This window comes from Pseudomonas sp. 05N432 (genome assembly GCF_056396945.1).
Genome location: NZ_JBFTMM010000020.1, coordinates 57672 through 114936, shown reverse-complemented (window position 1 = coordinate 114936; position 57265 = coordinate 57672). Strand labels below are relative to the sequence as shown.

The window sequence follows — 57265 nt, the reverse complement described above, 5'->3', positions numbered from 1 at the left end:
AAGCGAGTGGACGAACGAGTTTCAACCGTTGTGGGCAAGCTTTTCACAAAGCGGGTTTATCGAGCGCTACAACGCGTTGCAGCATGCAGATCAACGGGGTGTTGAAAGCGCCTTGCTCGACCTCTGGGATGACATTCAGCAGCTCTATCACTTGCTGGCCGACCTGCAAGCCAACAGTGAAAAACTCCTTGAGTACATGACCCAAGCCGAGCTCGAAACCCTGCTCAACGCCTCCACAGAGGCGATTGCCAATGGCTTGCTGGTGCTCAGCGATGAACCGTTGCTGTTCATCTATCTGACGGCCGTCACCAGTTGGTTGCGGATGCTGCCGCCGCAGTACGAAGCCGAAGTGATGGCCGAAATTCGTACCGGCGTGTTGATCGGATTGCTCCTGGCTTGCGTGACCGGACCGATGGGCATTGGGGCGGGCGTGGGCGCCAAAGTGCTGGGGAAGATCAAGTCGCAGCGTGCTCGACAGTGGCTGGCAGCCTTGAGCATCCGGCTGGCGCAAGTGTCGAGCAATCAGCGTTTCAGCAGTCACGCCGATGCGCTCAAGCCGCTGATGGTGAGTGCCCGGAAGGCGCTGCTCGCGCCAACACCCCGAGGGCCGCTGAAGATTACCCCCGGAGAAGCGCCGGCCCTTTACGTGAAAAACCCTGCGGCCATCGCCCGCGACAAGCCTGGGCCCAAGACCAGCCTGAGCAAGCAGGAGCATCACGACAACGCCCCGGATCAGGCGAAAAACCCCAACGGCGACAGCGCCGATTCGGCAGATAAAACCGCGACCCACAGCTGCCCGGTGTCGATGGTCACTGGCGAAGAACTGCTGACCCTCACCGATGGCGAGCTCGACGGTGTGCTGCCATTCGCCTTCACCCGGTTGTACCGCACCAGCGCGGTGGAAATCGATAGCGGATTGGGCTTTGGCTGGAGCCACTCGTTGGCGCACCGCCTGGAAATCGACGGCGACAACGTCGTCTGGATCGACCACGAAAACCGTCGCACACGCTTTCCGGGACCCAGCACCGAGCGTCCGGCGATCCACAACAGTTTGTCCCGTGCCGCGATTTATCTGGGTGACGACGCCGATGAACTGATCCTCGCCCAGGCCGGTGAGACGACACGGTTCTACCATTTTTGCGACGGTAATCTCACGGCCATCAGCGACCCTTACAACAACCGTCTACGCATCACCCGCGATCGCCAGGCGCGGATCAAACGTCTGGACAACGGCGCGGGTCGCGCCTTGCTGTTGTGTTACGACCGGCGACATCTGATCGCCGTCGACTATCAAGTCTATCGCGCAGCGGCGAATCCCGATGAGGCTTGGCACACCGAGCAAACGCTGGCCGCCTATCGCTATGACGACTGCCATCGACTGATCGAAGCCACCAACGCCGCTGGCGAAAGCGAGCGTTACGACTACGACAATCAGGCAGTGATTCTCCAGCGGCAACTGGCCGGCGGCGCGAGTTTTTTCTGGGAGTGGGAGCGCGAGGGAAAAGCCGCCCGGTGCGTGCGGCACTGGGCGAGTTTTGCGCAGATGGACGCACGTTATGTCTGGGACGATAACGGTAGCGTCACGGTGCACAACGCCGATGGCAGCCAAGAGGTCTACGTCCACGACCAACAGGCGCGACTGGTGCGCAGGGTCGAGCCGGAGGGTGCCGAACACCTGAAGGCTTACGACGATAACGGTCAGTTGGTGGCCGAGAAAGATCCTCTCGGCGGTGTCACCCAATACACCTATGACGACGCCGGGCGGTTGCTGGCGGTCATTCCGCCAGAAGACGAACCGACTTACTACGAGTATCACAACGGTTTCGTTCGAGTGATGCGTCGGGGCAAGGCGCGTTGGAAGTACCAGCGAAACATCCAGGGCGATATCACCGAACAGATCGACCCAGATGGGCACATCACCCATTACCAGTACGATGATCGAGGGCGACTGCTGTCGATCCGCTATCCGGATAACAGTTGTCACCTCCTTGTCTGGAACCACCTCGGGCAACTGACCGAAGAGCAACTGCCGGACGGTGGTCGGCGGTGTTTCGCTTACGACGCATTGGGCCGGCTAAGCCGTCGTCAGGACGCACACGGTGCGGTCACCCGGTATCAATGGGACGTTCTTGGCCGGCTGATTCAGACCACCTTGCCTGGAGGTGTCACCCGCGCCTTCAGCTACAACGCCTACGGCAAACTCATCGCCGAACGCGATGAGTCGGGCCAGGTCACGCGCTACGAATACGCCGACGATCTGCACCTGGTCAGCTGTCGGATCAATGCCGACGGCAGCCAGTTGCGCTATCGCTACGACAACGCACGGCTGTTGCTCAGCGAAATCGAAAACGAGGTGGGCGAAAAGTACCAGTTGGCGTACGGCGCCAATGGACTGATCGAGCAAGAAACCGGTTTTGATGGTCGGCGCACCGCGTACCGCTATGACCTCAACGGCCATCTGCTGGAGAAAACCGAATTTGGCGATGATGGCTCAACGCTGATCACCGCTTACCAGCGCGATGCGGCGGGGCGCTTGCTGGTCAAGACCTTGCCCGATGGCCTGAAGGTCGACTATCGCTACGACAGCCTTGGTCGTCTGGTCAGCGTCGATGACGGTCGCGACCACCCCTTGGAGTTCGAGTACGACCAGCAAGACCGACTGATCACTGAGCATCAGGGTTGGGGCACCCTGCGTTATCGCTACAACGCTTGCGGTCAACTCGATCACCTGCGCCTGCCGGACAACAGCACCCTCGACTACCACCACGCCAAGGGCGGGGCGCTGACGGCCATCGATCTCAATGGCACGCGGCTGACCACGCACGTCTTTGACGCGGGACGCGAGCGGCAACGCCAGCAGGGCCAATTGCTCAGTCGGTATCACTACGATGAGCAGGGTCGATTGCACGCCCACGCGGTTTCTCATGCTGAGCAGCCACGCCATCGCCGCGATTACGCCTACAGCGCCAACGGCAACCTCGACTTCATCGCCGACAGTCGTCACGGCCAGCGCAACTATCGTTACGATCTGCTGAACCGCCTGGTTCGTGTCCGCCACTCTCGCGATCCACAACAGGAAAGCTTCGCCCATGACCCGGCCGGCAACCTGCAGATGCACGATCGCCCGGGCCTGGCGACGATCAAAGGCAACCGCCTGCTGCTGCAAGGCGACCGCCATTACGACTACGACGCCTTCGGCAACCTGATCTTTGAGCGCCGCGGCACCGCACAAAAACTCGTCACCGAATACCGCTACGACTGCCAGCACCGGTTGATCGGCGTGACACTGCCGGATGGCAGAACCGCCAGCTACCGCTATGACGCCTTCGGTCGGCGCATCGGCAAAACCGTCGATGGCCACACCACCGAGTTCTTCTGGCAAGGCGACAACCTCGTCGCCGAAAGCAGCAAAAAACACTACCGCAGCTACCTCTACGAACCCGGCAGCTTCCGCCCGTTGGCCATGCTCGACGGCAAAGGCCCGCGCAAGGCCTGCCCGTTCTACTACCAACTCGACCACCTCGGCACCCCGCAGGAACTGACGGATTACAGCGGCGAAATCGTCTGGTCGGCGACCTACAAGGCCTACGGAAAACTCGCCAGCCTGAAGCACTTCGGCGAAGAACAGCTTGAGCAGCCGTTGCGCTTTCAGGGGCAGTATTTCGATGCTGAATCAGGTCTGCACTACAACCGACATCGCTACTACAATCCGGATATTGGCCGCTACCTGACGCCGGATCCGAGCAAGCTGGCGGGTGGGTTAAACGGGTATCAGTACACCCCGAATCCGACGGGGTGGGTTGATCCGCTGGGGTTGAATGACTGCCCGGGGGCAGGTAAGTGCAAGAAGCCCGGTGAGGCGGAGGATCCGGCGGGGAAGGCCTCGGTAGACAGAGGTGAACCAAAACCGCCAAAAGGCGAAGGTGATTATCTATATCGCGGAGACGAACGAGAACCCGATGATGTGTTTAAAAATGGATTCAAGAGCAAAGGGAAAAGCAAAGATTTATTTCTTCATTCAATGGATAGCGATTATCCGCCTAGCAACTTTATTAGTACCTCTACCTCAAGGGATGTGGGGAAGAAATTTGCTACGAATGACAATACAAAGGTAGGGTATTTGTATACCCTGCGAAGAATTCCAGGTCATGATTTAAAAAAAGAATTGGGGGCGGATTATCTGTTTGGTGCAGAGAAAGAAATCGCAATACCCTCTAGAATCAAGGGTGAGGATGTTCTTGGTGCAACGCTGATCATAGACAACGGTCGCGAGTTCGGATATTCCATACCTAATCCAAATAGGAAGATAAAAGAATGAGCTCTACAATCATTGTGGATATAGTTGTTGGTGTTAATGGTAGTAAGGAAGATGCTCAGCTTATCTGTGATAAAAAGAAAATAACGATAGAGCTATTAATGCGTAACGGCTATCGCAAGAGCTATTCTGATCATGATTTTTACAAGTGTTTTGCGAAGGTTAGAGAAGATCATCCTGATATTGTTTTTTACTGTAAGGGGGCGAAAGTTAATGTTCATACGTCGAGTATGTCTTCTCAGATGTCACTTGGTTTGAAAGCCTATGAGCTGGCTTTAGGGAAAACGCCTTCGCTAGATGATGTTGTATATATATTTGATTATGCTGAAGGTGAACTCACGAATGATTATAGTGTTCAGAGAGAGTTTTATATGCGCTGGATAAAGTCAGAGAAGCCCATTGATGGCGAGTGAGCTTTATTTAACGACTTTATGTTTATGAGGTCGGCGCTTTCATTCGCCGGCTTGTCAGCAGTGAGAGCGTTATGTGTGATGGTGTTGTTGGGTAAATCAACGGTCAGTTCATTTCTCTCGCCGCTAAACAGTTTGAGCTTGCTTCGCCATCCCCAAACTATCAATCACATAAATACTCCCCCCCTGCACATTCTTCGCATGATGCTTGGCCTGTGAGGCCATTTCCGCCAGTTGGCTGGCGTCGAGTTGTCCACAGGCCTGCGGGTGTAAATGCACCACGCCAATCGACAGCGACAGCAGCGCAAACTCCTGGCGGACGCCCTGACGATTGGGCGCGATGAAGCAGCCGGCTTCCAGGTGTTCGCTGCGGTAGAAACGTCGGCATTGGCTGTGGAAGTCCTCGAGCAACTGGTTCAGGCGCTTGCGCCAGTCTTCCGGGCCGAGGACCAGCAGGAAGTCATCGCCGCCGATGTGGCCGACGAAGTCGCGGCTGGGGTCGACGCGGTCGTTCAGGCATTGCGCCAGGCACAGCAGGACTTCGTCACCACGGCCGTAGCCGTAGATATCGTTAAAAGGCTTGAAGCTGTCGATGTCGACGTAGCAGATCACCGACTCGCGGCTCTGCTGTAACAGCCGGGTCAGGCACTGCTGGATCGGCACGTTGCCCGGCAACAGGGTCAGCGGGTTGGCGTAGCGGGCCTGTTGGATTTTCAGTTCGGTAATCAGTTTGAGCACATCGATCACCCGACCCAGGCCGAGATAGCCGCCGTTGAGGGTGATGATGAAGTCCTCTTCGATGCGCTGCCGAGCGCGGCTGGTGATCAGCCGGCTGACCTGTTGCAGCGACTGGCTGAGCTCGACGGCGAGGAAGTCATCGCTCATTAGCCGGCTAATCGGCTTGCGCGCGAACAGATCGGTGGCAAACGGCTTGAGCAGTGCATCGGACAGCGAATGACGGTGGACGATGCCACAGGGCTGACCGAGTTCGTCGAGCACTGCCAGCGAGTTCAGGTTGGCCTGACGACGGAAGGCTTCCAGCACGTCAGCGGTAGGGGTATCGCGGTCCACCGCCGGATGTTCGTTGAGCAGGGCGCTGAGGTCACTGCCTTCATCGTTGAGCACCAGTGCGCTGCTGTCGTGCTTGGGCATCATCCGGGCGTCCCGTGGCGGGTGCTCCTGCGGACGGCACAACAGATAGCCCTGCACCAGGTCGACCCCCATCTCGGTCAACACCGCGAGTTCTTCCGGCAGTTCGATACCTTCGGCAATGACTTGTGCCCGCGAAGCTTTGGCGATCTGCAGGATCGAGCCGACAAACTCGCGCTTGAGCGCGTCCTGATGAATGCCATCGATGAAATGCCGGTCGATCTTCACATAGTCCGGACGCAGTTCCGACCAGAGTCGCAGGCTCGAGTACCCGGCCCCCAGGTCATCCAGTGCAATCGAAAAACCCATGGCACGGTAGTGATGCAGTGCGTTTTGCAGCAACTGAAAGTCGTCAGTCGGGGTTTGCTCGGTCAGCTCGATTACCACCTGACTTGGCGGAATGCCGAAGTCCTGGAGCATTTGCAAGGTTCTACCCGGTTGATGGTCGGCTTCGAGCAACGATTCGGGAGATACGTTGAGAAACAGTTTGCCCGGTAACTGCTGTTCATTGAAACGGCGGCAGGCGCTGTGTCGGCAGGCCATTTCCAGTTCGCTGAGACGGCCAGCCTGGCGGGCTACGGCGAATAACGCGATGGGCGAATGCAGAGGGCTGTTGGAGGGACCGCGACTGAGGGCTTCATAGCCGAGGATGCGTCGTTCGGACAGCGAAACGATCGGCTGGAACAGACTGTGCAAACCACTTTGAGCCAGGATTGAACTCAAGGCACTCAGCTGTTCGGTCGTGGTCATGGCGATCTCTGGCGATAAAAAAAGGACCGGGCCCGCTCTTTTTCAGAGAGCGGGCCCAGTCCTTTATTTCACGACAGAATGATGACTGTTTGATGACGATCCGGGGATCGTCAGCATTAAATTGCCATCACTTTTTGTTGCTGGCGACCGCGGTGTTCAGCTTCAAGTAATCCAGCAGGATCCGCCCGGTTTCGCTCAGGTAGGCATCGTCTTCCGGTTTGGTCTTTTCTGGCTCGGCCGCGATGGCGTCTTCGTCTTCTTTCTTCAGTTCTTTGAGCGGATCTTCGCCCTTGGCCTTGCGGCGGATGTTTTCCATCACCAGCTGCTTGGCTTCGATATCGGCGTGTTGTGCGCGACGTTCGGCTTCATTGAGGCTGACGGTTTTTTCCGCCATCAGTTTCTGGGCCAGCGCCAGCTTGTCGCGAATGAACACAAACTCCGCGTCCTTGGCCGAACGGGCATCATGCTCGGACTTGAGCTGTGCCAGGTACGGTTTGAACGGGTCGACTGCCGGCTTGATGGCCGGGCGAATGGTATCCCACGGCATGGATTCCGGCAGGGCGCTCTCGCCGATTTCCTTGGTGTCGATGATCGACGGGAAGTCGACATCCGGCAATACGCCCTGATGCTGGGTGCTCTGCCCGGAAACCCGGTAGAACTTGGCCAGTGTCAGTTTCAGCTCGCCATGGTTCAGCGGCTGGATGGTTTGCACGGTGCCTTTGCCGAAGGTCTGGCCGCCGATGATCAGCGCACGGTGGTAGTCCTGCATGGCGCCGGCAAAAATCTCCGAAGCCGAAGCAGACAGACGGTTGACCAGCAACGCCATCGGGCCTTTGTAGAAAGCGCCCGGGCTTTCGTCTTCAAGTACATCGACCCGGCCGTCGGCGTTACGTACCAGCACGGTCGGACCTTTGTCGATGAACAGGCTGGTCAGCTCGGTGGCTTCCTGCAAGGAACCGCCGCCGTTATTGCGCAAGTCGATGACCACACCGTCGACCTTGTCTTTTTGCAGTTCGGTCAGCAGTTTCTTGACGTCGCGGGTGGTGCTCTTGTAATCCGGATCACCGGCGCGGAACGCCTTGAAGTCCAGGTAGAAGGCCGGGATCTCGATGACGCCGAGCTTGTAGTCCTTGCCGTCCTGTTTGAGGTTGAGGACCGACTTCTTCACCGCCTGATCTTCAAGCTTTACCGCTTCGCGKGTGATCGAGACGATCTTGGTGGTCTGGTCGTTTGGCGCATTGCTGGCCGGGATCACTTCCAGGCGCACCACAGTGCCTTTCGGTCCACGGATCAGCTTGACCACTTCGTCCAGGCGCCAACCGACGACGTCGACCATTTCCTTACTGCCTTGGGCAACGCCGATGATCTTGTCGGCCGGTGCAACCTGTTTGGTCTTGTCCGCCGGGCCTGCTGGCACCAGGCGCACGACTTTCACCTGGTCGTTATCGCTCTGCAACACGGCGCCGATGCCTTCCAGCGACAGGCTCATGTTGATGTCGAAGTTCTCCGCGTTATCCGGTGACAGATAGTTGGTGTGCGGGTCGTAGGACATGGCGAAGTTGTTGATGTACGCCTGGAAGATGTCTTCCGGACGGGTCTGGTCCAGGCGCGACAACTGATTCTTGTAGCGCTTGGTCAGGGTTTCCTGAATCTGCTTGGGGTCTTTGCCGGCGATCTTCATCCGCAGCACTTCGTCCTTGACGCGTTTGCGCCACAGGTCGTCGAGCTCGGCAGTGGTCTTGAGCCACGGGGCGTCCTTGCGATCGACCAGCAAGGTTTCCCTGGTGGTGAAGTCCATCTTGTCGACGCCTTTGTTCAGCTCGACCAAGGCGAAGTCCAGACGCGCCTTGACGCGGTCCAGATAGCGTTTGTAAATCGTGAACCCGGCGTTCAGGTCACCGCTTTTGAGGAACTCGTCAAACTGGTTTTTCCATTTGTCGAATTCGGCGATGTCGCTGGCCATGAAATAACTGCGCGACGGATCGAGCAGCTTCAGGTAGCTGTCGTAGATGATCGCGGAACGTGCGTTATCGAGCGGCGGCTTGCTGTAATGGTGGCGCTTGAGCAACTCGACGACGTTAAGGCTGGCAATCACCTCGTCACGATCGGGCTGAAGGTTGTCCCAGCTATTGGCTGCGAACGTAGTAGGCGACAGCGACAAGCTGCCCAGGCCAATGAAAAGCGCAAGTGCGGTGCTGGGGAACAAATGCTTCATGCTGATTCGACGCGGGGGCAATTGATAACGCATATTAGGCCGTCTTTAAAGTCGCCGGTTCCACAAGGCTCTACGCAAACTGCTCGCGTATCGATCAGGCTGGTTTGAAACAGCTTGATCGCCACTCGGCGAATTTTCGTACGACCCTGGGCCGGTCGCATAATGCAAAAAACCCGGCGCTACAGCATCGGGCTCAGTCCAGACTCACTATGGAGGCACTGTGAAAGCATTGCAAGGCGTTGAAGGTCGAGTGGAGTGGGTTGAAGAGCCCAGTCCGACGTGTGACGTAGGACAAGTTCGCATTCGAGTGGCGGCAGCGGGCCTCAATCGAGCCGATTTGTTACAGAAGGCAGGGCTCTATCCGCCACCACCGGGCGCCAGTCAGGTGCTGGGCCTTGAGTGTTCAGGCGTGATCAGCGAGGTCGGCGCAGGGTCGTCCTGGCAGGTCGGAGACCGTGTCTGCGCACTGCTGGCGGGCGGCGGGATGGCCGAAGAAGTCGTGGTCGATGGCCGTCACGTATTGCCCGCGCCCGAAGGCATGTCGCTGGTCGAAGCGGCGGCGTTGCCCGAGGTCTACAGCACCGCCTGGCTGAATTTGTTCCAATTGGCTGCGCTGAAACCGGGTGAGAAAGTTCTCCTGCACGCCGGGGCAAGTGGGGTTGGTTCAGCTGCCATTCAGCTATGCAAGGCCTTTGGCAACCCGTGTTGGGTCAGCGTCGGCTCGGCTGATCGATTGGCCTACTGCGAGGCGCTGGGGGCACAAGGCGGGGTGATACGCACCGATGGGCTGGAGGGTTTGCGTGATCTGGGGCCATTCGATGTGATCCTCGACCCGGTTGGCGCCAACTACGCCGCGCTGAACCTGAAGTTACTGGCGCTCGACGGTCGTTGGGTGTTGATCGGCCTGATGGGCGGCCGTGAAGCGCCGCTGGATCTGGCGCAGGTGCTGGCCAAAAGGATTCAGTTGCTGGGGTCGACCCTGCGCAGCCGCGACGAGCAGTTCAAGGCCGATCTGTTGAGTGATCTACGCGCGAATGTCTGGCCGCTGTTCGCCGAAGGGCGCCTGAGCCCGCAACTGGCCAGGACCTTCCCGATCAAGGACGCTGAAGCGGCATTCGCCGAGCTTGCGACCAATCGGGTGTCAGGCAAGTTGGTGCTGGTGATCGACGAAAGCCTGAACTAAAGGGTTTCACTGAACCCGTGGGAGCGAGCCTGCTCGCGATTCAGGCGACGCGGTCTACCTGTGAGACCGCGTTATCGTTCATCGCGAGCAGGCTCGCTCCCACAAGGATTGCGTCGAGCTTGCTCGCGATGAAGTTGACGCGGTGGCGCTACTTCCAGAGATGGATCGGCCAGCCGGCCTTTTCGGCGTGTTCGAGCAGCACCGGATCCGGATTGACCACATGCGGATAGTCGACTTTGATCAGCAACGGCAGATCGTTGCGTGAATCGGAATAGAAACTCGCGCCTTCAAGGTTCTCCTCTTCGGCGTCCAGCCACTCCAGCAAGCGAGTGATCTTGCCTTCGCGATAGGTCAGGGTGCCAACCGTTTTGCCGCTGTAGACCCCGTGAGTCACTTCCAGGTCGATACCGAGGATCTCGTCGATGCCCAGGCGTTCGGCGATGGGCTTGACCAGATGTGTGCCCGAAGCGGAGATCACCAGAATCCGGTCGCCGGCCTTGCGGTGTTCGGCGATGGCTTTGCAGGCGTCGCTGAAAATGATCGGTTCGATGAAATCTTCGACCCATGGGGCCACAAGGTGCTCGATTTCTTCCGGGGTGCGTCCGGCCATCGGCTCCAGGCTGAAGGTCATGTAGTCCTCCATGGCCAGGTGGCCCCTGCCATAGGCGTCCATCAATTCCTTGTCGCGACGCAGGAAGGATTCGCCGTCGACCCAGCCGAGGCGGGCCATCTGCTCGCTCCACAGTGAGGCGCAGTCGCCATGGATCAGGGTTTCGTCCAGATCAAAAATTGCCAAAGCCATCAGTGCTGCTCTCTCTTTAACAGTGTGCACAGCGAAAACATCAGGCTACCTCACACAGGGCGGTCGGATCGATGGAAAGTGCCAGTCGCTGACCGTCGGCATGCAGGTCAGCCGCCGAGCGGTTCAGCACGTCCACCACCAGTTCTACGCCGCGAGCCTCGACCCGATAGCGGATCACGTTGCCGAGCAGGCTGTGGCTGCGGATAAGCGCATCCGGTTCGCCATTGCGGCTGAGTTCGATAGCTTCCGGGCGAATCGCGATGCGGCCATTGATCGGACGTTGCAGCAGCTTGCTGGCGCTGGCGGCATCGAGCAGGTTGTAGTTGCCGATGAAGCCGGCGGCAAACACATCGACCGGAGCGGTGTAGAGTGTTTCGGCATCGCCGCTTTGGACGATCCTGCCCTGGTTCATCAGGAAGATCCGGTCGGACATGGTCAGGGCTTCTTCCTGATCGTGCGTCACGAAAATCGTGGTCAGCCCCAGCTCACGCTGGATTTGCCGGATCTGCTCGCGCAGGTGTTTGCGGATTCGAGCGTCGAGTGCCGACAGCGGCTCATCGAGCAGCAGCAAGCGGGGGCGGGTGACCAGCGAGCGGGCGAGGGCCACGCGTTGGCATTGGCCGCCCGACAGTTGATGCGGGTAGCGGCTGGCGAAGTCGGTCAGTTCAACCAATTGCAGCACTTCGAGCACGCGCTTGCGGCTGTCGTCGGCGTTGACCTTCTGCATGCGCAAACCGAAGGCGACGTTCTGCTCCACGGTCATGTTGGGGAACAGTGCGTAGCTCTGGAATACCATGCCGATTCCGCGTTTCTGCGGGCTCAGCGGCACCAGGTCATGGCCGTCGAGCAGGATCTTGCCGCCATCCACCGCGGTCAGCCCGGCGATGCAGCGCAGCAGGGTCGACTTGCCGCAACCGGACGGGCCGAGCAAGGTGACGAACTCGCCTTTCTGGATTTCGCAGTTGATGTCGCTGAACACCGGAGTGCCGGCGGAGCCCGTTTGCGAGTAGCTTTTTTGCAGGTGTTGGACGCTGACATAGCTCATTGGCTTTTGTCCTTGTTCAAGATATTGGCAGCCCAGGTCAGAACCAGCACAAAGAAAAAGTAGGAAATCACCAGCGCGCTGGTGAAGTGACCGCTGCTGTTACGCATGTTGTTGAGGTAGACCTGCAGCGTTTCGTAGCGCGTACCGACGAKGATGTTGGCGAACACGAACTCACCGAAGAGGAACGAGAACGACAGCAGCAACGCGACCATCAAGCCCTTGCGCAGGTTCGGCAACACCACCAGGAACGCCGCTTGCCAGGTGCTGGCACCAAGCAGTTGGGCGGAGTCCATCAGGTCACTCAGGTTGATCGCTTGCAGGTTGTTGGTGATCGCCCGGTACATGAACGGCAGCGCCACGGTGAAGTAGCAACCGACCAGAATCCACGGTGTACCGACCATCGCGAACGGTCCCGAACCGTAGAGCTGCAACAGCCCCACTGATGACACCACGGGTGGCACTGCGAACGGCAGCAGGATCAGGATGTTCATCAGCGCGTCGAGCTTCGGGAAGTGGTAATGCACCACGAACAGCAGCGGCAGGATCAACACCACCGACAGAATCAGCGCACCCACGCAGACCAGCAGTGATTGGCCAAAGGCGCCGAGAAAACGCGGATCGCTCCACAGCTGGATGTACCACTTGAAGGTAAAGCCGCTGGGCAGAACGGTGGCCGACCAACTGCTGGCGATCGAGTAGATCAATGTTCCGGCCAGCGGCAGCAACAGAATGGCAAACAGCAGATAAACCACGACCCGGTGATAGACACCGACGGGGCCCAGTTCAGCGCGAGACATGGTAGCTCCTCTTCAACAGCAACTGATGGACCACGGTCACCAGGGTCATCAACGTCACCAGTACAACGGCCAGGGCACTGGCCATGTTCGGGTCCAGGGAAATGTCGCCCGAAACCATCGCCGCGATGCGGATCGGCAGCACGTTGAAGTTGCCGGTGGTCAGGGCGTAGACCGTGGCGTAGGCGCCGAGGGCGTTGGCCAGCAGGATCACAAAGGTGCCGAGCAAGGCCGGGGTCAGTACCGGCAAACCGATATGTCGCCAGAACTGCCAGCCGTTGGCGCCGAGCAGGGACGCCGATTCGCGCCAGTCTTCACGCAGGGCGTCGAAGGCCGGGTACAGCAGCAACACACCGAGGGGAATCTGGAAGTAGGTGTAGAGGATGATCAACCCGGTTTTCGAGTACAGGTTGAAGTCCTGAATAATCCCGGCCTGCTTGAGCATGATGGTGAAACTGCCGTTGAACCCCAGCAGGATGATGAACGCAAAGGCCAACGGGACGCCGGCGAAGTTGCTGGTCATGTTGGCGAAGGCGTTGACGAAGTTGCGCAGCTTCGAATCGACCCGGCGCAGCGAGTAACTGCCGAGGATTGCAATGACGATACCGAACACGCTGGACCAGAAGCTGATCTCGAGGCTGTACTGGATCGCCTGCATGTAGAACTTCGAGCTGAAGATCTTGTTGAAGTTGGCCAGGCCCCAACCGAACTCTTCCGATTGCACACTGTTGATCAGCACCCAGCACAGCGGGGCGATCTGGAACACGATAAAGAAAATGGCGAAGGGCACCAGGCACAACGCCGCCAGCCACTTGCCGCGGGTGATTGAATTCACTTGAGCAGCTCCCGGCACACAGGTTTGTCGTGGGCAACACCCAGCAACTCGCAGACAGTGCCACACAGTTCGGTTTGTTTCGGGGCTGCATGGGGATTGAAGCTGAAGGCATCGCCGATGACGAACAGCGGTACTTCACGTTCTTCGGCCAGCAGGCCGTTGTGGGAGCGGTCGTTGTTCATGCCGTGGTCGGCGGTCACCAGCACCTGATAGCCGGCGTCGAGCCAGCCTTGCAGGTAGTCGGCGAGAATGATATCGGCCGAGCGGGCGCTGTTGCGGTACTGCGCCGTGTCGAGGCCGTGCTTGTGTCCGGCGTCGTCGATGTTCATGGGGTGAACCAGCAGAAAGTTCGGCGCATGGCGCAGGCGCAGGTTCTCGGCGTCGGCGAACAGATGCGAATCGGGGTAGTGATCGGACCAGTAGAAATGCGCGTGCTGGATCGGCAGTTCAGTGTTGTCGGTGTGACGGTCGCGGGCAGCCACGAATGGTGAACGGTTATACAGTTCGCTGACCCAGTGGTAGGCCGCAGCGGCGGTGCTGAGCCCGGCGGCGGTGGCGTAGTGGAACACGCTGCGCTGGTTGGACAGGCGTGACACGTTGTTGTGGACGATACCGCTGTCGATCGGGGTGACGCCGGTCAGGATGCATTCATAGAGCGGGCGCGACAGGGACGGCAGTTCGCATTCGAGTTTGTAAAAGGCTGCGCGTCCTGCGCCGACATAAGCCTGAAGATGTCCCATGGCATGCCGCGCGACCTCGTAGTTCAGGCCATCGAGCACCACAAGGATGACGTTGTGCTTCATGGGGGCAAAAACTCCGCAAAACAGAAATCTTGAGATCAACTCAATCTACTGTGGGAGCGAGCCTGCTCGCGATCGCTGTCTGACATTCAACACATGTGTCGAATGTTAAGCAGCCATCGCGAGCAGGCTCGCTCCCACAGGGATCCTCATCAGAACACCCCGTGGGGAGCTACAGCTTTACTGCATATTGATGATGACTTCTTCCTGCCACTTCTGCGGCAGGGCCTTGGAGGTTTTTTCCCAGGCATCAGCGTCGGTGATCGGCTTGGGCTTGGCGGCTTCGTACTGCGCGGCCGGGATCAGGTTCTTCACCACATCAGCCGGTAGTTTCAGGTCTGTTTCAGCACGAATCGGGCGGGCGTTACCGCGCGCCAGGTTGATTTGGCCGGCATCGCTGAAAATGTACTCACGCGTCAGTTTGGCGGCGTTCGGGTGCTTGGCGTATTTGTTGATGATGGTGGTGTAACCGGACTTCACCGAACCATCGGACGGGATCAGCACGACGTAGTCATCCGGGTTGACCATCTTGGCTTTATAGCTCAGGCCGTTGAAGTCCCAGACCACGCCGACTTCGACTTCACCCTTTTCCATGGTGGAAATCGTCGGGTTGGCCAGCGACAGGCGACCTTGCTTGGCGATTTCGGCGAACATCAGCAGTGCGGGTTGAATGTTCTTTTCATCACCACCGTTGGCGATGGCGGCGGCCAACACACCGTTGGCGGCTTGCGCAGCGGTGCTCACGTCACCGATGGAGACCTTGTATTTACCGGTCTTCAGGTCAGCCCACTTTGTCGGGGCTTCGGAACCGTGCAGCAGCTTCTTGTTGACGATGAACGCGATGGTGCCGGTGTAGGCCAGTGCCCAGTTACCGTCCTTGTCCTTGGCCCAGTCCGGAACGTGCGCCCAGGTGCTTGGCTTGTACGGTTGAACCACGCCCTGCTTGACCGCAATCGGGCCGAAGGCCGCGCCGACGTCGCCGATGTCAGCACTGGCGTTGTCTTTTTCGGCAGCGAACTTGGCGATTTCCTGAGCCGAGCTCATGTCAGTGTCGATGTGCTTGAGGCCGTACTTTTTGGAGAGGTCTTCCCAGGTGCCTTTCCAGTTGGCCCAGTCATCGGGCATACCGACGCTGTTGACGGCGCCTTCCGCTTTTGCAGCGGTCTCCAAGGCTTTTAAATCGGTGTCAGCCGCCATGGCTGCGGTGCACATGGCGATGGTCGAGCCTAACAGTGATGCCAGGAAAAGCTGTTTCATCCGAAGCTCCTTTGGGCGTATTCAACGCTGCGTTTTGCGGTTTGTTGGTCTAGGTCAGCAATACCTGAGCCAATTTAGGTGAGCGGGATGACACTTTGATGTCGGTATCAGGCGCGCTCGCATTCTTTTCGCTCGGTAGTGGTGGCTGCGAAGTAAGCGTAGACCATGGCCAGAAGGCCGGTTTGCAAGGACTTGGCCGCTTATTTGCACAGGTCTGGATCAGCCGTTCGGCGGCTTTGTCATTGATCAGTCATATGTATTGCCTAGGCTTGCAATACGTTTCAGGACGCGTTTTTTGGCGCAGTCCTGCCCCGAAACAGTGCTGGTCTAGTCCAGATAGGTAACGTTGATGCGTGAAGAGGCAACGAAAGCGGTGACAGCCATCGGTCAGGTGCTCCAGGAGCAGATCGACCACGGTCTGCTGGCGCCCGCGAGCAAGCTGCCGGCCGAGCGCAAACTCAGTGAGTTGTTCGGAACTACGCGGATCACCGTGCGTGAGGCGTTGTTGCAACTGGAAGCGCAGGGGCAGATTTATCGCGAGGAGCGGCGCGGCTGGTTTGTCTCGCCACCGCGTCTGGCGTACAACCTGATGCAACGCAGCCACTTTCACGCGATGGTCAGTGCGCAGGGGCGGGTGCCCTCGACCGAGGTGATTTCGGCGCGGTTGCAACCGGCGTCAGCGGCAGTGTGTGCCTGGTTGCAGCTGCCGGCGTTGTCGAGTGTGATTCAGATCTGCCGTTCGCGGCGTATCGATGGGCGGTTGGTTTTGTATGTCGAGCACTATTTGAATCCGCAGTTTTTTCCGGGGATTCTGGCGTTTGATCTCAATCAGTCGATTACCGAGTTGTATGCGCGGCATTACGATTTGCACTATGGGCGGGTGCGCTTCGAAATTGTGCCGACGGCGTTGTCGGTGGATGCGGCGGCCGCACTTCGGGTGTCCGTGGGCAGTCCGGGGTTGCGGATTGCGCGGGTCAATTATGATCAGCATGGGCGGTTGATCGATTGTGATCTGGAGTTCTGGCGGCATGATGCGATTCATGTCGGGGTGGATGTTGCCTGAACTCTGCTTTTAATAAGGTGCGGTGGGTCACGCTGGTGAAACGTCATGGGTATTAACTAAATATTCTGAAATTATAAGTTTGTTAGTTGTTCTGTGTGGGTGTGCCGATTTTATGTAAGGTGGTCCTGAGTCGCTCTTGTGTTGCGGCTTTTGGATGTTTACTTATATAAGGATATTGGTATGTTTGGATACGGGCACGATGATCGCAATGAAAACCTCCGGGGTACCATGAGTATTTTTGGGAGGCCGGTTTCAGTCATTCGTTCAAGTGAAATTGGAACTCAGCGGTCTCATGTTGAACCGACCCTGTTTTATTTTTATGGTGGTGAAGGTAAATACAGCATCTCTGCTGGGGATATCGCAGATAAAAAATATGTTGCCCTGGATAAAGAAGGCTACCTGTGTATTGGGGGGCGTGCCGAACCGTTCACCCTGTTGGATGCCAATGATAGGCCTCTACAGAACAACCGTCCTCAAGGCGAGGTGGTGATTAAAATGTATGCGTCCTATTCCGCAGCTGTTCTGCAGTTTGGTGGAGACGAGGCTTTTGATGATCGGGATACACTCTACAATTTCTTGATCGCCGGACGCAAAGTCGAGGGTATAGATAGACATGGTGATGCTTATTATCTGGTGCCAACGGGAGACGGTTCGTGGAAGAAACACCCCGCCGATAAGCCCTTTGCACATAAGCCGGTGCCTATCGTATTGAATATCAAATAATCGTAAACGCAGGTTGTCGGGTTTTTCGTCGCCATCTGCTCGACTGATATCAAGCATTTTGAAGTGAATGCAGCTCGGGAGGAACCCGAGCTGCATTTGTCGGCTATTCCTTCTCCAATCCACCACCCGCTGCCGTCACCACCTGAATACTCATCCTCGGCGTTGCCAGATCCAGCCCGGCTTCATCCAGATGGCGTTTGAGCGACAGGTTGAACGCGCGCGACACTTCCCACTGTTTGATCGGCGCGGTCTTGAACCGTGCGCGCAGAATCGCGCTGCCGGACTCGAAACTCTCAACGCCCTGGATCTCCAGTGGCGACCAGATGTTGCGACGTTGTATCGGGTCGGTGCGCATCTTCTGGCCGACGTCGCGCATCAGTTTGATCGCGTCATCGATTTCCATGTTGTACGGCACTGCCACGCGGAAGATCGCGTAGCCGAATTCCCGTGAGTAGTTCTTGATGCTTTTGATTTCACTGAACGGGATGGTGTGCACGATGCCGTCGATATCCCGAAGCCTCACGGTGCGGATAGTCAGGCCTTCGACGGTGCCCAGGTGGCCGCCGACGTCCACGTAGTCGTCGATGGCCAGCGAGTCTTCGATGATGATGAACAGCCCGGTGATCAGGTCGGCAACCAGCGACTGCGCGCCAAAACCGATGGCCAGGCCGATTACGCCGGCACCTGCCAGCAGCGGTGTGACGTTCATGCCCATGTTGGCCAGTGCGACGATCATCCCGATGATGAAGATCGCCACGAACAGTATGTTGCGAATCAGCGGCATCATGGTTTGCGCCCGTGCATTGGCCTGGCCTTTGCGCGAGCGGGTGAGGGCGTGGTGCACGGCGGTGTCGCTGAGGATCCAGATCAGCCACGCGAAAATCAGCGTACCGCCCAGGCTGAACAGTTTGACGCTGACTTCATGGCCTTCACCTTCGGTGAAGCGGATCAGCGACATGCCCCAGACCCGCAAGCCGAGTTCGATGAACACTAGCCACACCGCCAGATGCGCGAGGGTATAGAAGAAGTTCTTCAGGCGCTCCGAATACAGCGCGTGACGCTTTGCCCCGCGTTGTGGCTTGAGCGCGTGGCGGCGGACGAGGCCGTTGATGACCATGCACAACACCAGCAGCACGGTGCAGATCAGTGATTGGCGCAGCGCGGTGCTGGTGTCGCCGGCAGAGACGAAGGTGGCGAACAGCGAGATCCCCACCAGCACCAGCGCAGGCAAGAACCAGAAGGTCCCAAGAATCTCGATCGTGTCGCTCAGCGCACGGCGGGTCAGTCGCCGCGACAGCGGCTGGTTGCGGATCAGGTGGGCAATGGGCCGACGGAATCGCAGAATGAACAGGCCGGTGAAAATCGCTGCCAGCACATTGGCGATGGTCGCGGTGATGTGGGCCAGGTGAATGCCGAGGCTGGTCACCAGCCGTGGGTCGTTCAAGGCTTCGCCGAAGGCCGCAAAACTGCCGATCAGCCACAGTGGGCGAAAGGCCTGGTGCCGCAGGATGTACAGGGCACGATGACGGTGCGGGCCGTCGAGTACGGAGAACGCGATCACGCAGATCGCCGAGAAGCAGGTACCGACCACCAGTGCATAAGCCAGCACCATGGCCAGGTATTTACCCAGCGATGAGGGCAAGGCATAGCTCATGTAGACGGTAATCAGCAGCGCGATCAGCCAGGGGCCGAGTTTACGCAGGGCAAAGCGCAGCATGTCCCAGGTCTTGGGGTGTTGCGGCAGTTCTTCGGTCAGGCCGAAGCGCGTTCGAACGCGATGACCGAGCCAGATCAGCGCAGCGGCGAGCAGGCTCCAGAGCATCAGGATCAGAGCGAAGGCAAAGAGCATCGGCAGCCATTCACTGGCTGGCAGCATCAGTGCGCTCAGTTCGTCCTTGGCCAGTTCGAACTCATCGGACCAGCGAGTGAGCGGGCTGTCGGCGCCGGAAAACTGTTTTTCGAGGTTGGCCAGGGTGCCGCCGATCAAGCCGAGTACGCCATCTTCGGTCGGTGTCTGGGCTTTTTTGCTGACGTCGCGCAGTTTCTTCAGGTCGGCCAGCAACCTGGCTCGTTGCTGATCGTTTTCCAGTGATTTGATCACTTCGTCCAGCGATTGCCCCAGCGGTGCGGTCGCTTCCGGTTGGGCTTTGGGTGAGCCGTTGAGCAGGCTCGGCAGGCCGACAGCCTGAGCAGGCACCACGGGAAGCAGCATCAACAGGCAGATGAACAGCGCAGACGGCAGGGCAAAAAGACGAGCGAACACTAGGCGGTCAACCTCAACGGGTACAGGTCGACCGAGTGTACGAGCGGGGCAAAACCAATGCGAGCGCAGTCAGTGCTTTTATTCGTTCAGCTTGGCGAGGATTTTGTAAATTACGGTGGCGAGGATCAGCAGCATGCCGATCCACATCGAGAGCACCCCGGCGTTCTTGTCACGAAAGTTGAAGCCAATGGCCAGCAGGATCATTCCCGAGAGAATCGGAATGAGCATGGAGTTGAACACAGACATCGAGATCATGACGACAGCCTTGTCGGGGACGGTGATGTAAGTCTAGGTGGCTTTTGTGCGAAGTGGGTTGATGCGAATCAGAAATGGTTCGGCAGCATCCCGTAACTACAGTGGCGAGGGAGCAAGCTCCCTCGCCACAGGGATTGCGTTACGGCAACTCGCGACAGGCGTAGAAAGCGCTCAGCACTTTGACCAGGTGCGCCAGGTCATGGCTGCCGCACAGTTCGCGGATCGAGTGCATGGCAAACGTCGGCAGGCCGATGTCCACGGTGCGCACGCCCAAATGACTGGCGGTGATCGGGCCGATGGTCGAGCCACAGCCCATGTCGCTGCGCACCACGAAGCTTTGCACCGGAACTTCTTCGGCCATGCACAGATGACGGAAGAACCCTGCAGTTTCGCTATTGGTTGCGTAGCGCTGGTTGCTGTTGACCTTGATCACCGGACCGGCATTGAGTTTAGGGCCGTGGTTGGCGTCGTGCTTGTCGGCGTAGTTGGGGTGTACGCCGTGGGCGTTGTCGGCCGAGACCAACAGCGATTTCTGAATGGTGCGGACGAACTCGTCGCCCTCAGGCAGCAAGCGGCGCAGGGTTTGTTCGAGCATCGGGCCGTCGGCACCGCACGCCGAGCAGGAGCCGACTTCTTCGTGGTCGTTGCACACCAGCACGCAGGTTTCATCGGTTTCAGCGGTCAGCAAGGCTTGCAGGCCGGCGTAGCATGACAACAGGTTGTCCAGGCGCGCACCGGCAATGAAGTCGCCATGCAGGCCAATGACGGCAGCACTTTGGGTGTCGTAGAAGCTCAGCTCGTAATCAAGCACCACGTCGGCGTTCAGGCCATGTTCCCGGGCCAACTGATCGGTAAGCACGGCGCGGAAGTCCACACGCTCGTCACCGGCAAATTGCGCAAGGATCGGCGGCAGTTCGGTCTGTGCGTTGATCGCCCAGCCCATGTTGGCTTCACGGTTGAGGTGAATGGCCAGGTTGGGAATGGTGGCGATCGGTGCCTTGAAGTCGATCAGCTGGCTTTCGACCTTGCCGTCGCGGCGAAAGGTTACTCGACCGGCCAGCGACAGGTCACGGTCAAACCAGGGGGCGAGCAATGCGCCGCCATAGACTTCGACGCCCAACTGCCAGAAACCCTGACGCTGCAGTTCAGGTTGCGGCTTGACTCGCAGGCATGGGCTATCGGTGTGAGCGCCAACCAGGCGGATGCCATCGTACAGAGGGGAATTGCGCCCCATCTTGATCGCAACGATCGAGGAGTCGTTGCGCGTGACGTAGTAGCGACCATTGGCTTCGGTGGTCCAGGGCTCGCGCTCGTCAAGGCGCTGATAACCCGCCGCTTCCAGGCGCTGAACAAGGCTGGCGGTGGCATGAAATGGGGTAGGGGAGGCCTTGAGGAAGTCGATCAGGCCTTGGTTCAACTCTTCGCGCATAAGTAGCTCCAGACAGCAGTGCCGCGAGTTTAACGTATTGGCTCGCGGCATTGGGCAAGTGCTTTGATGGCACTGTTATGAGGCAGGCTCGCTAGTTCTACTCGGATAGTCGCGTTTGCAGATACGCAATGATTGCTTGCTCATCTTCCGGTTTTGCTGGCTTGGGTAATTGCTTCGGCCAGTGATCCTGGCTCAGTGACAAGAGCTTTCTCTTTTGGCTCTCGTCCCAGCGCAGAATTTCCCGAGACGCGCTTTCCCACCACTCATGTCGACAGACCGCGTAATACGGGTGATTGGGCGCAGCACTTCCATACAGAAGATTGCGAGCGACCTTTCTCAGGCTTCCACGCTTATTGCGCAGTTTCCATTTGATTTGCAGGCGCCTCCAGGCTGAAGGGAACGGTTTGCTGCGAGGGACTTCACGGCAAAGCTCGAGCAGCTGCGGGCGGAACTGTTCGCCATGCCGGGTAAAGAAGTGCTTTTGCATGGCATGAAAGAATCTTTTTTCGGCAAAGTAGTGGTAGATGAACTTCTTCGCCTCCTGCACGGGTTTGTCACGCATGGCGAATGACAGGGCAATTTGTTCGATTGTATGGATATCGAACGAGCCTTGAGTCCATTCGTCGATCAACTTGATCGTCTCTTCCAGCAATGGCGTATCGCTGTCCGTGACGCCGCACAGACCACTGTTGTAAAGCTTGAAACTGTTGTCGGAGCTGATGCCGTGGGCTTGCAGGCACGTGCCGAGCTTCACGTAGTCCGGGCGTTTGCAGACGTAGCTCCAGTCGTACTCGAAACAATCCATCAGATACTGCTGAGGCTGAATTCGTTTGAGGATCAGATTGGGGTTTTCGAGGAACAGCGTGTCGGTATCAACGAACAGGGTTTTTTCCGCCAGCTTCAACCCGGCAGCAATGGCGCAGGCCTTGCGGCGATGGTGGTAACCGTTCTCGCCTTGCCATGAGGTCAAGGTCTGCTGATCCAGGGCCAGGGTTTCAACAGGCCAGCCGGCATAGTCTTCAGGTCTGTCGGTAAAGATCCTGATGCACAGGGACTCGTCTTTTCTGAGCTGCGACAAAGCGGTCAGAATACTGAATTTGGCTTCTCTGCGGTAAACGTCCTGGTCGCCATACACCAGGTACAGCAGCTGTTGCGGCGCTTTTGCCAGAGCGGTTGAGTCGGGGGCTTTATGCGTCACCGGGTTCCATGTCCTTACGATTGTCGATGGCTGCTGCGACGGGCTGCTCACGAGTGTTCAAAACGGTGCCGGGCACTCGAAGCGCAAGCGTTCGCCACTTTGCGGGTGGGTGAAGCTGAGCATGCTGGCGTGCAGGCACAGGCGCGGCCAGGCAGCCAGGGCTTGCGGGTGAGCGTAAAGCCCGTCACCCAGCAACGGATGGCCGATGGAGAGCATGTGCACGCGCAACTGATGCGAGCGGCCGGTAATCGGCGTCAGTTCCACCCGGCACCAATCGCCGCAACGCTCCAGCACGCGCCAGAAGGTCAGCGCATGCTTGCCGAATTCATGGTCCACTACGTGGCGAGGTTTGGTCGGCGGGTCGTAGCGCAACGGCAGATCAATGCTGCCGCTGTCCAGTTCCGGTTGGCCCCAGCACAGTGCGGTGTAGGCTTTTTCGGTTTCGCGGTCGTGAAACTGTCGAGACAGCTCGCGATGGGTATCGGGATCGCGGGCCAGCAGGATGATTCCGGAGGTTTCCCAGTCCAGTCGATGGACGATGCGCGCTTCCGGGTAGCCGTTTTCTTGCAGGCGGGTGATCAGGCAGTCCTTGTTGTCATCGGCGCGACCAGGCACGGAGAGCAGCAAGGTAGGCTTGTCCACCACCAGTACGGCGGCGTCCTGATGGATGATGCGGATATTCGACAGCGGCATTAAAACAGCCTCGTAACAAACGCCAACGGCGGCTCAGGTCCTCTCCGTTGCTGGAAAGGACCTGAGCCGCCGTGGCTCCAGCCGGATCGACTCAGCGATCAGGCAGGGTGATATTGAGTTCCAGAATCGAGCAGCTGCCCTGGTTTTCCAGTGCGACGTGCACGTCATCGGACCCGATATTGACGTACTTGCGAATTACCTCGACCAGTTCCTTCTGCAAGGCCGGCAAGTAATCAGGGGTACTGCGTTGGCCGCGTTCATGCGCCACGATGATCTGTAGACGCTCTTTCGCTACCGACGCGGTGCTTACTTTCTTGTTGGCACGAAAGAAGTCAAAAAGATTCATTATCTACCTCCAAACAGGCGCTCGAAGAATCCCTTCTTCTCAACGTCAAGGAACCGGTGTGGCACGGTTTTGCCCAGCAGACGATCGACGGCATCGCTGTACGCCTGACCGGCGTCGCTCTGGTCGTCGAGAATCACTGGCACGCCTTGGTTGGAAGCTTTAAGTACGGCTTGCGACTCTGGAATCACGCCCAGCAGGGTGACCGCCAGAATTTCCTTGACGTCTTCGACGCCGAGCATTTCGCCGTTGCTTACGCGCTCTGGGTTGTAGCGGGTCAGCAGCAGGTGTTCCTTGATCGGGTCTTCGCCGTTTTCGGCGCGACGCGACTTGCTCGCCAGCAGGCCGAGCATGCGGTCCGAGTCACGAACCGAGGAGACTTCCGGGTTGGTCACGACAATCGCTTCATCCGCGAAGTACATGGCCAGGTGAGCGCCTTTCTCGATGCCCGCCGGAGAATCGCAGACCACGAATTCGAAGTCTTCCTTGAGCTGCATCAGGACCTTTTCCACGCCTTCCTGGGTCAGCGCGTCTTTGTCGCGGGTCTGACTGGCGGCCAGCACGTAGAGGTTTTCCAGGCGCTTGTCTTTGATCAGGGCTTGCTGCAGGTTGGCTTCGCCGTTGACCACGTTGACGAAGTCATACACCACGCGGCGCTCGCAACCCATGATCAGATCGAGGTTACGCAGGCCGACGTCGAAGTCGACGATGACTGTTTTGTGACCGCGCAAAGCGAGGCCGGTACCGATAGCGGCGCTGGTGGTGGTCTTACCCACACCACCCTTGCCGGATGTAACCACGAGAATCTTGGCCAAGGTGTTTCACCCCTAAGGAAAAAGGACTTTTAGCCCCTGAAAAACATCTCCTGAAAACTACTGCAGTCGGACAGCCTTGGCTGGAATCCGGTGTTGGGCGGGGTTTACCTCGGGTAAACGCTGCCTTGCGCCATTTTCCTACTTCGTTTGAGCCGTTTTCGCTACGTTTTAGAGATGCTTGGAAAATGCGGCAGTATCCGTTAAAGCCGAATGATGTTCAACACGTCACCCGACAGGCTGACTTGTACACCGGCCCCCCACAGCGGATCGCGGCGCAGATCTTCGGAAACCTTGTAGTGACCGGCGATGGAGAGTAGTTCAGCGCTCAATTGCTGACAGAAAATCCGTGCCTTGGAGTCACCCTTTACACCGGCCAGCGCGCGACCGCGCATCGGTCCGTATACATGGATGTTGCCATCGGCGAGAAGTTCCGCCCCCGGGCTGACCGAGGAAACCACTACCAAATCGCCACCTTGGGCATAAATCTGCTGGCCACCACGTACTGGCGAAGTGATTATTCGGGTTGGCTTGATGGTCGGCTCAGGCGGCTTTTCCGGCTTTTTCCTGACTTCGCCTTCGTGCGGGTCAAGTGCACGCTCGCGTGCGCCAGACGGCGGCAGCACCGGCAGGTCGACGGCAATGGCAGCGGCGATGTCTTCGATGCGACTGGCGCGGATGGCCAGCGTGCGCAAGCCGTGGTGGCGGCAAACACGCATCAGCGCAGGCAGGTCGACCGCGCCTTCAGTGGCCGGGAGTTTGTCCAGGGCCAGCACCAGCGGCGCATTGCTGAAAAAATTAGGCGCCAGGGCGACCTTCGCAGCCAGCTGTCGGTCAAGGCTTTCAAGGTCATTGCGGGCCAGTTCCAGCACCGTAATGGCGAGCATGCTGCCCTTCAACTGGAACACGGGATCTTGGTCTAGCGGTTCGGTTTGGCTCATGGTCGGCATAAAACGGCTTGTCACTAAAAGTGCCGAGACTTATAACGAGAACGCCCGTAAGCCGCAAGCCGGGTCGAACCGATGTAGAATGCGCGGCCTTGTTGTCTGTCCGGAATCGTTAATGGATCGCCCGCAATTTCGAGCTGCATTTTTTCATCCGCGTTTTTGGCTGCTATGGTGCGGTCTAGGGCTGTTGTGGCTGGTCGTTCAGTTGCCGTATCCGCTGCTGCTGCGCATTGGTCGCCTGCTGGGTAGCGGGATGTATCGGGTTGCCACCGATCGTCGGAGTATCGCCAAACGCAACCTGGAACTGTGTTTCCCGGAAAAAACACCTGCCGAGCGCAAGCGTCTGCTCAAGGAAAACTTCGCCTCGACCGGGATTGCCTTCTTCGAGATGGCCATGAGCTGGTGGTGGTCCAGCGCGCGCCTGGCACGCCTGGCCCATGTCGAAGGCCTGGAGCACCTCAAACAGGCTCAACGCGACGGCAAGGGTGTGATCCTGATGGCGTTGCACTTCACCACGCTGGAAATCGGCGCGGCGTTGCTCGGCCAGCAGCACACCATCGACGGCATGTACCGCGAACATAAAAACCCGCTGTTCGATTTCATTCAGCGGCGTGGTCGCGAGCGGCATAACCTCGACTCGCTGGCGGTAGAGCGCGATGACGTACGCGGCATGCTCAAGTTGCTGCGCGCTGGCCGGGCCATCTGGTACGCACCGGACCAGGACTACGGCGCCAAGCAAAGTATCTTCGTGCCGTTGTTCGGCATTATGGCCGCAACCGTTCCCGCTACCAGCAAGTTTGCCAAGCTGGGCAAGGCGCTGGTGGTGCCGTTCACCCAGGAACGCCTGGCCGATGGCAGTGGCTACCGCCTGGTGATCCATGCGCCGCTGAACGACTTTCCGGGTGAAAGCGACGAAGCTGACTGCATCCGGATCAACCAGTGGGTTGAACGTTGCGTGCGCGATTGTCCCGAGCAATACCTCTGGACCCATCGACGCTTCAAGAGTCGTCCGCCCGGCGAACCGAAATTGTATGCCAAGCGCGGTTAAATCCATTTCGTCAGACTAGATTGAAAGGCCCAGGCACCATGGAGCGTTGCGATGAGTTCAACTGAGCCGGTTACAGGTTTGATTCTTTCCGGCGGCGGGGCTCGGGCGGCGTATCAGGTCGGGGTATTGGCGGCGATAGCCGAGCTGCTGCCGGCAGGTTCCGCCAATCCGTTTCCGGTGATCGTCGGTACTTCGGCCGGGGCGATCAATGCGGTAAGCCTGGCCAGCGGGGCGACGGACTTTACCGCGGCCATCCAGCGGTTGACCGCGTTCTGGCAGGGCTTTCGCAGCGACCTGGTGCTGCGCAGCGATTGGCCGGGAGTCATCAGCCAGGCCACTCGGTTTGTCAGTCACAGCCTGTTGGGGATCGGCGCAAAAGTACCGGTGGCGCTGGTCAACAGTTCCCCGCTGCGCGATCTGTTGAACGATAACCTGCACCTGTCCGGCATCAATGAATCCATTGCACAAAAACAACTGCATGCGGTGGCCGTGACTGCGTTCGGTTATGAGTCCGGGCAAGCCGTGACCTTTTATCAGGGGGGCCGGAGTATCGATGCCTGGTTGCGCCATCGGCGTATCGGCATGCCGACTCAATTGACGGTCGACCATTTGCTCGCCAGTTCGGCGATCCCGTTGTTGTTTGCGCCGGTGAAGATCGGCAACGAGTACTTCGGCGATGGTGCGGTGCGGCAGTCGGCGCCGATCAGCCCGGCCCTGCACCTGGGGGCGAGCAGGGTGCTGGTGGTGGGCGTCAGTGGTAACCCGCGCGGCGTTGACCCCGATAATCCGTTGCAGCGCACCTACACCGGTCAGCAACCCTCGTTGGCGCAGATTGGCGGGCACCTGCTCAACAGTACGTTCATTGACAGCCTCGAGAGTGACATCGAGCTGTTGCAACGCTTGAACCAGTTCAGTCACTTGTTACCAGCGAGTACCGCAGCACACAGCCTCGGTGTTGCACCGGTGGACGTGTTGGTGATTGCTCCGAGTCAGCCGATCGATGAAATCGCCGCACGGCATCGGCAAGAGCTGCCAGCCGCGTTGCGACTGTTCTTGCGCGGACCGGGTGCGACCAGGACCAGCGGGGCCGGGGTGTTGAGTTATCTGCTGTTCGAGGCAGGGTATTGCAGCGAGTTGATCGAGCTTGGCCGCCGCGATGCCTTGGCCAAGCGCGAAGAGTTGTGCCGGTTCCTGGGGTTGGAAGAGCCTGTAATCCCGGCTTGAAAACTGTGGCGCGGCCATCGCGAGCAGGCTCGCTCCCACAGGAGATCGTCGTCGACACAAATATTGTGTGCACTGAGGATCAAATGTGGGAGCGAGCCTGCTCGCGATGGCTCCGTTGCAGACGATGCAAAACTCAGGCGGTCAACCGATCATCGCGAAAATCACGCAACGCCTGTTCGATCTCCTCCCGGGTATTCATCACGAACGGCCCGTACTGCACGATCGGCTCACCCAGCGGTTTACCGGCGATCAACAGCACTCTGGCCCCGGACTCGCTACTCAGTTGCAACTCGCCTTCATCCGACAAACGGACCAGTTTGCTGACGCCGACACTCTGGGTTTGCCCCGGCAATTCAACGCTGCCGTCATACACATAGAGCAGTGCCCGATGCCCATCCGGCAGTTTCGGTGTGATGCTGGTGCCGGCCGGTAGATGGAAATCAAAGTAATACGGTTCGGTGTCTGGCCGTTGTACCGCACCGGTTTGCTTGACGGTGCCGTCGTCGAACAGACCGGCGATCACCACCACCTCGACGCCTTGCGCGGTTTTCAGCCGTGGAATGTCCGCTGGCTGAATATCCCGATAGCTGGCCGGATCGAGCTTGTGCTTGCCTGGCAGGTTCAGCCATAGCTGGAAGCCGCGCATCACGCCTTCTTCCTGCTCCGGCATTTCGCTGTGGATGATGCCCTTGGCGGCAGTCATCCATTGCACGCCACCGCCTTCCAGCAAACCGACGTTACCCAGATGGTCCTCATGGCGCATGCGCCCTTCGAGCATGTAGGTCACGGTTTCGAAGCCGCGGTGCGGGTGGGGGGGGAAACCGGCAATGTAGTCGTCGGGATTTTCCGAGCCGAATTCGTCGAGCATCAGGAACGGGTCGAAGCGTTCGACACCAGCCCCCCCAAATACCCGGGTCAGCTTGACCCCGGCGCCATCGGACGCGGGTTGGCCGGTATGCAGGCTAAGCACTTTGCGAAATTGAGTCATCGGTGCAACTCCTCGATCAGAGTGGAATGGCGCCATGCTATGCCAGACGGACTGATCAATGGTTGCGAATTTTGCGGGGGTTTAATCGGGAAGTTCGATGTGTTGGCGGCAAAGCAAAAGACCGCAGCCGGCGCCGGCCCCTACACTCGATGCGCTTATGTAGGAGCTGGCGAAGCCTGCGATCTTTCAACCCTGGATCAGAAGTGGTACTTCACCAACAAGCTCGTGGCGCTCTGATTGGTGGTGAAGTCCTTCGTGTCTTCGATGGCGTACTTGTTCTTCCAGTAATCGTACTCGACACCGACGTACAGCTGCTTCTCGCCCCAGTGCAAGGCTTTGCCCAGGTCATACTTGATCTGCGGGTTGAAGTGCAGGTTGGCGTGGTAGGTGCCTTGGCTGTTCTTGTCGTTGTCGACCACCCAGTCCATGAACCCGTCGATCAGCACGCTGGAGCTGCCCACCGGGATGGTGTAGGACCACACCGGAGTGATCTGCCAGATGTTGTTACCCGGGCGTTTGTCGTCGGTGTGGCGATTGTAGAAGTTCAGCTGGAAGTAATCGAAACCGGGAATGGCCAGGTCGAAGCCCGGACCGATCAGGTAGGAGTTGACGTCGCCTTCACCGGTCTCGTAGGTCATGGCCAGCAGGACGTCCTTGATCGGGCCGAATTCGAGTTTCCGGTCGAAGATCTTGCCGAACGACAGGCGCGGGCTGAACTCACCGTAGTACGTGTTATTGCCGACGTAGGCGTCAGGTTTGCCGTTGTAGAAAATCTTGTCGATGAACAGGAAGTTGTCCCCGTATTTCCAGGCATCGGCGTGCTCGAAGGTCACGGTTTGCTGGATGCTCGGGTTGACTTTGAAGTCTTTGCCATAGAGATAGGTCAGGCTGTTGTTCTGCCACTGCAGCAGATCGCCGGCCATTGCCTGGCCCCCCGCCAGCAAGGATCCAGCGAGCATCAGGCTAGTGCACGTACGGTTCATTCGGTTGCTCCCAAAGTAAGTGGTTCCACGTTTTTTTGAATCGGCGCTCTGGTGTGGCGCCTGTTTTTCGTTGCCGTAAAACGTTATCCAGTCGGCCGGTCTCAGCGCTCCGGCAAGCGCTGGGCCAAGGCTTTTCAAAAGCAAAAGAACGCCCGTTCGGCTGTTCGAAAACAGTCGATCAAGCGTCCATTCGGTTTTTATTGGAGTGTGCCGTGTGACCGCCCAGAGCCGGGATAAGCTGGCTATCTGGTCAGGAAATAATTCCGGGCTTTTTTTTAGAGCCGATTCAGGCGGCCGCGGAGAATACTGACTCCCGCGCCATGGCTCAAGCGCCCCGCAACGGAGCGCCGTTATCAAGTCTGTCATCGTGTTGCTCCTCGATTGTTTTTATTGTTAAGGCGCAGACAGCCGCTGACGGCGACCGGACGTATCGCTGGCCGGTCTGTCATGCGGGTATTTCGTGTCACGGGTGAAACCGGATAACGATGGAAGGACAGTCGGGCCGTCCGGTCATCCGTCAGTGTTGATGAGCGTGGCACTCGTTGTTGGCGGCTCGTTCTGCGCCGCCGAGGATGTTGAACAGCAGGTTCAACGAGAGGGCGCTGAGGGTCGCCATGGCAATGCCGCTGTGGGTGATCGGGCTCATCCACAACGGCAAGTGGGCGAAGAATTCCGGTCGAACCACCGGGATCAGGCCCATGCCGATACTCACCGCCACCAACAGTTGGTTGCGACGGTCGGCGATGTCGGCTTCCTGGAGGATCTTGATCCCGGTAGCCGCGACCATGCCGAACATCGCAATCGCCGCGCCGCCAAGTACCGCCGGTGGAATCGATGCCACCAGGAAGGCCGCTTTGGGCAGCAGGCTCAGCACCACCAGCAGACCACCGGCAACGATGGTCACCGAACGGCAGCGCACGCCGGTCATTTGCACCAGACCGATATTCTGGGCAAACGAGGAATGGGTGAACGTGTTGAAGAACCCGGCGAAGAACGACGCGCCGGCATCACACAGCAAACCGCGGCGGAGCATCCGTGGGCAGACTTCCTGGCCGGTGATCTTGCCCAGGGCGAGAAACATTCCGGTGGACTCGACGAAGATGATCACCACCACCAGGCACATTGAAAGGATCGGTGCGAGATGAAATTGCGGCATGCCGAAATGCAGCGGGGTGACGATTTGCACCCACGGCGCCTGCGCCATGCCGCTGAGGTCGACCATGCCGATCAGGCCGCAGAGGATGTAACCCAGGCCCATGCCGATCAGCACCGAAATGTTCACCCAGAAACCGCGCATGAAGCGGTGGATCAGCAAGATGGTGCCCAGCACCAGCGCGGCGATGGTCAAGTAGACGGGGGAGCCGAATTGCGCGGCAGCGTTGCCGCCACCCGCCCAGTTCACGGCCACGGGGAACAGCGACAAACCGATCGAGGTGATGACCGTGCCGGTCACCAGCGGCGGGAAGAAACGCACCACCTTGGACATGAACGGCGCGATGAGCATGCCGAAGAACCCGGCGGCGATGGTCGCGCCGAAGATCCCTTGCAGGCCGATGCCAGGCATGCCGGCCATGGCCACCATGCTGCCGACCGCCGCGAAACTGGCGCCCATCATCACCGGCATGCGAATGCCCATGGGGCCGATGCCCAGTGATTGCACGACGGTTGCGATGCCGGCGACCAGCAGGTCGGCGTTGATCAGGAAGGCGATTTCTTCACGACTCAGGCCAGCGGCCTGTCCGATGATCAGCGGCACCGCGATGGCTCCGCCGTACATCAGCAGAACGTGTTGCAGACCGACCAGAATCAGTTGCAACAACGGCAGTCGTTGAATCGCGGGTGCGTCGGGGATGCGTGCTTCGGATGACACGGACATGCAACACCTCGGATCTTTTTTATTCTTGTGATTTTGTGCATCAGGTGGACCGCGTTGCGGTCTTTCGCGAGCAGGCTCGCTCCCACAGGATTTGAGTTGCCTGTGTGGGAGCGAGCTTGCTCGCGATGTTTTTACTACTTAATTGGTCCGGGCTCCCTGGTTGATCCAGGCGCCGATCAGGTCGCGTTCCTGCTGGGTCATCTGCGTGATGTTGCCCAACGGCATGATCTGGCTGGCGACAGCCTGGGCCTGGATCCGCGGGGCCAATTGCTGGATTTGTTGCGGGGTATCGAACATCACGCCGGCCGGTGCCGCGCTGAACAACGGGCTGGTCGGTTTGGCCGAATGGCAGACCGCACAACGTTCCTGAATCACGCTGTGTACCTTGCTGAAGTCCGGACCGCTTGCTGTCGAAGCTTGCGCGGGTGCAGCAGCCGCAGCCGGGGCCGCAGGCGCTGCTTCAGCAGGTTTGCTACCACCGCCGAGGGCGGTTTCGGGCAGCGGCTGGTACTCGATCTTCGCCGGTGCCTTGGCCACTTCCGGGGTGTTCATTGGCGCTGGGCCGGTGACGTACGCCAGGCAGATCATGCCCACTGCCGCGACGGGCAGGGTCCAGGCGAACTTGTGGCTTTCGTGGCGGGTGTTGAAATAGTGACGCACCAACACCGCGAGTACCGCGATCCCGGCCAGGATCAACCAGTTGTACTGGCTGCCGTAAGTGCTCGGGAAGTGGTTGCTGATCATGATGAACAGCACCGGCAAGGTGAAGTAGTTGTTGTGCCGTGAACGCAGCAAGCCCTTGGCTGGCAGTGCCGGATCCGGCGTGCGGTTCTCGGCGATGGCCGCCACCAGTGCCCGTTGGGCCGGCATGATGATGCGGAACACGTTACCGACCATGATGGTGCCGATCATGGCGCCAACGTGCAGGTACGCACCGCGACCGCTGAACACTTTGCTGAAGCCGTAAGCGGCGCCAATGATCAGCACGAACAGAATTCCACCTAGCAGGGCAGGGCGTTTGCCCAGGGCCGAGTCGCACAGGAAGGAGTAGATGAACCAGCCGATGAACAGCGAGCCAAGACCGATGGCCACGCCTTCCGGTCCGCTCAGGCTGCTGCCCGGTGCCAGCAGGTACAGCGTCGGGTTGGAGTAGAACACCACGCACAGCAGCGCGATCCCCGACATCCAGGTGAAGTAGGCTTCCCATTTGAACCAGTGCAGGTTGTCCGGCATGGTCGGTGGGGCCAGTTTGTATTTCTCCAGGTGGTAGATCCCGCCACCGTGAATCGCCCAGAGATCGCCCGCCAGGCCGTTTTTCGGGTTGACCCGATTGAGGTTGTTTTCCAGCCAGACAAAGTAGAACGACGCGCCGATCCAGGCCACGCCAGTGATCATGTGAACCCAGCGCACGCTCAGGTTCAGCCATTCCAACAGATGTGCTTCCACAGTCTTTACCTCTCGCCTGTCACTCTTGTTGTCGAGTGATCAGACCTTCTCTTATTGGTGGGGGGCGAGGATCAAACACTCATCCTCTTTGAAAAAATGCTCATCGCAGTTATTGCCTGTGCCACTGCGATCAACCACCAGGAAGTCATCCCGCTTTTCGATCGTCAGCACCGGGTGGTGCCAAACGCCGCGATGGTAATTAATGCCCTGCCTGCCGTTGGTGACGAAGGCGCGGACCAAGCCTGATACAGGTTCATCGCCAAGTGGCGCGACCACGATCAGAAAGGGGTTGCCGAGCAGCGGTATGAAAGCCTGGCTGCCCAGCGGATGGCGTTCCAGCATGCGGATGGTCAGCGGCATGTCCTGCGCGTCGGCGCGGAAGATGCTGATGATCGCCTTGTCTTCCGGCGTGGCGGTTTCCACCGTCGCCAGTTTGTGAAAGCGCATGGTCGAACCGTTGTTGATCATGAAGTGATCGCTGCCATCGGTTTCGATCACGTCACCGAAAGGGGCGAAGGCTTCTTTGGTCAGCGGTTCAATCGTCAATGTGCGCATGCTGGTCTTCTTGTCTTGAATTCGTTGTTGTCTGGTCTATTGCTATCGTCGGAACGCCGCCCGGAGCCGGCTCGCTCCCACAGGTTTTGTGAACACCACAATCCAATGTGGGAGCGGGCCTGCTCGCGATTGGCTTCACCGCTTACTTGGCGACTTTGCCTAGTACCCGCAAGCGGCTCACGCCACCGTCCGGGAACACGTTCAGGCGGATGTGGGTGATCGGACCCAGGGCCTTGATCTGCTCGGCGAAGGTGTGTTCGGCGTGCATTTCCAGTTTCTGCGCTGGCAGCAATTCGCGCCAGAACAGCGATTGGGTTTCGATCTGGCTGTCGGTACCGCCCTTGACGAACGCGCCCTGGATCGAACAGGTGTCCGGGTAGTTGCCCTTGAAGTGCAGGGTATCGACGATGATTTTTTCGATCTCGCCCGGGTGGCCCAACGCGACGATCACCCAGTCATTGCCCGGGGTGCGACGACGGGCGGTTTCCCAGCCGTCGCCCATGTTGATGCCACGGCCCGGGTTGAGGATGTTGCTCATGCGACCGAAGTGTTCGTCGGAGCAGGCCAGGGCGCGACCGCCGTTCAGGGCTGCGGCCAGGTCAATTTGCTCGTTGTCGCCCACCGCCGACCAGTCGCGGAACGGAATGCCGTACACGCGCAGACGGGCGACACCGCCGTCCGGGTAGATGTTGAAGCGCAGGTGGCTGAAGGCCTGGTCGTTGTTGATTTCGTGGTAGTGGTGGCTGTTGCCTTGTAGCTCGACCGCCGACAGCACTTCAGTCCACTGGGTGTTTTCGTCCGGCTCGCCCGAGGCCAGGAAGCACGCTTCCAGGGAGGCCGATGGCGGGTAGTTGCCGGTGAAGAATGAAGTGTCGATGTCTACGCCCTTGATCGAGCCCGGCACGCCGAGGCGGATCACCGCGCTGTCGTAGCCTTCGAAGCGCTTGCGGCGCGATTCCCAGCCATCCATCCACTTGCCGTTGTCATCGAACACGCCTTCTTTCCATACGGCCGGGGTCGGCTGGAACAGGCGGTTGGCATCAGCGAACCAGTCATCGGTGACCGAGATGATTTTGGTGCCCAGGCGGGCGTCGGCCAGGTTGACGAACTTCTCGAAAGGTACGGCGTAAGCTTTCATTCTTCTTGTCTGCCTTTAATTAAAGTGGCTTGGGATGCTTGCAGGACCCTGGGCGTTTTTCACGTTCATTCACGCTCGGGCCCAGCTCGCTAAAGAGTCAGTAATCGGAACAGCGCAATCTTGTTGATCTCCGCCAGCGCGCATTTGAATTCGGTGTCGACTGAATTGTGAATGCGCGTTTCGAATGCTGCGAGGATCTGATGCCGGTTGCTGCCTTTTACCGCCATGATGAAGGGAAACTTGAACTTGGCTTTGTAGGCATCGTTCAACTCGGTGAAGCGCTGGAACTCATCGCTCGTGCATTGGTGAATGCCGGCGCCAGCTTGCTCGTTGGTGCTGGCTTCGGTCAGTTGACCCTGGACGGCGGCTTTGCCGGCCAGGTCCGGGTGAGCGTTGATCAAGGCCAGCTGGCTGGCGTGATCGGCACACAGCAGGATATCGCTCATGCGCTGGTGCAGGGTTTCGATCTCGTCGATCGCCGCGTCCTGGCCCAGGTCGAAGGCTTTTTCGGCGACCCATGGCGAATGTTCGTAGATGTCGGCGAAGGCGTTGACGAAGGCGTCGCGGCTCAGGGTCGATGGCTTCAGGGTCTGGAAGGCAGTCATTTCGAAGCCTCTGGGTAAGGGTGGGTTTCGTGCCAGTGGCGGGCAATATCGACCCGGCGGCTGAACCAGACCTGCTCATGGCTTTTTGCGTATTCGATAAACCGCTTGAGTGCGGCCAGGCGGGCAGGGCGACCGATCAGGCGGCAGTGCAAACCGATGGAGAGCATTTTTGGCGATTCGGCACCTTCGGCGTAAAGCACGTCGAACGCGTCCTTGAGGTACTGGTAGAAATCGTCACCCTTGTTGAAACCCTGAACCTGGGTGAAGCGCATGTCGTTGGTGTCCAGGGTGTACGGGATCACCAGGTGCGGTTTGCCGGTCGGGTTGTTCGGTTCCCAGTACGGCAGGTCATCGTCGTAGGTATCGCAGTCGTACAGGAAACCGCCTTCTTCCATTACCAGCCGACGGGTGTTCGGCCCGGTGCGGCCGGTGTACCAGCCCAACGGGCGCTCGCCGCTGATTTCGGTGAGGATGCGGATCGCTTCGAGCATGTGCTCACGCTCTTGCGCTTCGTCCATGTACTGGTAGTCGATCCAGCGATAGCCATGGCTGCAAATCTCGTGACCGGCTTGAACCATGGCGCGGATCACGTCCGGGTGGCGCTGGGCGGCCATCGCCACGGCGAAGATGGTCAGTGGGATGTCGAATTCCTTGAACAGCTTGAGGATCCGCCAGACGCCGGCACGGCTGCCATACTCGTACAGCGACTCCATGCTCATGTTGCGCTCGCCTTGCAGCGGCTGCGCCGAGACCATTTCCGAGAGGAAGGCTTCCGACTCTTTATCGCCGTGCAGGATGTTGCGCTCGCCGCCTTCCTCGTAATTGAGCACGAAGGACAAGGCGATGCGGGCATTGCCCGGCCAGTGTGGGTGGGGAGGGTTACTGCCGTAACCGATCAGGTCGCGTGGGTAGTCAGCGCTCACTGCAGTCTTCCTTCTTATTCGGGGTTGCTTATTCGCGATAAGGGATGTGTGGCGGCCTGAAGGTCAGGTGACAGGCTGGCGTCACAGCGATGGGCTGATTGTATACAACTTTATATTCACTTTGTAAGCCTGATTTTTTGCATTTTTCATCAACTGTCGTCTTTTCGGAGTACTGCAAGAAACCTGCCTGAGTGGTCAGCTAATGGATGTAAGGTCCTCTGATCTTATGGTTCAGCGTCGGATTTGCAGAGAAACCTTGGATGGCGGAGGTGGTGGTAAAAAATGTCGTTTTTATTGTGTACAATTTTTTTGAAAAGTGTCTTAATCAGTCGCTCGCCGCCGCTTTTCGTGCTCCGAAAAGGTGCGGTCTCCTTTTTAACTGACTCCGGGAGGCGCGAGGCCTGACTGCTGCAAACGCAGGCAGGCGCGCAGAATCAATGGGACGTTTGACTACACACGTTTTGGACGCAGCACACGGTTGCCCGGGCAGCTCGATCAAGGTCGAGTTGTACCGCGTTGAGGGTTCGCAGCTGGAATTGGTCGCCAGTGCACTGACCAACAGCGACGGCCGTTGCGACGCACCCTTGTTGCAAGGCGATGACTACCGTTCCGGGGTCTATCAGTTGCAGTTTCATGCCGGCGATTACTACCGCGCGCGCGGTGTGCAGCTGCCGGAGCCGGCCTTTCTGGATGTGGTGGTGCTGCGCTTCGGCATCTCGGCAGAGCAGGATCACTACCATGTGCCGTTGTTGATTTCGCCCTACAGCTATTCGACCTACAGAGGAAGCTAGGACTTTCCCCTGCTATCTTTCTCAGAAGCGACTGCGCATATAGCTTCTTTGGTCTTTCGCCCGCTCACACTGCGGGCTTTTTTTCGCCTTGAGAAATGTGGTGTCTGTGCCGGCGCCATCGCGAGCAGGCTCGCTCCCACATTGGATTGTGGCGTTCACAAAACCTGTGGTGTCTGTGCCGGCTCCGGGCGGCGTTCCGACGATGCTCTTAGCGGCTCAACAACGATGCAGCACCCGCGCCACTGAACAACCCGGCGCTGATCCGGTTGAACCAGCTCTGGCCCTTGCCGCTGCGCAGGTACCGCGCGGCACCATGAGCGCCGAGGCCGTAGGCCACCTTGCAGCACAGATCCAGTACGGTCCAGGTGGCGATCATGATCAGCAACTGCGGCAGAAACGGCTGCTGTGTGCTCAAGAACTGCGGCAGGAAAGCGGCGAAAAACAGGATGTCTTTCGGGTTGCTGGCACCCAGCACGAACGCGCGCCCGAACAGTGCACGAAAGCGCGGTGTCGGCGCGGTCTGGGGCACTTCGGCGCCGGTCGATGGCTGCCGCGATTGCTGCCAGCTTTGCCAGGCGAGGTAGAACAGGTACAGCGCGCCGACAATTTTCAGCGCACTGAAGAGTTGCTCCGAAGCCAGCAGCAGGGCGCCCAGACCCAATGCCGAAGCACTGAGCAGGCAGATCGAGGCAAATACGCCGCCGAGAAACGCCGGGTAAGAACGCCGCAGACCGTAATTCAGACTGTTGCTGATCATCAGCAACGACAGTGGCCCCGGGATCAGGATCACCACCAGTGCAGCGCCGCTGAACAGCAGCCAGGTTTCCAGACTCATCACTTTCCTCCCTATGTGCAAAAGCCCCACCCGACAGGGTGAGGCTGGTTTGAAACGCGTACCGCTTACAAGAAAATGAACTTGGCGATAAAGATCGCGCAGAGCACCCAAAGACTGATGGAAATTTCCTTGTGTTTACCCGTACCGGCCTTGAGCACCACGTAGGTGATAAAGCCCAGCGCGATACCGTCGGCAACCGAGAAGGTCAGCGGCATCATGATGGCCGTGACAATCGCCGGAATGCTGTCGGTGGCTTCACTCCACTTGATGTGCTCCAGGCCGCTCATCATCAGCATGGCCACGTAAATCAGCGCACCGGCGGTGGCGTAAGCGGGGATCATGCCAGCCAGCGGCGCGAAGAACATCGCGGCAATAAATAGCACACCTACGGTCACTGCGGTAAGACCGGTACGACCACCGGCGGCCACACCCGCAGCACTTTCCACATAACTGGTGACCGGCGGCACACCGACCATCGCCCCGAACACGCTCGACGCACTGTCGGCTTTCAACGCGCGGGAGAGGTTTTCGATCTTCCCGTCCTTGCCGACCAAACCTGCCCGTTGCGCCACGCCCATCAGGGTCCCGGCGGTATCGAACATGTGCACGAAGAGGAACGCCAGCACCACGCTGATCATGCTGACGTTGAACACGCCGGCGATGTCCATGGCCATCCAGGTCGGTGCCAGGCTGGGAGGGGGCGACATGATGCCGCTGTAGTGCACCAGGCCCAGACCCCAACCGGCGAGAGTCACGGCGATGATGCTGATCAGGATTGCACCGAACACGCGGTGGTAACTGAGTACCGCAATCATCAGGAAGCAGACGGCGGCCAACAGCGGACCAGGGTCACGCAGATTGCCCAGCTTGATCAATGTGGCCGGGCTGGCGACGATGATGCCGGCGGTTTTCAGGCCGATGATCCCGAGGAACAAGCCAACGCCTGCGCCCATGGCGAAGCGCAAGCTCACCGGAATACTGTTGAGCAGCCATTCCCGCACGCGCGACAGCGTCAGGAACATGAACAACACACCGGAAATGAACACCGCGCCCAGCGCAGCTTCCCAGTGGTAGCCCATGGTGCCGACCACGGTGTACGTAAAAAAGGCGTTCAAGCCCATGCCTGGTGCGAGGCCGACAGGCCAGTTGGCGTACAGACCCATCAACAGGCAACCAAGCGCAGCCGCGATGCAGGTCGCGACGAAGGCGGCGCCGTGGTCGATCCCGGCGTCCGCCATGATGTTGGGGTTGACGAAGATGATGTAGGCCATGGTGATGAAGGTGGTAATACCTGCGATCAACTCGGTCTTCACCGTGGTGCCATGCAAGCTGAGTTTAAAAATGCGCTCCAGCCAGCCAGTGCGTAATGGCGGCGAGAGTTCCAGCGTCGAGGCTTCGGATTTGCGGCTTTCCACAGCGAGTACTCCTCAAGAGTTTTATTGTTATTTCCAGAGCCGGACACATGAGGTGGGCAGCGGCTCTTTGAGGTACTTGCGAATTTGTTGACCGCTTGGTCAGGAACTCGCACGAAACGGATTATGCTTTTGTATACAAATAAAGCAAATAATGTTTTTGATTTTGTAGACGAAAAGTCTGGAGGGAAAGCTATATGCAGGGGATAGGGCTGTTCCGTAGCAGCTGGCGAAGCCTGCGTTCGAGCGCGCAGCGGTCGTAAAATCCACCTCTACGGTTTATCGGGGGGAACCCTACGACTGCTTCGCAGCCGGACGCAGGCTTCGCCAGCTGCTACAAAAGCCTGGTTTAGCGGTTTTCGCCCAACGCCTTATTCACCGCCAACCAACCATCCACCGCCGCCTCGCCAGCCTCGGCAAACACTCGCTCAAGCAATTTCACTTGCTCACGTCGCAGCGACTCCTCGAACCGCGCGCCGTCGACGGTCAGTTGCAGCAGGCGTTTACGCTTGTCGGTCGCTGACGCCACGCTGTCCACCAGGTGCATCTCCACCAATTGGCGCAGCGGAATATTCAGCGCCTGCTTGCTCACACCAAGTAGCGCGAGCAATTCCTTGACGCTCAGGGCCGGGTAGCGGGCGATGAAAAACACGATGCGCTGATGCACGCGGCTCAAACCGCGCCGCTCGAGCATTTCGTCGGCTTTGGCGGTGAAGGCCTGGTAGCCGAAGAAGAACGCTTCCATGGCGGCTTGCTGGGTGGTCTGGTTTTTAAGGTCAAGCATATTGACGTATCTGCTCGCGCTGTCGTAATTTCGGTCAAGTAGTTTGACTTAATTTCCTTGGCCTTCGCTACCGGTGACCCCCATGGCTTTTTCCGAACGTGTCTCGCGCCTTAAAAGTTCTTTGATCCGTGAAATCCTTGCCGCGGCTCAGCGCCCGGAAGTGATGTCGTTTGCTGGTGGCCTGCCTGCCGAAGCCATGCTGCCGAAGGTCGAGTGGGCTGACATGCCGTTGTCCATGGGCCAATACGGCATGAGCGAAGGCGAACCGGCATTACGCGAAGCGCTGGCAGCTGAGGCCCGGGCCTTGGGCGTACCGTGTGAGGCGAGTCAGGTGTTGGTGGTCAGCGGCTCCCAGCAAACCCTTGATCTGGCGGCCAAGCTGTACATCGACAAAGGCACCGAGATCATGCTCGAAGCGCCGACCTATCTGGCGGCGCTGCAAATCTTCCAGCTGTTCGGCGCTGACTGCCTGACCGTGCCGCTTGCGGCCGATGGCCCGGACCTGAAGGAGCTGCGTATGCGCCTGGAAAAACATCACCCGGCGTTCATCTATCTGATCCCGACGTTCCAGAACCCCTCGGCCGTGCGCTACAGCGACGCCAAGCGCGATGCAGTGGCAGCGTTGCTCGATGAGTTTGGCGTGACCCTGATCGAAGACGAACCCTACCGTGAACTGACCTTTGATGGCGGCAGCGCGACGCCTATCGTCAGTCGCTTGAAGAAGGCCAGCTGGATCTACACCGGCACCGTGTCCAAGACCTTGCTGCCTGGCTTGCGCGTCGGCTATCTGATCGCCAGCCCGGACCTGTTCCCGCACCTGCTGCGACTCAAGCAGTCGGCAGACCTGCACACCAACCGTGTCGGTCAATGGCAGGCGTTGCAATGGATTGGCAGCGAGAAGTTTCGCGATCACCTGAGTGAACTGCGGGACTTCTACCGGGTTCGGCGTGACGCCTTTCAGTTGGCACTGGAAACCCATTTCTCCGATCTGGCCGAGTGGAATGTGCCGCAGGGCGGGCTGTTTTTCTGGTTGACCCTGAAGCAGCCGTTGGACACCCGGACCTTGCTGAACGAGGCATTGGCGCAGGACGTGGCGTTCATGCCGGGAGAGCCGTTCTTCTCTGAACCGGACAACAATCCGGGGCATCTGCGGCTGAACTTCAGCCACATCGATCCGGCGCGGCTGGACGAAGGGCTTAAACGATTGGCTGGAGTGGTGCGTCAGGCACAGGCTGCGGAGGCGGCGTAAGGGAAAGCCAAAAACAAATAAACCGGCGAATGGGCCGGTTTATTTTTGTCCGGGATTTGTGGTGATAGTGCCGGCGTCTTCGCGAGCAGGCTCGCTCCCACATGGGATTTGTTTTGAACACAAAACTTATCCACAACACAAAACCACTGTGGGAGCGAGCCTGCTCGCGATGGCGTCCGTCAGATCACTACAAAAAGTCAGGCTGCCGCGAAGCGCTTGTCCAGATAATCAATGATCACCTTGGACTCATACATCCAGGTGGTCTGGCCATTCTCTTCGATGCGCAGGCACGGCACCTTGATCTTGCCACCTTGCTCCAGCAGGGTCTGGCGATCCTGTTCGTTGTTCTTCGCATCACGCAACGCCACCGGCACATTCAGGCGGCGCAGGGTGCGGCGGGTTTTCACGCAGAACGGGCAGGCGTGGAACTGATACAGCGTCAGGCCTTTCGCTGCGTTTTCGACCTGGGCCTGAGCGGCGGCGGGGCGCTTCTTTTTGCTCGGGCGGGTGAGGAAGTCGATGAAAATGATCAGCTGGCCGAGGCCGACACGAAGCGCTTTTACTAACACGGTATAAGCCTCACGGGCGAATGAAGAAAGGCGCGCAGCTTACCTGATTTTTCACAGGCGAAAAAAAACCGGCGATGAATGCCGGTTTTCTTCGTACAGCGGATTACTTGATCAGGCTGAGAAACTCGCTGCGGGTCGCCGCGTTTTCGCGGAACTCACCGAGCATCACCGAGGTGATCATCGACGAGTTCTGTTTCTCTACACCGCGCATCATCATGCACATGTGCTGGGCTTCGATCACCACCGCCACGCCCAGGGCGCCAGTAACTTGCTGGACCGCCTCGGCGATCTGCCGGCTGAGGTTTTCCTGGATCTGCAGGCGGCGGGCGTACATATCGACGATCCGCGCGACTTTCGACAGGCCCAGCACCTTGCCACTCGGGATATAGGCAACGTGGGCCTTGCCGATGAATGGCAGCAAGTGGTGTTCGCACAACGAGTAGAGCTCGATGTTCTTGACCAGCACCATTTCGCTGTTGTCGGAGCTGAACAAGGCACCGTTGGTGACTTCTTCGAGCGTCTGCTCATAACCGCGGCAAAGGTACTGCATGGCTTTGGCGGCACGTTTAGGCGTGTCGAGCAGACCTTCGCGGGTGGCGTCTTCGCCAAGCTGGCCGAGGATCGCCGTGTAATTCTGTTCCAGTGTCACAGGGGCTGATTCCATAAGGGTTTCAGAGGGGTACTGTTTCTGTCTGTACCAATTTTGTACCAATCAAGCTGTTTTCGAGCTTCCCGAGTTCGCCCCAGTCGGTGCTGGAGTTTATCCATCGGGCGTAGGTCGATAGCAACATCTGAACGCTATGACCGAGCTGATTGGCAATAAATGCAGGGTTCATACCCGCCATGAGGCACATGGTAGCGTATGTGTGCCGGCAGTTGTATTGCCGGCGGGCGCGAAGCTTCAAATGGGTGATGGAGAAACAGCCTTTCGATGCCAAGCGCTGTTTCGCCTGACGGGCGAGTTAAGGTGATGACCGCCCAGCGAAAAGGGGGGGCTGGTGTGAGCCATAAAATTTGATTGGCGGCCGGCTGTCACCGCCTGAGGGTGTTACAACCGGATCGTCTGCCAAGTGAGTCCGTCGGAACTGGATGTGTTGTGCACCAGCCAAAGTTCGGTGACACGTTGTGGGCGCATTGGCGGCACCAAGGTTTCTCTGGGGGAGTTGACTGCCAGGGCGGTGCAGGCTGTCTTACTACCGCTTGATCCGCGTGGGGGGCAGGCACGACTCGGTCGTAGCCGGTGGAGAGGATACGGGTTCGACGGGTTCAACCGATCCGGTTGAGTTAAAGGGCAAACCTTGCAGTTGAATCCTGCTGGCGCGGTGGCTTTTAGCCTTGACTTAAGACCGGCAAATCGGCTTCAAGCTTTTTCGATCCGTCCAGCACGTCGATTTGGCAAAACATCGCAGCGGCGGGGACGACCGTGGGGACCAGAACTCTGGGCCCCGCGGTGGCAGATCAACTAGCCAACTCTAATAACCGGCCCGTCAGTTGCACCCGTAGTTACCGGAGAAGTAGATTTGAAGGTGAGCGAGACATCGCTCACGGTAAAGGTTTCATTTTTGCGCCCAGTGTTCGCCATGGTGGCCCACCGGATTCGAGAGTATCCAGAAGTGGTGGCTGTGCCTGAGCTGTGGTCCCCGTTATCAATCGGGCCACAAGTGAATACCATGGACTGATGCCCATCTGCCTGATTGACGTTCCACCACCGCACATTCGCGAGCGTGTTGTCGTCCTCTTTTACGTCATTGACTTGGATAGTGAACGTCGCCGATTTGAGGTCAAGGCCCGAGGTGTTGCGCAAAACTGGAACGACTTTTGTGGATAGGTCCGTGAGGGGGGGGTAATACTCCTGGCTGTTCAGATTGAGCGTCACTGGGCTGGGCAGATCCAAGGTGATCAGGATGCCATTCTGGTTGAAGAGGGTGTAGGTTTGAACTTGCCCTAGGGTGTCGTTCGAGATTTTTCCCTTGAGTGCTTCAGACATTTTAATTTCCTTTTTTTATCTGCGCTGAAATTCTAGAAAAGAATTTCTCCTTGTTACGCGATCCCAACCTTGGAAACGCGCTGGGCAATTCTTGATGGGAGAACTCACTCTGTCAAATGTTTGAAAGCCTATTCGTCAATTTTTTATTTATGGCTAAAGGGAGGATGATTTGAATGACGTTTTCTTGATCCTAAGTGCCTGATCTGAAACTAAAAGTGAAGAAGTTCGGGGCTTCGCCAATGGTGATGGTTACCTACAAATACAAAAAACGAGGACATAGCTTCGCATGAAGATTAGAAGTAAAACTCTCTGGCATCAACGGTAGCGTATTTACCTTCACATTGGAGTCGCGGGCAGAAAACGAAGGCCTCAGGCCTGTCCGCTGCCGGCCAAGCCAAGCCGGTTAGCAAGAGCGGATTTCAGAAGCTATAGGCATCCGAAGTATATTAAATAAGTGTTATATATTGCTATTGGCTATAAGCGGGTTGATTCTAAAGTGTGCGGTAGATTTGGATGCTGAGAGCTGGATGCGAGCATGAATGCATAAGCAATCAATGGTTTGATTTCCGCGGAGGGCGCGCTAGGAAGCGCAATTAAAGCTATGGGTGATTTTTGATTGGGCGGTGAGTTGGGCGTTAAGAGGTTCTGAAGCAAGCGTGGAAAAATCGCTCGGTAGTAGTGTGACTGCTTCGGCCGATTTCATTTGTACCAAGTGGGGTTGGATCGACTGTTAAATAAAACTTCAGTGGAGCGTTGACCATCTGGAGGAGTTATTTTTTTTCCAGGTTGTTCCGACATCGTCACGCTTGTCGAGAATCCGGCCACCTTTATGTCTAGATTGAAGTTACTCCCTACCCTAAGTATATCGCCACCAGTTTACTGCCCCCGGACACTTGGAAAACCGCTCCTATAACGTAGCGGTGTAATGCTGTTCCAGGGGCATGAAACTACCTGTGGGATTTTACGCAAAGGGCACGGTGGCAAATACGGCACTGCAAGCGTGAAGCGACAGCTTTACTCGTCACGACCTTCCATCATGGTGCGTTTGAGCATCACGTAAACCGCTCCGGCGCCGCCATGTTTTGGCTGGCACGAGGTGAAGCCGAGCACCTGTGGATGCTGACGCAGCCACGTGTTGACGTGACTTTTGATCATCGGCCGCTTGCCGTCCAGGCGTACAGCCTTGCCATGAGTCACGCGTACGCAACGGATTTCGAATTTTGTGGCTTCGGCGAGAAAAGCCCACAGCGTCTCGCGGGCTTTTTCGACGGTCATGCCGTGCAGGTCGAGGCTGCCTTCGAACGGGATCTGCCCGACCTTCAGCTTGCGCATCTGGCTTTCCTGCACGCCGTCACGCGCCCACATCAACTCGTCTTCCGGACCGACATCGATCACGAACTGATCGGACAGACCGTCAACGGTGGTGGCATCGGTGCGCACGGTGGCGGCCTGACGCAGCTTGGCGATGTGCGCGCGGTCAGCCTTGGGTTTGCCGGTTTCGGCGCGATCGTGCTTGATCGGCTTGACGCCTTGGATCGCGCTTTTGAACAGGGAAAAATCGTCGTCTTGCATGTCAGCCTCCGCGAAGGGCGGCCAGTTTACCCAAGTCGAGGTGAATCGGGCGCGTCAAAACGCAACGCGCACCACTCAGTCATGTTTTTTCATCAAGTGCGGAGCCAGGTTCAGCTCGCGCGGTTGGCGCATCCGACGGCGGCAGCGACGCCACAACGCAACACCGACATACAGCAGCAACAGGCCTATCGCCAGAACCACCGCCGCGCCGGCCGGGCTGGCGTTCAACTCGCCGAGCGCCGGCGGGTGGCCCAACAGGCTGGCTGCACCGGCCATCATCAGCAACACGCCGAGGGTTGCCAGCAGCGCGGAAAATGCCGCACCAAAACGATAACGCCAGTTGCGTGGGCCTTTGGGCCGCAAGCGGCGAGCGTCAAAACCATCGGATTTCTTCATTCCGACCTTCCTCAATGGGTATCGGCCCTTCGACCGGGAGTTGACCGGGTGGTTCCTGAGGCTAAGGCAATTGCAGGGAATGAGAGGTTTTTGCGGATGAGCGGCTGCGTTGGCCGCTCATCAAGCGCTCGATCAGATCAGGTCCTGAGTCTGGGCGAGGGTCGCGAAGTTGTCGGCCATGATCGCCATTTCAGTCTGCTGGACATGTTCGGCGCTGAGGACTCCGCCTTTGTGAGGCAGGTCCCGGGTGGCACAGGCGTCTTCGACCAAGGTGCAGCGAAAGCCCAGGTTCTTCGCGGCGCGCACGGTGGTGCTGACGCTGGAGTGACTCATGAAACCGCAGACGATCAGGTCCAGCGAGCCGAGGTCTTGCAGGCGTTTTTCCAACGGGGTGCCGTGGAACGCGCTGGGCAGCAATTTACCGATGACGGTTTCGTCAGCCAGTGGTTCAAGGCCGGGGATGAACTCACCGCGTTCGCCTTGTGGGTCGAACAGGCCACCGACGGTGCCGAGGTGGCGAACATGGACGATTGGCCGACCCGCCTTGCGGGCAGCCGCGAGCAATTGCTTGATGTTGTCGACAGCGGCGTCCATGCCGGAAAGGGCCAGGGGGCCGCTCAAGTATTCTTTCTGGGCATCGATGATCACCAGCGTCGCGTGGGCCAGATTGGCCGGCGCGTAACCACGACCGCTGAGTTGAAACATCGTTTTTGGAACGGACATTCTGGGGCTCCTTCGAGTGGGGCTTTTGCGACATTGTCCTCTGGCTGAGCGCTTCTGTGAATCGCTACCATCGTAGGCACCGTCGTTGCTGGCCTGCAGCCTGTCAAGAGCTGAGCAGATGTTCAATCAAAAGCTGAAAATCAGGATCAATCCTACATTCGTCCGGTGATCTTTCTTGCGTCGTCGGGGCGGGTTTAGGCTGTTAGAATCGCCAGTCGTTTTTTCATGAGTTTGCCCCGTGATCACTTCCCGCCTGCGCACCTTGCGCGACCACATTCGTTGGGCTGTCAGCCGTTTTCATGGGGAGGATCTGTTTTTCGGCCATGGGACCGACAACGCCTGGGACGAAGCCCGCCAACTGGTGTTGGGGGCGTTGCACCTGCCGTGGGAAATTGCCGACAGCTACCTGGACTGCCGTCTTGAAGACGACGAACTGGTCAACCTGCAGCGCTTGCTCAAACGTCGAATCGAGGAGCGCATCCCGACGGCTTACCTGTTGGGCGAAGCCTGGTTCTGCGGGATGTCGTTCATCGTTGACGAGCGTGTATTGATTCCGCGTTCGCCGATTGGCGAACTGATCGAAAAACGTTTCGAGCCGTGGCTGGGCGCCGAGCCTGCGCGGATTCTCGACCTGTGCACCGGTTCCGGTTGCATCGGCATAGCCTGCGCCTACGAGTTCCAGAACGCTGAAGTGGTGTTGGCGGACCTGTCTTTCGAAGCGCTGGAAGTGGCCAATCAGAACATCGAGCGCCATGGCGTCGATGAGCGCGTGTACACCGTTCAGGGTGATGGCTTCGACGGTTTGCCAGGGCAGCGTTTCGACTTGATCGTGTCCAACCCGCCTTACGTTGATGCCGAAGATTTTGCCGACATGCCGGACGAATACCAGCACGAGCCCGAGCTGGGTCTGGCCTGCGGCGACGATGGTTTGAACCTGGTACGGCGCATGCTCGCTGAAGCGGCGGATCACCTGACCGAGAAGGGCTTGCTGATCGTTGAAGTCGGCAACAGCCAGGTACACGTCGAGGCGTTGTACCCGGAAGTCGATTTCGCCTGGCTGGAGTTCGAGCGCGGCGGTCACGGTGTGTTCATGCTCAGCGCCGAGCAATGCCGCCAGCATCAGGCGTTGTTCGCTGCCAGGGTTTAATGTGGTGAACGTGGCGAGGGAGCCTCAGCAAACTCCCTTGCCACAAGGGCCTCAGCAAACTCGGATTTTTAGCGGTGCGTAGCGATCCAGATCAGCAGTCCCGCCTGGAACACCGAAAACGCCACCAGACAAGTGATGGTGAAGCGTAGCCCGGTGTCCTCGCGTTTGTATTTGCTGACTTTCTCTTCCTGCTTTTGCAGTTTGACTTCCTGCTCCGCCAGATTCTGCTCGGCTTGCTGCAGCATCTGCGCGGCTTCGAGGATTTCCACGAACTGCAGCTTTTCGGAGTTCCAGTCGCCCAGCAGATCGCCGACCTTTACCTCTTTGACGCTGCCCTTCAAATGCTGGGCGTCGGCGTAGACCACGTCAAAGCCGTGCACCCGCAGGAAGTGGTCGCGGCGCAGGCGGGTGTCTTCGTTGAGGGCGTCCTTGTTGTTCAGGTCCGCACCGTCGACGGTGTAGCTCGACCACTTTTTCTTTGCCCACGTAATGCCTTGAGCCGCCAGAAAGCGGCCAATGCCACGGTTCAGCGGTTCAATCTGCAGACCGCTGTCGGGACCGAAGTGCACGCGACGGTTCTCATGATCGACCCAGACGTCCAGGTGGTTCTGTTCTTTGCGCACCCGTTGACCGGGCAGTGAAATGCTCATGCGCAGCAGGCTGCGTTCTTTGCTGTTGCGCTCGGCATAACCGAACTCGACAAAGCGCAATGGCCGCCCACCGGTCGCTCGATCGGTTTTCAGCGGCGCCAGGCGAAGCATCTTGTGGTGCTCGGCCTGGACGTCCGACCACGGCAGGTCGACCACTTCAGTGGCGGTGGTTTCTGGCGCGGTTTCGGGTGAATTCTGGGTATCAGTCATAACGGCGAGATCCTGTCCAAGCCCTGCTTGGCGGCAGCCAATGGGCTGCCGACACCGGCTTATCGGCCGTTTTTTCCAGGACTGGAGGGAAACTCCGGCTTAACTGGCGCGAAGTCCGTCAATAAAGCTCAAGATCTGAGTCCCGAGCTCGACGGCGAGGGGCAGTTGCGGGTCTTTGTAGGAGGCCAATTGACGCTTGATGTCGTTGGGCACGATACGCATCACGTGGTTCATGCCTTCGATCAGCGCCAGTTGGGCATCCGGTTTCGCCGCTTTGAGCATCCGTGCGTCACCGACGCCGACCTGCATGTCGTTGCTGCCCTGGATGATCAGCGCCGGCATTTTCAGTTTGGCGAAAGCCGCGGCCGGGGCCTGGCGAAACAGGCTGATCAGGTACGGTTGCACGCTGGGACGGAAGATCACCTGCAACGGCGTCGGAACATGTTCATCGACATGCCCGGCCTTGAGGCTGTCCAGCAGCTCATTGCTGCGCAGCAGCAGATCGGGTGGCATTCGATTGCTCAATTGTTGGCGCAAGACCTGATCGACCGGGCGGGCGCTACCGGACACGGAAATCACCGCGGCGGCATCGACTTGCGGAGCGGCGAGTGTGGCCACCAATGCACCTTCACTGTGCCCGAGCAGAATCAATGGCCCCATACGCGGGTCGGACTTGAGTTTCTGACCCCAGGCCACAGCATCGGCTACGTAGGCTTCAAGGGTCAGATTGCGTTCATCCGGGGTTGCCGCAAGGCTGGCCGCCACACCGCGCTTGTCGTAACGCACGCTGGCGATGTTGTGTTTGGCCAACACCCAGGCCAGGCGCTTGAGGCTGTCGTTGTTGCCGCCTTCCGGATTATTGCCGTTACGATCAGTCGGGCCCGAGCCGGATATGATCAGCACAACCGGTACCGGGCTGTCGGACTTTGGCAGCAACATCGAGCCGAAAAGCTCACCGGTGCCGGTATCCAGACTGATTGGCCGTTGCAGAACTACAGCGGCCTGGACTGCATTGGAAAGCAGGCCGGTAAACAGGGTAAGGCTCAAGGCAATAACTCGCAGCATCATCACGCCATCATTCAGAAGGTGTCGGTTGGACTCGAAGGCACCAATAAGGTTCGAGGATGAACTAGTTGGATAGCCTGCGTATACTCGCCGACATTACATTTTCAGGTTGAGTCACTCAGCGAATTCACGGAGCGTCCTGCATGTCCGGCAATACCTACGGCAAGCTGTTCACTGTCACCACCGCGGGCGAAAGCCATGGTCCGGCGTTGGTCGCCATTGTCGACGGCTGCCCGCCGGGCCTTGAGCTGTCCCTGGAAGACTTGCAGCGTGATCTGGACCGCCGCAAGCCCGGCACCAGCCGTCACACCACCCAGCGTCAGGAAGCCGACGAAGTCGAAATCCTCTCCGGCGTGTTCGAAGGCCGCACCACCGGTTGCGCGATTGGTCTGCTGATCCGCAATACCGACCAGAAGTCCAAGGACTACTCGGCGATCAAGGACCTGTTCCGCCCGGCCCACGCCGACTACACCTATCACCACAAATACGGCGAGCGCGATTACCGTGGCGGTGGTCGCAGCTCGGCGCGGGAAACCGCCATGCGTGTGGCTGCGGGGGCGATTGCGAAAAAATACCTGGCGACCCAGGGCATCGTCATTCGCGGCTACATGAGCCAGCTCGGGCCTATCGAAATCCCGTTCAAGACCTGGGACTCGGTCGAGCAAAACGCCTTCTTCAGCCCCGACCCGGACAAAGTGCCAGAGCTTGAGGCCTACATGGATCAATTGCGCCGCGACCAGGATTCGGTCGGCGCGAAGATCACCGTAGTCGCCGAAGGCGTGAAGCCTGGGCTCGGCGAACCGATCTTCGACCGTCTCGACGCCGAACTGGCCCATGCGCTGATGAGCATCAACGCGGTGAAAGGCGTGGAAATCGGCGCCGGCTTCTCCAGTGTCGCCCAGCGCGGCACCGAGCACCGTGACGAAATGACCCCCGAAGGTTTCCTCAGCAACAACGCGGGCGGGATTCTGGGCGGCATCTCTTCGGGGCAACCAATCGTTGCGCACCTGGCGCTCAAGCCAACGTCGAGCATCACCACGCCGGGCCGTTCGATCGATATCCACGGCAACCCGGTGGACGTCGTTACCAAGGGCCGTCATGACCCGTGCGTCGGCATCCGTGCCACGCCGATTGCCGAAGCGATGATGGCCATCGTGTTGATGGACCACCTGCTGCGCAATCGCGGGCAAAACGCCGACGTGCGCGTCAGCACCCCGGTGCTGGGCCAGCTGTGAAGCCGTGCCCTGACGTCGCCGCGGTCTGACGGCCGTGGCGGCGCTTCCATACTGGCGGTTGTCCAGCTTCTATCTGTTCTATTTCGCCTTGCTCGGTTCGACCGCGCCGTTCCTGGCGCTGTACTTCGATCACCTGGGGTTTTCCAGCGCGCGCATTGGCGAACTGGTGGCGATTCCGATGCTGATGCGCTGCGTCGCACCGAATATCTGGGGCTGGCTCGGTGACTACACCGGCCGGCGCCTGGCCATCGTGCGTTTCGGCGCGATCTGTACGCTGCTGACCTTTTCGCTGATCTTCGTCAGCAAAAGCTACGCCTGGCTGGCGATGGTCATGGCGTTGCATGCGTTCTTCTGGCACGCGGTATTGCCGCAGTTCGAGGTCATTACCCTCGCGCATTTGCAGGGCCAGACTTCGCGCTACAGCCAGATCCGCTTGTGGGGATCGATCGGTTTCATCATCACCGTGGTTGCGTTGGGGCGGCTGTTCGAATGGTTGAGCCTGGACATCTACCCGGTGACGCTGGTGGTGATCATGGGCGGGATAGTCATCAGCAGCCTCTGGGTGCCGAACGCCCAGCCGGCGCAAGGCAACCGGCAGGTGGGCGAGGGCTTTCTCAAGCAACTGCGCAACCCCGGCGTGTTGGCATTTTATGGCTGCGTGGCACTGATGCAGATGAGCCATGGGCCGTATTACACCTTTCTGACCCTGCACCTCGAACACCTGGGTTACAGCCGTGGCGTGATCGGCATGCTCTGGGCGTTGGGGGTGGTGGCTGAAGTCGTGATGTTTATATTCATGAGCAATATCCTTGCGCGCTTCTCGGTGCGCCGGGTGCTGATGGCGAGTTTCCTGCTGGCGGCGTTACGCTGGCTGCTGCTCGGCTCGTTCGCCGAATTCCTGTGGGTGCTGCTGTTTGCGCAGATTCTGCATGCAGCAACCTTCGGCAGTTTTCACGCCGCTGCCATCCATTTCGTGCAACGTAGCTTCGGCGCACGCCAGCAAGGGCAGGGCCAGGCGTTGTACGCAGCACTGGCCGGCACCGGCGGTGCGTTGGGCGCGTTGTATTCCGGTTACAGCTGGAATGCCCTGGGCGCTACATTGACCTTTAGTATTGCCAGCCTCGCAGCGTTCGCTGCAGCCGTTATCATTGCCACACGTATGCAAGAGGACAGGCCATGAGCCTTACCCGTGAACAGCTCGCCCAGCAAATCATCGACGCCGGGCGTTTTTTGTATGGCCGAGGCTGGTCGCCCGCCACCAGCAGCAACTATTCGACGCGACTGTCGGCCACCGAAGCCCTGTTGACCGTTTCCGGTAAACACAAAGGGCAGTTGGGGATGGATGACGTGCTGGCCACGGATATGTCGGGCAACAGCCTGGAACCTGGCAAGAGGCCGTCTGCCGAAACCCTGCTGCACACCCAGTTATATAATTGGCGTGCCGACATCGGTGCGGTGCTGCACACCCATTCGGTCAATGCCACGGTGTTGTCGCGGCTGCTGCAGGGGCCGGTCATTACGTTTGAAGACTACGAACTGCAAAAAGCCTTCAGCGGGATCTCGACCCATGAGTCCAGGGTGCGGGTGCCGATCTTCGACAACGATCAGGACATCGGGCGCCTGGCGTCCAAAGTCCAGCCATGGCTCGACGACCATCCCGACTGTGTCGGTTACCTGATTCGCGGTCATGGCCTCTATACCTGGGGTCCGAAGATGAGCGATGCGTTGCGGCAGATCGAAGCGTTTGAGTTCCTGTTTGAATGCGAGCTGAAAATGCGCGCGTTGATTAACCGTTAAGGCCTACTTCATCTGAAGTCGCCAACCGCCTGATGAAACGCGTTGCCTGACCGGCCTGTAAAGCTGGACGGCAGCGCCGCTAACGAGGAATTGCCAACATGAGCAGCCTGTCCGTTTACCACGTTTCAAGCCCGGACCTGCCGAACAAGGTCCTGACCCACTTCGACGATATCGCTTCGACGCTGGCCGAAAAAGGCGTGCGCTTCGACCGTTGGCAAGCCGCGGCGAAGATCCAGCCGGGCGCCAGCCAGGAAGAAGTGATTGCCGCTTATCAGGTGCAGATCGATCAATTGATGACCGAGCGCGGTTACATCACCGTCGACGTGATCAGCCTCAACAGCGATCACCCGCAAAAAGCCGAATTGCGCGCCAAGTTCCTGGAAGAGCATCGCCATGGCGAAGACGAAGTACGATTTTTCGTCGCGGGCCGTGGCCTGTTTACCTTGCACATCGACGACTACGTGTACGCCGTGCTCTGCGAGAAAAACGACCTGATTTCGGTGCCCGCTGGCACTGCACACTGGTTCGACATGGGCGAGCATCCGCACTTCGTGGCGATTCGGCTGTTCAACAACCCTGACGGCTGGGTGGCCAACTTCACCGGCGATGACATCGCCAGTCGCTTCCCGCGCCTCGAGGACTGATGGCATGACGATCAAAGCCATTCTCACCGACATCGAAGGCACCACCAGCGCGGTGAGTTTTGTGTTCGACGTGCTGTTTCCCTACGCCGCCAGACATTTGCCGGATTTTGTCCGGCAACAGGCGCAACGGGCCGATGTTGCCCGGCAGATCGACGCGGTACGCCAGGACAGCGCCGAGCCTGGCGCTGACGTTGAACGGGTAATCGAAATCCTGCTGGGCTGGATTGCCGAAGACCGCAAGGCCACGCCACTCAAGGCGTTGCAAGGGATGGTCTGGGAGCAGGGTTATCAGGCCGGGCAGTTGAAGGGCCATGTCTACCCGGATGCGGTCGACGCACTGAAACGCTGGCATCAGGCCGGTTATCAACTGTTTGTTTACTCGTCCGGTTCGATCCAGGCCCAGAAGCTGATCTTCGGTTGTTCCGAGGCCGGTGATTTGACGCCACTGTTCAGCGGCTACTTCGACACTACCTCGGGACCCAAGCGTGAGGCGCAGTCCTATCAGCGCATTACCCAGGCCATTGGCTGCGAGCCTGCGCAGATCCTGTTTCTCTCCGACATCGTTCAGGAGCTGGATGCCGCCCGTGAAGCCGGCATGGCCACCTGCGGACTGGTACGCGAAGGCGGTGAGCTCGCCGGGCATCTGAATGTCAGCAGCTTTTCACAGATCGATCCCGCCACGTTCTGAGTGGCTACGGCTGACTGCAACTCACGCGGTCAGCCGACTTTCCATCACGGACTAACATCATGGCCAACGCACGTCTGTAGGACGTGTAGGAAGTTGCCTGTTGATAAGTCGGCCATGCCTGTTTGTGGTTTTCCTTACTTGTTTAATCTTGTTCCTGTGTAACTCTGCGGCCCTTAAGTTTGTTCGCTTATCCAGGCACTTTTCGCGCTTGGCAATGGTGCGGACTCCTGGTGAGAGGGCTAAGGATGAAAACACCAAAGCGACAGCGTCCGGATCCGGCAGGCAAACCGCTGAGCAAAAAGGAACTGGAGATTCTGTATTGGGCCAAGGCCGGGAAAACGGTGTGGGAAATCAGCGTGATTCGGGACATTTCCGAGGCGACGGTGAAGTATCACCTGAGCAACATCTACTCCAAGCTCGAAGTCACCAACCGTGCCCAAGCGGTCGGCGAGGCGGTTAATCGCGGCTTGTTGAGCTGAGCTCAAAACGCACTCAGGCCGTGCAGCGCAAGGCTTGCACGACCTGAAAGGTTTGAACGGTTGGTGCTTATCTCGAGTGATAGGTCGGCAAGGCGAAACGCTGCTGGCTTTGCAGCATTGAAATCTGCGGCAGTTCGCTGGCCTGTTCGGCCAAGTCACGGCGAATGGCACTGATTACCCAGGACAGTTGATCGCCGGCATGCAATTGAGCGTAGGAAATCGAGCGTTTGAACACTCGGCCATCGCTGCTATTGAGCGTCAGCAGAATACCGCCGTCTGGGCGTGCTTGCGTGGTGACGTCGAAGTTGGAGAACAGGGACGAAAATTTTTCCTGGATCAGGCTCATGTCGATCAGCTCCGTTTGCACTTGAATGGCAAGCATGGAGTGATAGGTGCACTGATTGTGCCAGTATGAGTTTTTAGAAAAGTCGTTATAAATCAATCATATATAAAATAGTGTGTTTTTCGGCATCGTGCATTCTGCATGAATGGCCATCGTGCATCCTGCATTTTGCGCGCTCGCCGCAGTAGCGACCCGGATACAAAACATTTCAAAAACCGCGTGTACAGCGGCACAAGTGCGGGCGTACTTTTTGGCTTGAATCAACGCTTCCACGTTCATTTTTATCTCTAGCCAGAGGTTATCTGCCGTCTCTCATCCAGGGATGAAGTTGCCTGAACACCTGCGACCAAATGTTCGCCCGACAATAACAAAACAGGCCTGACATCAAGGGCCGAACGGGAGCAACCATGAGTCTCGCGTCAAACGACATGATCACCTGGGGCATGATGCTCCGTAAGTTGCCGTCCATTGCCAAAGCCCTGCCACGGGTGGTCAAGGGGCTCAAAGTCGCCAATGTCAAACGGCCGGATCAACCCTGCGGCCTCGGTTGGAGCTTCGAGCAAGCGACACACCGTAATCCCAATGGCCTGGCGCTGCTGCAAGGTGAGGTCAGACTGAGTTATGCACAGGTCAATCAGTGGGCCAACCGCATTGCTCACTATCTGATTGCCCAGGGCATTGGCAAAGGTGATGTGGTCGCAATCTTCATCGAAAACCGTCCGGAACTGCTGGTCACGGTGCTGGCGGTGGCCAAGGTTGGCGCGATCAGCGCCATGCTCAATACCTCGCAAACCCGACAGGCGCTGGTGCACAGCGTGAATCTGGTTGCCCCGGCGGCAATCGTGGTGGGCGAGGAGTTGGTCGGGGTTTATTCGGCGATCCGCGAGCAGGTTGCAATCGATACCGCGAGAACCTGGTGGGTGGCCGATCAGGACACCTCCCATGATCCCGGTTCGGTGCCCACAGGCTTCATCAACCTGATGCGTGTCAGCACCGATTACCCGAGCGACGACCCGCTCAGCAGCCAGCAGGTATACCTCAACGACCCTTGCTTCTATATCTACACCTCCGGCACGACCGGACTGCCCAAGGCCGGAGTGTTCAAGCATGGCCGCTGGATGAAGACCTCCGCCAGTTTCGGGTTGATCGCTTTGGATATGACCCCCGACGATGTCATCTATTGCACCTTGCCGCTGTACCACGCCACGGGGTTATGCGTGTGCTGGGGCTCGGCAATTTGCGGGGCGTCGGGCTTTGCCATTCGGCGTAACTTCAGCGCCAGCCAGTTCTGGAACGATGCACGCAAATACCAGGCGACCACCATCGGCTACGTCGGCGAGTTATGCCGCTATCTGATCGATCAGCCGCCGAGCACCACCGACCGTGATAACGCGGTGCTGAAGATGATCGGCAACGGGCTGCGCCCCGGTGTCTGGAGCGAGTTCAAGCGGCGCTTCGGGGTCAGCCACATTTGCGAGTTGTACGCCGCCAGCGACGGCAATATCGGTTTTAGCAACATCCTCAACTTCGACAACACCATCGGCTTCTCGCTGATGTCCTGGGCGTTGGTCGAATACGCGCACGACAGCTGTGCGCCGATCCGCAACAGCAAGGGTTTCATGCAGAAAGTCGGCAAGGGCCGACAAGGCCTGTTGCTGGCAAAGATCGATGACAAGGCGCCGCTGGACGGCTACACCGACCCGCAGAAGACCGAAAAAGTCGTGCTCCACGATGTCTTCGAAAAGGGCGATCGCTACTTCAATACGGGTGACTTGCTGCGCAGCATCGGTTTTGGTCACGCCCAGTTCGTCGATCGCCTTGGCGATACCTACCGCTGGAAGGGCGAGAACGTGTCGACCACCGAGGTCGAGAACATACTTTTGAAACACTCCCACATCGCCGAGGCGGTGGCCTATGGCGTCGAGATCCACAACACCAACGGCCGCGCCGGCATGGCTGCGATTACCCCGGCTGAATCCCTGGCGACCCTGGACTTCAGCGAGTTGCTGAGCTTCGCTCGCCAACACCTGCCGGCCTATGCGGTGCCGTTGTTTTTGCGGGTGAAAGTGAAAATGGAGACCACCGGGACCTTCAAGTACCAGAAGACCCGTCTCAAGGATGAAGCCTTCGATCCGCGTAAAACCGGCGACGATCCGGTCTACGCCTGGCTACCGGGCTCGGACACTTATGTGCAGGTCACCGAACAGGTACTGGCGGATATCCACGCTGGCAAGTTCCGTTATTGATTCTGGCTATGGCCGCACGAGAGAAAAAAGGAGTGACAGGGGTAAGGGCGCTTAAGGAAACTAGCGGCTTTGCGATTGACCGAATGTGGAGTCCCGAATGACAGACAAATCCCGCCAGATGACCCCGGAAGAAGCCGCGGAGTTTGCCGAGCAGGTGTTCAACAAGGCACGTGATGGTGACGCGGCGATGCTCGCCGCACTGCTGAGCAAAGGCCTGCCGCCGAACCTGCGTAACCACAAGGGCGACACCTTGCTGATGTTGGCCGCCTATCACGGCCACGTCGATGCAGTGAAAGTGCTGCTTGAGCACAAGGCCGATCCAGAGATTCGCAACGAAAATGGCCAAAGCCCGATTGCCGGCGCGGCGTTCAAAGGC

At 58.5% G+C, this 57265-nt stretch carries 55 protein-coding genes and 1 pseudogene (2 of these 56 only partly in view); 18 read left to right on the top strand and 38 right to left on the bottom strand.

The features are described from left to right. Together AC1DHT_RS23590 and AC1DHT_RS23585 are read left to right on the top strand one after the other, a co-directional pair. Positions 1–4318: the 3' portion of an RHS repeat-associated core domain-containing protein gene (locus AC1DHT_RS23590; protein ID WP_427541582.1), read on the top strand. Its footprint begins 551 nt before the window's first position; only the last 4318 of its 4869 coding nucleotides appear in the window; the start codon falls outside the window, past its left edge; it ends in the stop codon at positions 4316–4318. Beyond that, positions 4315–4728: a hypothetical protein gene (locus AC1DHT_RS23585; protein ID WP_427541579.1), complete on the top strand. Its 414-nt coding sequence runs from the start codon at positions 4315–4317 to the stop codon at positions 4726–4728. Before AC1DHT_RS23590 ends, AC1DHT_RS23585 begins: the two co-directional genes overlap by 4 nt. Before the next feature lie 123 nt (positions 4729–4851). Here the strand turns inward: AC1DHT_RS23585 and AC1DHT_RS23580 are convergent, their stop codons facing one another. Both AC1DHT_RS23580 and AC1DHT_RS23575 read right to left on the bottom strand, forming a co-directional pair. Beyond that, complete coding sequence (locus tag AC1DHT_RS23580; protein ID WP_427541576.1) at positions 4852–6624, bottom strand: bifunctional diguanylate cyclase/phosphodiesterase; 1773 nt, start codon at positions 6622–6624, stop codon at positions 4852–4854. 127 nt (positions 6625–6751) lie between these two features. Beyond that, positions 6752–8839: a carboxy terminal-processing peptidase gene (locus AC1DHT_RS23575; protein ID WP_427541573.1), complete on the bottom strand. Its 2088-nt coding sequence runs from the start codon at positions 8837–8839 to the stop codon at positions 6752–6754. Positions 8840–9059: 220 nt separating this feature from the next. Here AC1DHT_RS23575 and AC1DHT_RS23570 point away from each other — a divergent pair, with 220 nt between their 5' ends. Continuing rightward, entirely contained in the window at positions 9060–10022 is a 963-nt protein-coding gene (locus tag AC1DHT_RS23570; RefSeq protein WP_427541570.1) for a zinc-binding dehydrogenase, read from the top strand. A 148-nt stretch (positions 10023–10170) separates the two neighbouring features. Here AC1DHT_RS23570 and AC1DHT_RS23565 read toward each other — a convergent pair whose 3' ends face one another. From AC1DHT_RS23565 to AC1DHT_RS23540, 6 genes are all read right to left on the bottom strand, one after another. Continuing rightward, complete coding sequence (locus tag AC1DHT_RS23565) at positions 10171–10824, bottom strand: HAD family hydrolase (protein ID WP_427541567.1); 654 nt, start codon at positions 10822–10824, stop codon at positions 10171–10173. Positions 10825–10864: 40 nt separating this feature from the next. Continuing rightward, positions 10865–11869, bottom strand: a complete 1005-nt coding sequence (locus AC1DHT_RS23560; protein WP_216742608.1) for an ABC transporter ATP-binding protein — start codon at positions 11867–11869, stop codon at positions 10865–10867. After that, positions 11866–12666: an ABC transporter permease gene (locus AC1DHT_RS23555; RefSeq protein ID WP_477761488.1), complete on the bottom strand. Its 801-nt coding sequence runs from the start codon at positions 12664–12666 to the stop codon at positions 11866–11868. The genes AC1DHT_RS23560 and AC1DHT_RS23555 overlap by 4 nt, the downstream gene beginning before the upstream one ends. Beyond that, positions 12653–13498: an ABC transporter permease gene (locus tag AC1DHT_RS23550; protein ID WP_123580274.1), complete on the bottom strand. Its 846-nt coding sequence runs from the start codon at positions 13496–13498 to the stop codon at positions 12653–12655. Before AC1DHT_RS23550 ends, AC1DHT_RS23555 begins: the two co-directional genes overlap by 14 nt. Beyond that, positions 13495–14301, bottom strand: coding sequence for an alkaline phosphatase family protein (locus tag AC1DHT_RS23545; RefSeq protein WP_427541563.1), 807 nt, complete (start codon positions 14299–14301; stop codon positions 13495–13497). The genes AC1DHT_RS23550 and AC1DHT_RS23545 overlap by 4 nt, the downstream gene beginning before the upstream one ends. Positions 14302–14478: 177 nt before the next feature. Continuing rightward, on the bottom strand, positions 14479–15555 hold the full coding sequence (locus AC1DHT_RS23540; protein ID WP_427541560.1) for an ABC transporter substrate-binding protein: 1077 nt from the start codon (positions 15553–15555) through the stop codon (positions 14479–14481). 349 nt (positions 15556–15904) lie between these two features. On the opposite strand from AC1DHT_RS23540, the gene phnR reads away from it, so the two are divergent. Together phnR and AC1DHT_RS23530 are read left to right on the top strand one after the other, a co-directional pair. Next, positions 15905–16618 (top strand): phosphonate utilization transcriptional regulator PhnR, encoded by a 714-nt coding sequence (gene phnR / locus AC1DHT_RS23535; protein ID WP_427530436.1) that lies wholly within the window; start codon positions 15905–15907, stop codon positions 16616–16618. A gap of 180 nt (positions 16619–16798) precedes the next feature. Next, the gene (locus tag AC1DHT_RS23530; RefSeq protein WP_427541557.1) at positions 16799–17341 is read left to right on the top strand and encodes a hypothetical protein; all 543 of its coding nucleotides are present in this window, start codon (positions 16799–16801) and stop codon (positions 17339–17341) included. A gap of 103 nt (positions 17342–17444) precedes the next feature. On the opposite strand, the gene AC1DHT_RS23525 is transcribed toward AC1DHT_RS23530, so the two are convergent. The 8 genes from AC1DHT_RS23525 to minC form a co-directional block, all read right to left on the bottom strand. Further along, a complete protein-coding gene (locus tag AC1DHT_RS23525; RefSeq protein WP_427541554.1) occupies positions 17445–19604 on the bottom strand; it encodes a mechanosensitive ion channel domain-containing protein in 2160 nt (719 codons plus the stop codon). A gap of 78 nt (positions 19605–19682) precedes the next feature. Further along, a complete protein-coding gene (locus AC1DHT_RS23520) occupies positions 19683–19859 on the bottom strand; it encodes a hypothetical protein (RefSeq protein WP_173860023.1) in 177 nt (58 codons plus the stop codon). Positions 19860–19998: 139 nt separating this feature from the next. Continuing rightward, entirely contained in the window at positions 19999–21288 is a 1290-nt protein-coding gene (locus tag AC1DHT_RS23515) for a M18 family aminopeptidase (RefSeq protein WP_427541551.1), read from the bottom strand. A 97-nt stretch (positions 21289–21385) separates the two neighbouring features. Beyond that, entirely contained in the window at positions 21386–22486 is a 1101-nt protein-coding gene (locus tag AC1DHT_RS23510; protein ID WP_427541548.1) for a hypothetical protein, read from the bottom strand. Between the two features lie 57 nt (positions 22487–22543). After that, positions 22544–23179: an RluA family pseudouridine synthase gene (locus tag AC1DHT_RS23505; RefSeq protein WP_007940846.1), complete on the bottom strand. Its 636-nt coding sequence runs from the start codon at positions 23177–23179 to the stop codon at positions 22544–22546. Between the two features lie 91 nt (positions 23180–23270). Continuing rightward, entirely contained in the window at positions 23271–23525 is a 255-nt protein-coding gene (gene minE / locus AC1DHT_RS23500) for a cell division topological specificity factor MinE (protein WP_019693048.1), read from the bottom strand. Beyond that, positions 23525–24337, bottom strand: a complete 813-nt coding sequence (gene minD, locus AC1DHT_RS23495) for a septum site-determining protein MinD (protein ID WP_427530447.1) — start codon at positions 24335–24337, stop codon at positions 23525–23527. Before minD ends, minE begins: the two co-directional genes overlap by 1 nt. A gap of 200 nt (positions 24338–24537) precedes the next feature. Continuing rightward, positions 24538–25275, bottom strand: a complete 738-nt coding sequence (gene minC / locus AC1DHT_RS23490) for a septum site-determining protein MinC (protein WP_054598158.1) — start codon at positions 25273–25275, stop codon at positions 24538–24540. 121 nt (positions 25276–25396) lie between these two features. On the opposite strand from minC, the gene AC1DHT_RS23485 reads away from it, so the two are divergent. Next, complete coding sequence (locus AC1DHT_RS23485) at positions 25397–26329, top strand: lipid A biosynthesis lauroyl acyltransferase (protein ID WP_427541545.1); 933 nt, start codon at positions 25397–25399, stop codon at positions 26327–26329. 51 nt (positions 26330–26380) lie between these two features. Continuing rightward, positions 26381–27553 carry a patatin-like phospholipase family protein gene (locus AC1DHT_RS23480; protein ID WP_427541543.1) on the top strand — a complete coding sequence of 391 codons (1173 nt, stop codon included), beginning with the start codon at positions 26381–26383 and terminating at the stop codon, positions 27551–27553. Between the two features lie 133 nt (positions 27554–27686). Here the strand turns inward: AC1DHT_RS23480 and AC1DHT_RS23475 are convergent, their stop codons facing one another. The 8 genes from AC1DHT_RS23475 to puuE all read right to left on the bottom strand — a co-directional run bounded on the left by AC1DHT_RS23475 (position 27687) and on the right by puuE (position 36067). Next, on the bottom strand, positions 27687–28541 hold the full coding sequence (locus tag AC1DHT_RS23475; protein WP_427541541.1) for a pirin family protein: 855 nt from the start codon (positions 28539–28541) through the stop codon (positions 27687–27689). 197 nt (positions 28542–28738) lie between these two features. Further along, positions 28739–29524 carry an outer membrane protein OmpK gene (locus AC1DHT_RS23470; RefSeq protein WP_427541538.1) on the bottom strand — a complete coding sequence of 262 codons (786 nt, stop codon included), beginning with the start codon at positions 29522–29524 and terminating at the stop codon, positions 28739–28741. Between the two features lie 517 nt (positions 29525–30041). Beyond that, positions 30042–31400 carry a nucleobase:cation symporter-2 family protein gene (locus AC1DHT_RS23465; protein ID WP_019693041.1) on the bottom strand — a complete coding sequence of 453 codons (1359 nt, stop codon included), beginning with the start codon at positions 31398–31400 and terminating at the stop codon, positions 30042–30044. Positions 31401–31538: 138 nt separating this feature from the next. Beyond that, the gene (locus AC1DHT_RS23460; RefSeq protein WP_427541535.1) at positions 31539–32846 is read right to left on the bottom strand and encodes a urate hydroxylase PuuD; all 1308 of its coding nucleotides are present in this window, start codon (positions 32844–32846) and stop codon (positions 31539–31541) included. 51 nt (positions 32847–32897) lie between these two features. Beyond that, entirely contained in the window at positions 32898–33401 is a 504-nt protein-coding gene (locus tag AC1DHT_RS23455; protein ID WP_429539839.1) for an ureidoglycolate lyase, read from the bottom strand. A 142-nt stretch (positions 33402–33543) separates the two neighbouring features. Then, positions 33544–34539 (bottom strand): allantoicase, encoded by a 996-nt coding sequence (alc, locus tag AC1DHT_RS23450; protein WP_429539838.1) that lies wholly within the window; start codon positions 34537–34539, stop codon positions 33544–33546. A gap of 89 nt (positions 34540–34628) precedes the next feature. After that, positions 34629–35144, bottom strand: a complete 516-nt coding sequence (uraD, locus tag AC1DHT_RS23445; RefSeq protein ID WP_427541526.1) for a 2-oxo-4-hydroxy-4-carboxy-5-ureidoimidazoline decarboxylase — start codon at positions 35142–35144, stop codon at positions 34629–34631. Beyond that, complete coding sequence (gene puuE / locus AC1DHT_RS23440) at positions 35141–36067, bottom strand: allantoinase PuuE (protein WP_427532234.1); 927 nt, start codon at positions 36065–36067, stop codon at positions 35141–35143. The genes uraD and puuE overlap by 4 nt, the downstream gene beginning before the upstream one ends. A 437-nt stretch (positions 36068–36504) precedes the next feature. Between puuE and uraH the strand changes: the two genes are divergently transcribed. Continuing rightward, entirely contained in the window at positions 36505–36858 is a 354-nt protein-coding gene (gene uraH, locus AC1DHT_RS23435; RefSeq protein WP_095078352.1) for a hydroxyisourate hydrolase, read from the top strand. 208 nt (positions 36859–37066) lie between these two features. Here the strand turns inward: uraH and AC1DHT_RS23430 are convergent, their stop codons facing one another. From AC1DHT_RS23430 to AC1DHT_RS23420, 3 genes are all read right to left on the bottom strand, one after another. Further along, positions 37067–37693: a LysE family translocator gene (locus AC1DHT_RS23430; RefSeq protein WP_427541523.1), complete on the bottom strand. Its 627-nt coding sequence runs from the start codon at positions 37691–37693 to the stop codon at positions 37067–37069. 65 nt (positions 37694–37758) lie between these two features. Beyond that, entirely contained in the window at positions 37759–39108 is a 1350-nt protein-coding gene (locus tag AC1DHT_RS23425) for an NCS2 family permease (RefSeq protein WP_427541520.1), read from the bottom strand. Positions 39109–39454: 346 nt separating this feature from the next. Next, positions 39455–39889, bottom strand: a complete 435-nt coding sequence (locus AC1DHT_RS23420) for a MarR family winged helix-turn-helix transcriptional regulator (protein ID WP_427541517.1) — start codon at positions 39887–39889, stop codon at positions 39455–39457. An 82-nt stretch (positions 39890–39971) separates the two neighbouring features. Here AC1DHT_RS23420 and AC1DHT_RS23415 point away from each other — a divergent pair, with 82 nt between their 5' ends. Then, positions 39972–41138 (top strand): aminotransferase-like domain-containing protein, encoded by a 1167-nt coding sequence (locus AC1DHT_RS23415; protein WP_427541514.1) that lies wholly within the window; start codon positions 39972–39974, stop codon positions 41136–41138. A 197-nt stretch (positions 41139–41335) separates the two neighbouring features. Here the strand turns inward: AC1DHT_RS23415 and AC1DHT_RS23410 are convergent, their stop codons facing one another. From AC1DHT_RS23410 to AC1DHT_RS23380, 7 genes and pseudogenes are all read right to left on the bottom strand, one after another. Next, on the bottom strand, positions 41336–41707 hold the full coding sequence (locus AC1DHT_RS23410) for a glutathione S-transferase N-terminal domain-containing protein (protein WP_123580334.1): 372 nt from the start codon (positions 41705–41707) through the stop codon (positions 41336–41338). A 103-nt stretch (positions 41708–41810) separates the two neighbouring features. Continuing rightward, on the bottom strand, positions 41811–42356 hold the full coding sequence (folE, locus tag AC1DHT_RS23405) for a GTP cyclohydrolase I FolE (protein WP_071554020.1): 546 nt from the start codon (positions 42354–42356) through the stop codon (positions 41811–41813). 22 nt (positions 42357–42378) lie between these two features. Then, positions 42379–42612: pseudogene (locus AC1DHT_RS23400) on the bottom strand (site-specific integrase); the annotation flags it as partial. Positions 42613–43169: 557 nt separating this feature from the next. Beyond that, positions 43170–43694 carry a hypothetical protein gene (locus tag AC1DHT_RS23395; RefSeq protein WP_427532224.1) on the bottom strand — a complete coding sequence of 175 codons (525 nt, stop codon included), beginning with the start codon at positions 43692–43694 and terminating at the stop codon, positions 43170–43172. Between the two features lie 1014 nt (positions 43695–44708). After that, complete coding sequence (locus tag AC1DHT_RS23390) at positions 44709–45266, bottom strand: Smr/MutS family protein (protein WP_054593499.1); 558 nt, start codon at positions 45264–45266, stop codon at positions 44709–44711. 75 nt (positions 45267–45341) lie between these two features. After that, positions 45342–45662 carry a hypothetical protein gene (locus AC1DHT_RS23385; protein WP_427532222.1) on the bottom strand — a complete coding sequence of 107 codons (321 nt, stop codon included), beginning with the start codon at positions 45660–45662 and terminating at the stop codon, positions 45342–45344. A gap of 132 nt (positions 45663–45794) precedes the next feature. Beyond that, on the bottom strand, positions 45795–46385 hold the full coding sequence (locus tag AC1DHT_RS23380) for a cysteine hydrolase family protein (RefSeq protein ID WP_427541511.1): 591 nt from the start codon (positions 46383–46385) through the stop codon (positions 45795–45797). A gap of 238 nt (positions 46386–46623) precedes the next feature. On the opposite strand from AC1DHT_RS23380, the gene prmB reads away from it, so the two are divergent. Next, positions 46624–47532, top strand: coding sequence for a 50S ribosomal protein L3 N(5)-glutamine methyltransferase (gene prmB, locus AC1DHT_RS23375; RefSeq protein ID WP_427541508.1), 909 nt, complete (start codon positions 46624–46626; stop codon positions 47530–47532). A 68-nt stretch (positions 47533–47600) separates the two neighbouring features. Here the strand turns inward: prmB and AC1DHT_RS23370 are convergent, their stop codons facing one another. Next, entirely contained in the window at positions 47601–48392 is a 792-nt protein-coding gene (locus AC1DHT_RS23370; protein ID WP_427541505.1) for a hypothetical protein, read from the bottom strand. 99 nt (positions 48393–48491) lie between these two features. Further along, complete coding sequence (locus AC1DHT_RS23365) at positions 48492–49505, bottom strand: alpha/beta hydrolase (RefSeq protein WP_427541594.1); 1014 nt, start codon at positions 49503–49505, stop codon at positions 48492–48494. Positions 49506–49600: 95 nt separating this feature from the next. Between AC1DHT_RS23365 and aroC the strand changes: the two genes are divergently transcribed. The 6 genes from aroC (at position 49601) to AC1DHT_RS23335 (ending at position 54300) form a co-directional block, all read left to right on the top strand. Beyond that, a complete protein-coding gene (gene aroC / locus AC1DHT_RS23360; protein WP_427541502.1) occupies positions 49601–50692 on the top strand; it encodes a chorismate synthase in 1092 nt (363 codons plus the stop codon). 34 nt (positions 50693–50726) lie between these two features. After that, complete coding sequence (locus tag AC1DHT_RS23355; RefSeq protein WP_427541499.1) at positions 50727–51872, top strand: MFS transporter; 1146 nt, start codon at positions 50727–50729, stop codon at positions 51870–51872. Next, the gene (locus AC1DHT_RS23350; RefSeq protein ID WP_427532211.1) at positions 51869–52489 is read left to right on the top strand and encodes a methylthioribulose 1-phosphate dehydratase; all 621 of its coding nucleotides are present in this window, start codon (positions 51869–51871) and stop codon (positions 52487–52489) included. Before AC1DHT_RS23355 ends, AC1DHT_RS23350 begins: the two co-directional genes overlap by 4 nt. Positions 52490–52587: 98 nt before the next feature. Next, positions 52588–53133: a 1,2-dihydroxy-3-keto-5-methylthiopentene dioxygenase gene (locus AC1DHT_RS23345; RefSeq protein ID WP_427541496.1), complete on the top strand. Its 546-nt coding sequence runs from the start codon at positions 52588–52590 to the stop codon at positions 53131–53133. Between the two features lie 4 nt (positions 53134–53137). Beyond that, positions 53138–53821 (top strand): acireductone synthase, encoded by a 684-nt coding sequence (gene mtnC / locus AC1DHT_RS23340; RefSeq protein ID WP_427532208.1) that lies wholly within the window; start codon positions 53138–53140, stop codon positions 53819–53821. Positions 53822–54066: 245 nt separating this feature from the next. Continuing rightward, positions 54067–54300: a helix-turn-helix transcriptional regulator gene (locus tag AC1DHT_RS23335; RefSeq protein ID WP_427541493.1), complete on the top strand. Its 234-nt coding sequence runs from the start codon at positions 54067–54069 to the stop codon at positions 54298–54300. 67 nt (positions 54301–54367) lie between these two features. Here AC1DHT_RS23335 and AC1DHT_RS23330 read toward each other — a convergent pair whose 3' ends face one another. Further along, a complete protein-coding gene (locus AC1DHT_RS23330; RefSeq protein WP_024264778.1) occupies positions 54368–54646 on the bottom strand; it encodes a DUF3509 domain-containing protein in 279 nt (92 codons plus the stop codon). Positions 54647–54742: 96 nt separating this feature from the next. Further along, entirely contained in the window at positions 54743–54922 is a 180-nt protein-coding gene (locus AC1DHT_RS23325) for a hypothetical protein (RefSeq protein WP_427541490.1), read from the bottom strand. Between the two features lie 128 nt (positions 54923–55050). Between AC1DHT_RS23325 and AC1DHT_RS23320 the strand changes: the two genes are divergently transcribed. Together AC1DHT_RS23320 and AC1DHT_RS23315 are read left to right on the top strand one after the other, a co-directional pair. Then, complete coding sequence (locus tag AC1DHT_RS23320) at positions 55051–56889, top strand: long-chain-acyl-CoA synthetase (RefSeq protein ID WP_427541487.1); 1839 nt, start codon at positions 55051–55053, stop codon at positions 56887–56889. A 97-nt stretch (positions 56890–56986) separates the two neighbouring features. Further along, a protein-coding gene (locus AC1DHT_RS23315) for an ankyrin repeat domain-containing protein (RefSeq protein ID WP_054593488.1) crosses the window boundary here: on the top strand, positions 56987–57265 show its 5' portion. The gene runs 240 nt beyond the window's last position; 279 of the gene's 519 nt are visible here — the first part of the coding sequence; the start codon lies at positions 56987–56989; its stop codon lies off the right edge, out of view.

Coding starts and splice junctions, on each gene's coding strand:
- AC1DHT_RS23520 (WP_173860023.1), bottom strand. CDS start 19,859: ATGATCTCGATGTCTGTGTTCAACTCCATGCTCATTCCGATTCTCTCG.
- AC1DHT_RS23325 (WP_427541490.1), bottom strand. CDS start 54,922: ATGAACGTGGAAGCGTTGATTCAAGCCAAAAAGTACGCCCGCACTTGT.
- AC1DHT_RS23420 (WP_427541517.1), bottom strand. CDS start 39,889: ATGCTTGACCTTAAAAACCAGACCACCCAGCAAGCCGCCATGGAAGCG.
- uraD (WP_427541526.1), bottom strand. CDS start 35,144: ATGACTGCCTTCCAGACCCTGAAGCCATCGACCCTGAGCCGCGACGCC.
- mtnC (WP_427532208.1), top strand. CDS start 53,138: ATGACGATCAAAGCCATTCTCACCGACATCGAAGGCACCACCAGCGCG.
- AC1DHT_RS23455 (WP_429539839.1), bottom strand. CDS start 33,401: ATGCGCACATTGACGATTGAACCGCTGACCAAAGAAGCCTTCGCCCCT.
- AC1DHT_RS23350 (WP_427532211.1), top strand. CDS start 51,869: ATGAGCCTTACCCGTGAACAGCTCGCCCAGCAAATCATCGACGCCGGG.
- AC1DHT_RS23505 (WP_007940846.1), bottom strand. CDS start 23,179: ATGCCGCTGTCGAATATCCGCATCATCCATCAGGACGCCGCCGTACTG.
- AC1DHT_RS23515 (WP_427541551.1), bottom strand. CDS start 21,288: ATGCGCGAAGAGTTGAACCAAGGCCTGATCGACTTCCTCAAGGCCTCC.
- minC (WP_054598158.1), bottom strand. CDS start 25,275: ATGAGCCAAACCGAACCGCTAGACCAAGATCCCGTGTTCCAGTTGAAG.
- AC1DHT_RS23430 (WP_427541523.1), bottom strand. CDS start 37,693: ATGAGTCTGGAAACCTGGCTGCTGTTCAGCGGCGCTGCACTGGTGGTG.
- AC1DHT_RS23465 (WP_019693041.1), bottom strand. CDS start 31,400: ATGTCCGTGTCATCCGAAGCACGCATCCCCGACGCACCCGCGATTCAA.
- aroC (WP_427541502.1), top strand. CDS start 49,601: ATGTCCGGCAATACCTACGGCAAGCTGTTCACTGTCACCACCGCGGGC.
- AC1DHT_RS23580 (WP_427541576.1), bottom strand. CDS start 6,624: ATGACCACGACCGAACAGCTGAGTGCCTTGAGTTCAATCCTGGCTCAA.
- AC1DHT_RS23475 (WP_427541541.1), bottom strand. CDS start 28,541: ATGACTCAATTTCGCAAAGTGCTTAGCCTGCATACCGGCCAACCCGCG.
- AC1DHT_RS23470 (WP_427541538.1), bottom strand. CDS start 29,524: ATGAACCGTACGTGCACTAGCCTGATGCTCGCTGGATCCTTGCTGGCG.
- AC1DHT_RS23395 (WP_427532224.1), bottom strand. CDS start 43,694: ATGTCTGAAGCACTCAAGGGAAAAATCTCGAACGACACCCTAGGGCAA.
- AC1DHT_RS23485 (WP_427541545.1), top strand. CDS start 25,397: ATGGATCGCCCGCAATTTCGAGCTGCATTTTTTCATCCGCGTTTTTGG.
- AC1DHT_RS23560 (WP_216742608.1), bottom strand. CDS start 11,869: ATGAGCTATGTCAGCGTCCAACACCTGCAAAAAAGCTACTCGCAAACG.
- AC1DHT_RS23545 (WP_427541563.1), bottom strand. CDS start 14,301: ATGAAGCACAACGTCATCCTTGTGGTGCTCGATGGCCTGAACTACGAG.
- uraH (WP_095078352.1), top strand. CDS start 36,505: ATGGGACGTTTGACTACACACGTTTTGGACGCAGCACACGGTTGCCCG.
- AC1DHT_RS23540 (WP_427541560.1), bottom strand. CDS start 15,555: ATGAAACAGCTTTTCCTGGCATCACTGTTAGGCTCGACCATCGCCATG.
- AC1DHT_RS23565 (WP_427541567.1), bottom strand. CDS start 10,824: ATGGCTTTGGCAATTTTTGATCTGGACGAAACCCTGATCCATGGCGAC.
- AC1DHT_RS23380 (WP_427541511.1), bottom strand. CDS start 46,385: ATGTCCGTTCCAAAAACGATGTTTCAACTCAGCGGTCGTGGTTACGCG.
- AC1DHT_RS23415 (WP_427541514.1), top strand. CDS start 39,972: ATGGCTTTTTCCGAACGTGTCTCGCGCCTTAAAAGTTCTTTGATCCGT.
- phnR (WP_427530436.1), top strand. CDS start 15,905: ATGCGTGAAGAGGCAACGAAAGCGGTGACAGCCATCGGTCAGGTGCTC.
- AC1DHT_RS23345 (WP_427541496.1), top strand. CDS start 52,588: ATGAGCAGCCTGTCCGTTTACCACGTTTCAAGCCCGGACCTGCCGAAC.
- AC1DHT_RS23585 (WP_427541579.1), top strand. CDS start 4,315: ATGAGCTCTACAATCATTGTGGATATAGTTGTTGGTGTTAATGGTAGT.
- AC1DHT_RS23480 (WP_427541543.1), top strand. CDS start 26,381: ATGAGTTCAACTGAGCCGGTTACAGGTTTGATTCTTTCCGGCGGCGGG.
- alc (WP_429539838.1), bottom strand. CDS start 34,539: ATGAAAGCTTACGCCGTACCTTTCGAGAAGTTCGTCAACCTGGCCGAC.
- AC1DHT_RS23530 (WP_427541557.1), top strand. CDS start 16,799: ATGTTTGGATACGGGCACGATGATCGCAATGAAAACCTCCGGGGTACC.
- minE (WP_019693048.1), bottom strand. CDS start 23,525: ATGAATCTTTTTGACTTCTTTCGTGCCAACAAGAAAGTAAGCACCGCG.
- AC1DHT_RS23320 (WP_427541487.1), top strand. CDS start 55,051: ATGAGTCTCGCGTCAAACGACATGATCACCTGGGGCATGATGCTCCGT.
- AC1DHT_RS23390 (WP_054593499.1), bottom strand. CDS start 45,266: ATGCAAGACGACGATTTTTCCCTGTTCAAAAGCGCGATCCAAGGCGTC.
- AC1DHT_RS23385 (WP_427532222.1), bottom strand. CDS start 45,662: ATGAAGAAATCCGATGGTTTTGACGCTCGCCGCTTGCGGCCCAAAGGC.
- AC1DHT_RS23370 (WP_427541505.1), bottom strand. CDS start 48,392: ATGACTGATACCCAGAATTCACCCGAAACCGCGCCAGAAACCACCGCC.
- AC1DHT_RS23335 (WP_427541493.1), top strand. CDS start 54,067: ATGAAAACACCAAAGCGACAGCGTCCGGATCCGGCAGGCAAACCGCTG.
- AC1DHT_RS23330 (WP_024264778.1), bottom strand. CDS start 54,646: ATGAGCCTGATCCAGGAAAAATTTTCGTCCCTGTTCTCCAACTTCGAC.